This is a genomic window from Vicinamibacterales bacterium, from assembly GCA_036504215.1.
GTDB lineage: Bacteria > Acidobacteriota > Vicinamibacteria > Vicinamibacterales > Fen-181 > FEN-299.
In genome coordinates this window covers 1-57,671 of record DASXVO010000090.1, presented here as the reverse complement: position 1 = coordinate 57,671, position 57,671 = coordinate 1, and the positions used below count along the sequence as shown (strand labels likewise).

Sequence of the window (57,671 nt, the reverse complement as noted above, 5' to 3'; positions counted from 1 at the left end):
GGCGCCGATTCGTGGAGTACCACGGTATCGAGATCCGCGGAGGTGATCCTGCCCTCAGAGAGGACGTAGTCGATTGCTCGACGCGGAAGATCGGGGTCGTGCTTCCGCCGCGTGAATCGTTCTTCGAGCGCGGCCGCCACCACCTCGCCGTCGCTGAGCAGCGCCGCCGACGCGTCGTGAAAGCCGAACGCCAGACCGAGGATGTACATGGTGTCGTCCGTCTCCATCGTCACCCGGCGTGGATTGCCGATGGCTGTCTCATTGCATCTGGTAGACGAAGGGCGATGGGGAGGCCACGCGCGAACCGGAGGCCATCGGTTCGGTCCACTGGTGCACGAAGCGCCGGTAGTTGCAGAGCACGAACGCTGTCGCCCACGCAGCCCCGGCCTCGATGAACTCGCGCACGAGATCGCGGCACGCCGCGTCGGCCGCACAGAGCGCGGGGTCGCCGGCCAGCCGGGCTCGCCACGAATTAACCGGCCTCAGAACAAGCCGGTCGCACCCGTCGAGCAACGTGGCGAGTTGACTCGCCATGGCGCACTCGTGGCGGCGAGAGGCGATCACGATGGGCGGACCCGGGCTCGCGCACGCCGCCGCCGGGGTAATGATGTCGATACCGTCGACGCGACGGAGGCGCAGCGCGTCGTTGTCCACGAAGCAGGCGACCCTGGCCCCCGCCAGTCGGACGAGGTCGGCAAAGAACCGGCCGTCCACGCCGGAGCCGAAAATCGCCAGCTCCCGGCAGCCCAGATCCTGCGCGTCCTCCACCACGTGCACCAGCAGCCGTTCGAAGACGACATCCGGCACCGGGACATCCGGCGGGGCCAGCGGGAGGGTCAGCGTCAGCAGGCGCCTGGCCAGCACGCGATCAGCCTCCACCGTCCGAATCAGAGCTGAACCGCCGAGGTCGAGGGCGTACTGGTAGGCCGGTGCCCCCGCGCACAATGCGGACACGGAGGCGGCCCAACGGCGGTCGCACGGTTCAAGCGCATAGGCGGCGTCGGCCGCGTCGTTCATGCTCATGACTCTCTGCCTGGCGTCACATCTGCTTCAGCAGGACGACGAAGAAGCCGGGGAAGTACCTCCGGGCGGCCAGTCTAGCCAGCCCAACCGTCTCCTGTGCAGGCTCCGCGTCGAGTACCGACGTCCAGTCGGTGACCGGCTGGAAGCCGTTCAGCGACGTCGACACCACTGCGGCACCGCTCCGCTGGATTACCGGAAGCAGTTCCCGGAGCGTGTGCTGCGTTTCGTGCGGGTGCAGCACCTGGTCGCGGAACCAGGAGCGGCAGTGGTCCGCGTCGACCGGTTGCGAACCGAACAACGTGCGGAACTCCTCGTACAACTGTGCTTCCGAAGCCCCTGCGCTCCTCAGCCGATCGAAGTGCTCCAGGAACGGACGCCGCCCGTAACGATGATACAGCCCGACCAGCGCATGGCCGCGTGGTCGGACGAACACGCGCAGCAGGCGATCCAGCGCCGCTTCGCAATCGTTGGTGTGGTGCAGCACCCCGAGGGACACGACCACGTCGAACTTCGCCTCGGGCTCCCAGAGGAAGAGATCGGCGGGATGGAACGTGCTCTCCACTCCGAGTGCCGCAGCCGTCCGGCGGGCGAACTCAACCGCAACAGGATTGAAGTCGATGCCCACAATCGGGCAATCGTAGTGGTACGCCAACGCGTTGCCGAACCAGCCGGTTCCGCATCCCACATCGAGGACGGCGGTGCCGGGGCCCAGCAGCGGCACCAGTTGCGGATATTCGAGAATCGGATCGCGACTACGGATCTCAGCCGCCATGGCGCGAGGCGATCCTGCCATGTTGAACGGTTGAGATTGGTAGAACGCCAGCACGTCAGGATTGGCAGGAGTCCTGGTCATCCGCGCACCCCGTCTCGATTGTTCCCACGGAGGCCCGTCGGTGCCGATATGATGGAAGGCGGATTGCAGCCTGTCAAGATCCGCCGCCGCCGGATCGGCCGTCGTCTTGCACGCCGGCGCACTGCACCCGTAGAATGACCACTTCCACCAGTTCCAGCTCCCGGCGAGGTCCCGGCACGATGAGTGAGCGGCAACCGGTCGAGCATTCTCCCGAGATCGCCGATCTTCAGCGCCGCGCTCGGCAGATACGGGCCACGTGTGTTCAGATGGCGTTCGATGGCCGTCACGGCCATCTGGGCTCCGCGCTGAGCTGCGTGGACGTGCTGGTGGCGCTGTATGGCGGATTCCTCAGGGTTTCAACCGACGATCCGGCCGCCCCGGACCGCGACCGGTTCATCCTCAGTAAGGGGCACGCGTGCACGGCGCTCTACGCGGTGATGGCCGACCGCGGGTTCATCCCGACGTCCTGGCTGGCCGAGTACGCGCACCCCGACTCGCCGCTCGCGGTGCATCCCTGCAAGCACGCCCTGCCCTTGCTCGAGTGCTCGTCCGGAAGCCTCGGGCACGGCCTCGGGATTGCGACCGGCATGCTCTACGGCCACCGGATCGACGGCCGGCAGACCAGGGCCGTCGTCCTGATGAGCGACGGGGAGTGTAACGAGGGCAGCGTGTGGGAGTCCGCCACGTTCGCCGCCGCCCAGGGGCTGGAGAACCTGCTCGCTATCGTCGACTACAACGGACTGCAGGCCGTGGGCCGCAGCGATGACATCATGGGCCACACCGACCTGGCGGCAAAGTTCAGGGCATTCGGCTGGGGGGCGCAGACCATCGACGGCCACGACGTGTCCGAGGTCGGGCGCGCGCTGGCCGAGTTCCCGTTCGAGCCTGGGCGCCCGTCGGCAATTGTCGCGAAGACTCGGAAGGGAGCAGGCGTGCCGTTCATGGAGGACCAGGTGCTGTGGCACTACCGTGTGCCTTCGGCCAACGAGGTTGAGGCGGCGCTCCGGCACCTCGATGCGACCCCGTTGCACAAGAGCTGACGATGCGAAAGGCGTTTGCCGAGACCCTGACACGGCTGGCGGAGGAGAACGATCGGATCATCTTCCTCACCGGCGACCTCGGCTTCCAGACGTTCGACGAGTTCCAGCGGCGTTTCGGGCCACGATACGTGAACGTCGGCGTGGCGGAGGCGCAGATGATGTCTGCCGCGACCGGCCTCGCGCTCGAGGGCTGGCGTCCGTTCGTCTACTCGATCGCGTCATTTGCGACGGCCCGAGCCTTCGAGCAGGTTCGTGTCGGTATAGGCTATCACTCGCTCCCGGTCGTAATCGTGGGCGCAGGTGGCGGCTATCTCTACGCGTCGAGCGGGGTTACACACCACGCGCCCGACGACCTGGGCCTGATGTCGCTCCTGCCGGGCATGACCGTCGTGGCGCCGGCCGATCCGGTCGAAACCGAGGCCTTGTTGCCACAGTTGGCGACACTGGCCGGGCCGGCCTATATCCGTATTGGAAAGTACGGCGAACCGAGGATGGCTGCCGAGGAGACGCCCACGCTCGGCCGGGCGCGTCTCGTTCGTCGTGGCCAGCGGGTCCTGGTTCTCACCACCGGCGACATGGCCCGCGTGGCGGTCGAGGCCCTGGATGAGCTGTCGAGCGAGGAGATCCGCCCGATGCTCTACCAGATGCACACGGTGAAACCGCTGGATGTGGCCGCACTCGATCGCCTGGCCGATCAGGTGGACGCCGTCGTGGTCGCCGAGGAGCACGGGCCAGTGGGCGGGTTGTGGGCCGGTGTCTGCCACTGGTACGCCACGACGACCGGTCGCCGTCCACTGCTCAGGCGCCTTGGCGCGCCGGACGCGTACGTGCATGGAAGCCCGGGGCGCGAGGAGTTGCTGCGCCGGATTCGCTGCGACGCGACGTCCATCGCAGACGAGGTGCGAAGCGTGTGGGCGCGTGCGCCCGGTGCAGGAGATCGGTGAGATGGACAATCGGCTCGACATCCTTCTCGTCAATGTGGGTTCGAAGACGACGATCTACCAGGATCTGAGCAGGGATTACTCGGCGTGCGAACCGCCGTTTTGGGCGGCGCTGACCGCCGGCTATCTCCGGAAACAGGGCATCGCCGTCGACATCCTGGACGCGCATGGCCTCAATCTGAGCTTCGACGAGACCGCCCGAATCATCGCGCAGCGGGACCCCCGCCTCGTCGGCATCGTCGTGTACAGCCAGCAGGCGAACACCTGCAGCCCGATCATGGTCGCCGTCGAGCAACAGTGCAGGGCCATCAAGGCGCTCGAGCCACATCGGACCGTGGTGCTCAGCGGCTGGCATCCCTCGGCGCTGCCGGCGCGCACCATCGAGGAGTCAGTGTGCGATTTCGTCGTTCAGGGCGAAGGGTTCCACACCTTGCTGGCGCTGGTCCGCGGCGAGCCGCTCGACGACATTCCCGGGCTGTGGCAGCGGCGCGACGGGAAGCCGCTTGCCCCGATGTCGCGGGCGAAGAACGTGCGCGATCTGACAGGGGAACTCTCCGACGTCGCGTGGGACCTGATTCCCTGGACAAAGGCCCGGTATCGGGCGTTCAACTGGATGTGCCTCCAGGATCTCCAGTCGCGCGAACACTACGCATCGCTCTACACCAGCTTGGGCTGCCCATATCGATGCTCTTTCTGCGCCATCCACTCGACGTATGGAGAGCGGAAGATCAGGTACTGGTCCACCGACTGGGTGATGCGGCAGCTCGATACGCTGGCGCGCGAGCACGGCGTCCGGAACATCAACCTGATCGACGAACTCTTCGTCTTCAACGAGAAGCACTACCTGCCGATCGTCGAAGCGCTCCTGACGCGCGAGTACAGGCTCAATTTCTGCGCGTTCGCGAGGGTGGACGCGGTCGAGCGCATGAGCGCCGAGCACCTGGCGCTGCTCAAGAAGGCCGGGTTCAACTGGTTCAAGCTCGGGATCGAGTCGAGCAGCCTGAAGTCCCTGGCCGCGGTGAAGAAGGGCCGCTACGACAAGGACGTGATTCGGTCGGTCGTGGGGAAGATCCATGACGCGGGCATCGACCTCTGCGCCAACTTCATGTTCGGCCTGCCGGGCGAGGACTACGAGAGCATGCAGGACACACTCTCGTTCGCACTCGAATTGAACTGTGCGTTTCCCAGTTTCTTCTGTACCATGGCGCCGCCGGGATCGGACCTGTACGCGGAGGCCCTCGAGAAGGGGACCAGGCTGCCGGACACCTGGGTTGGCTACGCCCAGCAGGGCTACGAATTCCTGCCGCTGCCGACCGAGCACCTGACCGCCGCCCAGGTGCTGGAGTTCCGTGACTACGCGTTCACCGCGTACTTCGCGAACCCGAGGTACCTGGCGATGATCGAGCGGCGATTCGGCGCAGACGTGCGAGAACACATCGAGGGGATGACCCGGATCACGCTCCGGCGGAAGATCCTCGAGCAGCGAAAGGCGGCCGTCCCGGCCTGAGCCCGTAAGGCCGGTCCCCGCCCCACGAGGAAGCCTGATGTCCTGTCGCAGCCTTCTCTCCGCGCTCCATCCCGGCCGCCCCATCCTCCACATCGACCGGGCGATCCTCGGCGCCCCGGTCCGGCACCTGTTCATGATTGGGACGACGTGGTACCTGAAGGAGCGGTGCGGCCGTGACGCGCTGAGCGTGCTCGAGGTCGGCTCGTGGTGCGGCGCGTCCGCGCTCTCGTGGGCGCAGGGAATCTCCACGTACTGCGCGGGGCGCGGCTCGTTGACGTGCGTGGATGCCTGGACGCCGTTCTTCACCGAGACACCGGACGCGAAGGCCGACTACGCCGTGGCCATGGACGCGATGCTCGCGTCGGACGTGGCCTACGAGATCTTCGTGCACAACATGACCACGTTGCCGCCGGGAATCGCGGCGCAGCACGTACGGGGGCTGAGCGAGCACGTGCTGCCGCAGTTGCGCGATGCGCAGTACGACATTGCGTTCGTCGATGCGAACCACGCATATTCGTCGGTCCGCGCCGACCTGACGGCCACCCTCCGGCTGGTCCGCGACGGCGGCATCATCTGCGGCGACGACCTCAACCGGCAACTCGACGAGTGCGATGCGGCGCACGTCCATGCGAACCGCGAGCGCGACCTCGCCACCGATCCGGAGACGGGCCACAGCTATCATCCCGGTGTGACCGCTGCCGTGGCGGAAGTATTCGGTCGGGTCTCCGTCTGGGCTGGATTCTGGGCGATGCAGAAGGACGGCACCGCGTGGCGGCCGATCGTGCTCCGCGGAATGCCCGTCGTCTACCCGAAGCACTTCCCGGCCGCCGCGCTGGCGGATGCCCAGGCGCACTTCGCCGACATCCAGCACCTCGTCTGATCGACCCGGGACCTGTCCATGACTACACAGGGTGATCCGCTCGGCGAGGTATTCGTCTCGATCCAGCTCAATTCGAACCGACCGGATCATTTCCGCGATTTCCTGTCCAGCGTCGAAGAGACGGCATCCTGCCCATCGGCCGTCGAGGTCCTGGTCCACATCGATGAGGGCGATAAGGCGATGGAGCGGGCCGTGGTCGAGGAAGCCGCGTGTCGGGCCCTGCGCATTCGCTACCTGAAGACCGACATCGTCAGGAGTTTCTTCGACCTGTGGAAGCCGCTGAACCTGCTGCTGCCGATGACGGCGCCAACCGCGTACTTCGTGTTCAACAGCAGCGACGAGTTCAGGTTCCTCACGCAGGGGTGGGACGACGTCCTGCGGAAGTACGTCGGCTACTACGACGACCACATTTTCCGGATTCGCGCGTCGCGGTTCCGGTATCGCAACTACACGGACGTCTGGGAATGCGGCTGTGCGCCAGACAGTCTCGCGTTCTACACGACGCGCTGGCTCGCCATCGTCGGTGATTGGAATCCGTGCCTCGGCCCGGATTCCTTCCAGCAATGCGTCGCGTTCTATCTGAACACGAGCGATCCCTTCGACGTCAACGAGGAGAATCGCGACATCCCTGAACCGTTCCTGCGGTTCTCCGGCGAGGGTGCGAGCCTCGGGCTCGAGGGCGATGCACGGCGCCGGCGCGTGCACGGGCACATCCGCGAGTCGCTCGTCCTCTGGTCCCACCGGGTCCAGACCGAAGCCAAGCGCCGCGCGATGCTCTTGCTGGCCAATATCTGGGCGGGACGCCGCGGTCTCCCGGAGTCGACCATCGTCGAGGACAGACGGCGGCAGATGATCGTCGTGCGAGACCCCGTGCTGGACCGCCGGCGCGAGTTCCCGTACCGAGTTAGCCGGATAGCCACGGCGATTCGGAACAACTCACGCAAGCTCAGGTATGGTGTCTACGCAGGTGGCGGGAGGGATGCCGCACGCGGGACGAGGATAGCCGGCTTGGTGTACTACCTCGACTACCGCGCGCCAAGGCTCGCGGCGCGCGTGGACCGGGTGCTGTCGTGGCTGTCTCGCCAGTACCTGGCGTCGGTTGCGACGAATCTGGACTTGAGGCGCCAGATGAGGGCACTCACGGCCTACACCCGGCGTAACCAGACCGAGTACTACATCTACGGCACCGGCGAGTACTCGCGGCGGCTCTGCCGGTTCATCACCGACGCCAGACTTCAGCCACCGGTGGCGGTCCTCGAGATGCGTTCGATTCTCGACCAGAAGAAGGCTCGGACCGAGTTCATGGGGCTGCCGCTGCTCTGCGATGCCGATGTCATACCCCGGTTGTCGTCGGCTCCGTTCGTAATCATCGGGAGCCCCGTCTACCACAAGGAAATCGCGGCGCGGCTCAAGCAGCAGGGTTGCCAGGCGAAGCTCATCGATCTGTCAGGGTGGTCGTCGTGAACGACCGCGCGCCGCATCCAACCCTCTCCGTCTACACCACGTGCCGGAACGAGGCCCGGTACCTCGCCGACACGCTCGACTCGATCCTTGCGCAGACGTTCGAGGACTTCGAGATCGCCCTCGTGGACGGTGCCTCGACCGACGGGACGCTGGACATCCTACGGACCTACGAGCGCGAACCACGCCTCAAGTGGATCTCGGAGCCGGACGAGGGGCCCGGCGACGGATTCTACAAGGCGATGCGACGCGCGACGGGCACCTACGTGATGTGCCTTCCGGTCTCGGACTGCTACCTGTCGCCGACTTGGTTCGAGCAGTGCGTGGAGGTGCTGGAGCGGGATCCAGACGTGTCGATGGTGCACGGAAACGTGATGAGAATGCGACCGGATGGAGCCCTGATCGCTCCGCTCCATCCGAGTTGGACCGAGAGCCCGCCGCCGGGCAAGTTCGACTACTTCGCGTACTGGCTCGCCACGTTCATGCACGCGTCGGAAGTCACGTACTGCGTGCGGCGGTCCCCGTACCTGGAGTGCTACCCGCCGTTCCCGGGGCGAGCGCCGACCCCTGGCTCGCTCTCGGACCCACTTGGTGACGACGACTTCGCCAGGTTCGGCCCGCACATGAAGTGCCTGTTCAACTTCCACACCCGCGGGTACCTGGCCTCATATCTGCCGGTGATGGCGACGGGGGTGCGGGAGAATCTCGATAATCTCACGATCTCGAGGCGTCGCTACATCATGCTCGAGGCGCGGCGGTACACGTCTGACATCCGCGCGTATCGGGACGCGCTGCTCGATGGACGCATCGACCACGTCTTCAGGAGCGGACGGGGAGAGACGATTCGCATCATCGACGACGCCGCGCGAGACGCGTTCGCGGAGCGGGTCGCTCACTACCGCGCGACGGCACGCCAGATGTTCGACGTCATCGACGACGAGAATGTCCACCATCGGGATCGAGTGATGCTGTTCAGGCGAAAGTGGGCGCAGTGGTGCGAAGCGTTCGGCCCGTCCAGTCCGGTGGCCATCTACGCGGGCGGCCTTCACACGGAGCAGTTGCTCGAGATTGTGGGCGACGACCTGAAGCGATTGAACGTGATCGCGATCGTCGATCAGCGACCGACCCAGGGCGAGCAGATGCGAGGTATCCCGATCGTTCAGAAATGCACGTTCGATTTCTCAACAGTCGACCGCGTGATCGTCTCTTCGAAGGCGTATGAGGCGGAGATCTACGCGGAGTTGCTGGAGGTCCTGCCGCCGCACCGAATCGAACGGATATACGGCGTCTGACGGAGTTCGATCTCCCGGAGACCCGATGTTCGACACCACCGTCGCCATCGTCGCGAGAAACGCGGAAGCCACCATCGAGCGAGCGGTCCGGTCCGCGCGCGCGCAGGAGGGCTGCGCGCTGCTGCTCGTCGACGATGGGTCGGAGGACCGGACAATTGAGAAGGCGGTGGGTGCCGCGGGCGGCAGTCTCCGCGTGAGGAACGTCGACCAGCACCGAACGCTGGGACATGCGCGCCAGATCGCGCTCGAAGCCGTGGACACCGAGTTCGCCGTGTGGCTGGATGCCGACGACGAGTGCCTGCCGGGTCGTGCGGACCAGTTGGTTGGTGCGATGCGCGCCGAGGGGACCGACCTTGCCGTCGACGGCGCCGAGGTGCGCGACGGCGCGACTGGCGCGTTCGTGCGGGCTGCGCCGGTGCCACCATTCATGATGGGCCGGCGCGTGGCCGCGCGGCTGTTCGAGCGCAACTACCTGCCAATCGTGGGGCCCGTGGCGTTCAGGACAGCCTGGGCGCGCTCGATTGGTTACGACGTGGCCATGCACGGCGGTGAGGACTTCGATCTGCTCCTCCGCGGGATCGCAGCCGGCGGCGAGTATTCCCTCGCGCCCGACATCGGCTATCGCCTGTACACCTACCCGCACAGCCTCTCCCGGTGGCTCGACAATCAGCGGCGGATGCTGAGGTACAGCCTGGCCAAGCACGATGCCGGCGTCATCGATCGGCTGTATGCGCGGGCCGGGTACGACCGACGCACGACGATATGGGGTCACCTGTCGATCTCATTGTTTCGCGACGAGTTCGCCGCGGCGACCGATTGGTTGCGGGAGCTCGACGCGGGGGCGGTGCCGGCCGACGCGGTCGTGGAACCAGAAGGCCCGTACCCGTTCCCAGAAGGCTGGCGCCTGGACTTCCACGCCGGCACCGTTGCTCTGCTGCGGGGCGATCTCGCGGAGGCCGCCGACCGTCTCGCGGCGGCCGAGCGGCGCCGGCCGACCGCGGAAGGCGCCAACAACCTCGGAGTGGCCAGGTTTCGGCAGGGACAGCCGGACCGCGCCCGGCAACTCTTTGCGCGGGCGCTGGAACTCCGACCCGACTACCTCGACCCTGCGCTCAACGCGCAAGCCGAGAGGCCGGAGCGCGTCACCACCCATCCGTTCAGGGTTTCGCCGAGCCGCGAGGACTATCCAAGAGACTGAGGGAACTGCTCTCGAGGAGCCGGTCCCGTCACTGGCCTCCTCGCCTGCCGGACCACTATTTCGTCCACTGCACGCCGGCTGCCGCCTTGACGATCTCGACCGGAGTCCGCGCGGGCCCTGCGGTCGATCCAGGGTCCCGCACGTGAAGAAGCGCCGTCCGTCCTCTGCCGTCCGCCAAATGCCCTGGTCCGCCCAATCCCAGATGAACCCGCCTTTGAGTTGCGGGTTCCGCTCGATCACATCCCAGTAATCCTGCAGGTTGCCCACGCTGTTGCCCATCGCATGGGCGTATTTGTACCGGATCAGCGGTCGATCCGGCTTGATCCGCGCGTGGTTTTCGAGCAGGTTCGGCCGCTGCGCGTCCATCGGGACGTAGGCGGCATCGACACTGATGCCGTGCGACTCGATGTTCGCTTCGTCCACCACGTACGGTCCGTACTCGTCACACAGTTCGTACCAGCGGGGCTCGTCAGGATAGTGAGACGTCCGTACCGCGTTGATGTTGAACCGCTTCATCACGCGGATGTCGGCCAGCATCATCTCCTCGCCGATCGGGTAACCCGAGTTCGGCTCCGTGCTTGTCCTCGGCCGTGCGGAGCAGGACGGAAGCAGTACGGGCGGCACGAGGTGGCATGGTCGGCATTGTGGCCCGATGAACGAGACCGGCGGCCTTCCGCCTCGGTTCGCCGTATACTACCGAGCCAAAGGTCGCCACATGTCCACTTCCGCCAAACAGCCCGACAGCCAGGCGGTTGCCACCGCGCAACCAGACCACGCACCCGTCGAATCGACAGGCGGTCGCCGCCGATCGGACCACCATGGCCGCAAACGGTCGCGCGCGAGCGTGCCGCGACTGCTCAAGCGGTCCAAGCCCGGCGCCGTGGCGGGGATCGATCTCGACGACCTGGCCCGAATGCCGAGCACGGCTGAATCGGTGGCGATTTCCTGCATCGACTACGGCCCTGCCCAGGCGTCGGCCGCCGAGGTCAAGGACCTCGACAAGTTCCTGGCCGCGCACCGGCCCGAGTGGGCGGCGGTCCGGTGGATCAACGTCGACGGCCTCACCGACATGAAGGTCATCCGGTCGCTCGCGGAGAAGTACAACCTCCATCCGCTGGCAGTCGAGGACGTCCTGCACGTCACACACCGACCGAAGGTCGAGCAGTACCGCGACGAGGGACGCTACCAGGCCCGCCTGTTCATCATCGTCCGCATGCTCGACATGCCGAACGGGCACCTGCGCTCGGAACAGATCAGCATCTTCCTCGGTCACCACACCGTGCTGACGTTCCAGGAAAGCCCAGGCGACGTGTGGGACGCGCTCCGGCAGCGTTTGCAGGTGGCCGGTTCACGGCTGCGGAACAACGATGCGGGTTTCCTGCTGCACTCGCTGCTCGATGCGATCGTGGACAGCTGCTTTCCGTTGCTCGAGGTGTACGGCGATCGGCTCGAGGATGTCGAAGCGGCCGTTCTGGAGCAGCCGACGCCGGCGATCATCCAGGAGATCCACCAATTGAAGCGGGAACTGCTCCTGCTCCGGCGCGCCGTCTGGCCAATGCGCGAGGTCATCGCCGGGCTGCAGCGGGAGCCGCACGATTGCCTGAGCGACGCCACGCGCACCTACATGCGGGACATCTACGACCACACGGTGCAGATCATCGACATCGTGGAAACCTACCGGGAGGTGGCCACGGGGCTGACCGAAACCTACATGACCGCGATGAGCCAGCGACTGAACGAGGTCATGAAGGTGCTGACGATCATCGGCACGATCTTCATCCCATTGACGTTCCTGGCCGGCGTCTATGGGATGAACTTCAAGCACTTCCCTGAGATTGAGTGGATCTGGGGCTACCCCTTCTTCTGGACCATCTGCGCTGTCACGGCCGTGACGATGATCGTCTGGTTCAAGCGACGACAGTGGTTCTGACAAGCTGCTACCATGAAACCATGGTGATGCGCACCTCCACTCTACTTCTCGCGATCATCGGCGTCCTGGCCGTCGGCTCGACAGCGGGCGCCCAGAGTGTCGCGCCGATGGCCGTCGACTGGTCGGCGAAGCTCGAGCCGGTCGCTCGGTCCTACCCGCCGGGAAGCTCGTTCACCGTCGCGATCAGCGCCGCCATCCGTGAGGGCTGGCACGTGTACTCGACCGAGGAGGTGAAGGACGGACCGCGTCCGCTTCGCCTCGCGCTCGCTGGTGGCCAGCCGTTCACGCAGGCCGGCAAACTTCGGGCACCGGAGCCCCAGCGGGAGTTCGATGAGACCTTCAACCAGGTGGCGGGCTACTACGACCTACCGGTGACCTTCCGGCTGCCCGTGAAGGTGCTGCCGGAGGCCGGCGCGGGCGCGGCGACGCTCACGATCGAGGTCAACTACCAGGCGTGTGACGGCAAGATGTGCCTGCCTGGCCGGGCGGTGAAGGTCACCGTGCCCGTGACGATTGCGCGCTGAGCGAATCCAACATCTCCCGTCACGAACTCCAGCCCCCTGGAGGGCATCCATGCGATCATCTGCCACCATGATTTACGGCCTGTTGCTGTGGTGGACGTGCACGATGGCCACGACGCTCGTGGCGGGCCAGGCGGCAATTCCCTCCTTCGATCGATGGCTCCTCAAACCCGACGCGCCGGAGATGAACCGGCAGGCGCCCGATCGGTATCGCGTCCGGTTCACGACAACCAAGGGCACGATCGTCATCGACGTGCGCCGCGCGTGGGCGCCTCACGGCGCGGACCGGTTCTACAACCTCGTCGCGCACGGCTACTACAACGACTCCGCCTTCTTCCGCGTCATCGAGGACAAGTGGGCGCAATTCGGGATCCACGGCGAGCCCGCGGTGTCGGCGGCCTGGCGGACAACGGCGATCCCGGACGATCCGGCGGGACAGTCCAACGTTCGAGGCACCGTGGCCTTCGCGTTCGCGGTGCCGAATGGCCGGACCACGCAGGTGTTCATCAACCTGAGGGACAACTCGCCCACGCACGACAAGGAACCGTTCGTACCCTTCGGCCGGGTGATCGAGGGGCTCGACGTGTGCGACGCGCTGAACGCGGACTACGGGGAATCGTCGGGCGGTGGGATCCGCGCGGGAAAGCAGGCCCCTCTGTTCCAGGGTGGCAACGACTACCTGCGGAAGCACTTCCCCCGCCTGGACTACATCAGGGTCGCGGCGATCGAGCAGTGAGTGCCAGCCGACCAGGGCCAGAGACGCCACTGTCGCGCTCCTACCCGCTGACGGCGATCTCGCGTCTTCGATCGTTGTCCTCGGACGGAGGCGGGGCGGCCTCGGGATCGATCGTTTCCCCGGCCATCAGCCGTTCGGTGAGCCAATCCAGTGCGGCGTCGTCCTGCCTTGCCAGGACGGACTCGAGCGGCGTACGCGCGAAGGCCGTGTCTTCCCGTTCTTGCATGCCCGGCCAGGACCCGTCCGCGCGACGCGGGGCATAACGGCACCAGAAACCCAGGTGCCACCTGAGGAAGTCCGCGATCTGGGCGCGACCGCGCTCGTGATCGCCCCAGTGTTCGATCGCGAGGGCCACGTAGCGCCGGTAGACCGCCACGCGATCGTCTCCTGTCAGGTCCTGATAGCCTTGCGTCATCTCGCGGAACAGCCACGGTTTGATGAGCGCGCCGCGCGCTGCCATGACCGCCGCGCAGCCCGATCGCTCCATCGCAGCCTGCACGTCGTGCGGAAACAGCATGTCGCCATTGCCGATGACCGGCACGGAGACGGCGCGCACGACCTCGCCAATGGCGTCCCAATCGGCCGCGAACCGATACCGCGCGTCGCGCGTTCGCCCATGGACGACGATAGCAGCGGCGCCGCCGTCCACGGCTGCTCTCGCCACGTCGAGGTAATTACGCTGCTCGTCGTTCCATCCCAGCCGGATCTTCACGGTCACTGGCACGTTGGCAACGGCCTTCTTCATCTCCTCGATGATTCGCTGCACACGGCGCGGTTGGCGCGCGAGCGCTGCGCCGAGCCCCTTGCTCGTGAAGTAGTCGATCGGGCAGCCAACGTTGAGATCGACGAACTCGGCACCACGGCTCTCCGCGAGCGCCGCCGCCCATCCCATCTCTTCGGCATTCGACCCGGCGAGTTGCACGCCGAAGCAGGGTTCGTCGGGCGCCCGCCGGATCAACGCAAATTCCGAACGCCGCTTCTGTTTCAGGCGCCGCGCCACGGTCATCTCGCTGACGGTGATCCGTGCGCCCAACTCGACGCACAGCCGGCGGTAGGGAAGGTTGCAGCCCTTGGTCATCGGGCCGAGCATCACGGAACCGGGCAACAGGTCGAGAAAAGGCATGTGCGGTCAGCCAAACAGTCCAGAATCAAGGGTCCAGAGTCGAAAGTCCGGGGTCGAGAGTCGGGGGTCTCCGGGTGCAAGCCGTGCTACGGCGTCTGTGCCTCTGGCGGAGGAACTTCGCGGCGCGCTTCGGCGGCGAAGTCCAGCAGCGCCAGCACCAGCGCGATGAGCACGGGCCCGAGGAACGCCCCAATGGCGCCGAAGGCGCTGATGCCGCCGATGAGGCCGATGAACACCGGCAGCGTGCTGATCTTCGCCCGAGTCGAGATGAACAGCGGGCGCACCACGTTGTCGGCGCTCGAGACGACGGCGACGCCCCAGACGACCAGGAACACGCCCATGCCCCAGTGGCCGGTCAACACCAGCCACAACGCGGCCGGGACCCAGACGAGGGTCGTGCCGATGAACGGGATGAGCGAGGCGCCCATGGCCAGCACGGCGAAGACGATGGGCGAGGGCAGGCCGACGATGGCAAAGCCGATGCCGACGAGAGAGCCCTGAACCATCGCGGTCACGAGCGAGCCGAGCACGATCGCCCGCAGCACGCTTGACAAGTGCGCGAGCAGATCCGCCTTCCGTCGTTCATCGAGTGGAACGAGCACCATCGCGCGCTCGATCATGAGGTGGCCATCGCGAACGAAGAAGAAGAACAGGAACAACGCGAGGATGACGGCGACGACCGCGCCGAAGATGCTCGCGAACAACGAACCGCCGAGCGAGATCAGGGCCTGCAACAGATCCTGCCCGCCCTTGATTGCCGCGTCGCGCACCTGCTGCGCGCTGATCGGCACGAGGTTCCCAATCCGTTTGACGACGGCATCGACCGCGGGGAGCGCCAGCACGTCGCTGGGGCTCTGGATCTGGTACTGCGCAGCGCTCGACTGCAGGCGGCCGACCAGCTCCGAGGTCTGCATCACGAACATCGTGACGACGAAGATCAACGGGACGACGACCGTGACCACGACCGCGAGCGTGAGCAGCAGCGCGGCGAGACTCCTCCGCCCCTTGAAGGCGGCGGACATCCTCTCGGCAGCCGGATTGAGCAGGAACGCCAGCAGCCCGGCCCACAACAGCGGTCCGACGAGCGGCTGCAGCATCCACAGCATGGCGACGCCGAGCACCACGGCGGTGACCGAAGCAAACACGCGGGGATAGAAGGCACTCTCAGTCGATGGCATGGTGACTCTACGGCACTCTAGCACTTTCGCGGGGGGCCGTGGATCCCGGTCCTGCCTCGGGAGCCAGCCTTTGCGTGCGCGCGCCGTCAGACGCAATGATTGTTGAGCGCCACCCTCGGGGCTTCCGGCCGGAGGAGACCGGAATGGAGGACGTGCCCGATCCCTGATCCCTAATTCTCGTCCTGCTCGTACTGCTGGAACAACTGTCCCCAGCTCGTGTCCCGCTTCCACCGCTCGAACGTGCGGCGGTCCTTCATCGGCCAGCGGTAGTAGTCGTGGTAGGTCTCGGACGCGAACACGAACAGGTGCACGATGGGCGTGTGAAAGAGCAGCTTCTGGAACACCTTGAGCGGCGAGAACCAGAAGAGGTCGCCTCCGATGCTGGCGAGGTTGTCTCCGACGTGGAAGCCCCACGACTCCTGCGACACGTCATCGCCCACGAGTTCGATGTCGCGCGGGTCGCCGACGCCCAACCCGTCGTCGTGAGCGACGCGGATGTACTCGATGCTCATCGGGTCGAAGCCCATCATCTTCGCCGCGACCGCGTCGATGGCCACCTGGTCGACCGACGCCAGCATCACGTTCTTGATGACCGGATACATCGTGCGCGGTCCGGGACCGTTACCCGCGGTCGTCCCGTCCATCACGGCGAACACGCCCGGGTGGATCTCCTTCTGGATGGCGAGCAGGTCGACGAGCGTCCGATGGATCCACGAATGCGTATAGTGCCGATGCGTGTGTAGCAGGCCGCCGAACGCGTTCTTCATCGCGCCTGTCGTGGTCGTGTAGATGTGGCACTTGACGGTCGGCAGGTGGACGATGTTCTTACCCGGGAAGTAGTCGGGGATGTGAATGCCCTCGGGGAAGACCTTGTGGAGGACGTGCATCCGAGCCTTCGGATCGTAGCGGATCCACTTCATGTCCCCTTCGCGGAAGTTGTAGAGAATCGGGATGCCGTACTGCTTCAGGATCGGGACGTAGTGGTTGAGGTCTTCCCCCTTGAAGGCGTCGGTGACAACGGTCTTGTTCTGGACGCACGAGAGGTTGTCGTAGCCGCCAGCACGGAGCGCCTTGATCGTCCCTTCGAGTTGCCACGGCGTGGTGTTGGCGCCGGGGAACGGGAAGTGCCAGGAGATGTTGTCCTTGAGGATCGTCGGCGCTGCACGTGACAGCGCCTGCCGCATCCCCGCCAATTCACAGAGCCGCTCGGTCGCGTCGAGCACAGTTGACGGTTCGACGCGCAGCACGGCCACTCGACTCTTCATCTCGCTCCTGGCTCCTGTCCCTACGCCGTCGCCGTCCCGCGCTCCTTCTCGGCGTGGGCCTCGAGATGCCGCAGGATGACGCGGCCCAGGCGCGCGATCCCTTCCTCGATCTGCGGATCGTTCGCGTTGCTGAAGTTCAGGCGCATGGTGTTGTGGCCGCCGCCGCCGGGGAAGAACGGCGAGCCGGGTACGAACGCGACCTTCTCCTTGACCGCCGCGGTCAGCAGTTCCGCCGTGTCAAGCCACTCCGGCAACGTCGCCCAGAGGAACAGACCGCCCTGCGGGTGCGTCCACCTCACGCCGAGCGACGGATCCGGGAATGCCTTCTCCAGCGCCGCGAGCATCACGTTCCGGCGGTGACCATACACCTCGCGGATCTTGTGCACGTGGCGGTCGATGAAGCCACCGCGCCCCACCTCGTAGGTCACCATCTGATCGAACGTGCTGCACTGGAGGTCGGTGCCCTGCTTGGCCTGGACCAGCCGGTTGATGACCTCCTTCGGCGCGACAATCCAGGCCATTCGGAGACCCGGCGCGAGCGTCTTGCTGAACGTGCTCAGGTAGATCACGTTCCCTGTGTATTTCCCGTTGTGCTGACACTCGAGGCACTCCGCGTCGATGACCACGAGCGGCTTGATGTGCTCGCCCTCGTAGCGGAGCTGGCCGTAGGGGTCGTCCTCGATGATCGGAATGCCGTAGTGGTCCGACGCACGGATGAGCGCCTTCCGGCGATCGTACGGCATGGTGACGCCCGACGGGTTCTGGAAGTTCGGCAGCGCGTAGATGAACTTCGGGCCGCTGCGCAGCGAATCCTCCAACCTGTCTGTCACCATCCCGTCATCGTCGGCGGGCACCGTCACGAAGTCGGCGCCGTACATGGTGAACGCCTGGAGCGCCCCCAGGTACGTCGGATTCTCCGTGAGGACCTTGTCGCCGGGATTGATCAGGATCTTGCCGATGAGATCGAGCGCCTGCTGCGATCCGCTGGTGATGAGGACGTTGTCGATGTCCACCACGATGCCGTAGCGGGCCATGTGGCGGACGATCATCTCGCGGAGCGGCGGGAACCCCTCCGTGGTGCTGTACTGGAGGGCGATCCGACCCTTGGTTTCGAGGACGGTCTCGGTGGCCTCCTTCATCTCCTCGACCGGAAACAGATCGGGGCCGGGCAGACCGCCGGCAAACGAGATGATGTCGGGCAACGCCGTGAGCTTGAGCAGCTCCCGGATGACCGAACTCGTCATCCGCTGCGTCCGCTGCGCGTAGCGATGAACCCAGAGTGTGCTCATGAAGACGGCTCCTTGGACCTCACAGACGCTCCGATCCTAGTCTTTTGCGGGTGGGGTGCCAAGGGCCGGCGCGACTCCGACCGCCACCGTCCAATTCGAGCTCCGCGTGGTTGCCTGGCGCCCCAGCCCGGATTGTCCTCAACCCCGCCTCATGTGACCCGGGAAGCCGTCGCCGGGCCCTGGTCCGCCGACTCGACGATGCCCGCCAGCGTGTCGACGAGCCGGTCGACTTCCTCGACGGTGTTGTAGAAATGCGGCGAGACGCGGATGCCGACGCGTGGGCGGTAATCCACCAGGACGTCGCGAGCCTTGAGCGCCCGCGAGAGCGGCAGGGCGTCCAGGAGATCGATCGCCACCGTGCCAGCCACCCGCTCGGGATCCCGCGGCGTGGGCGTCCGCCATCCGCGCTCGTCCACGCGCGCGAGCAGACGGGCGGTCATCCGCCTGGATTTCTCGCGGATCCGATCGACGCCCGCCTGCCGCACGATCTCGAGGCCGGGAAGGGCGGCGTAGTACGCGGGAATCGGTGGCGTGCCGTTCATCATCCGCATCGCGTCGGAGCGCAGTTCGCCCTCGCCGATTTCGAACGCGAACGGCTGCTCCAGCGCGAGCCAGCCGGTATACCGGGGCCTGAGCGTGGGCAATAGATCCGGACGCGTGTAGAGGAAGCCGTTGCCTGGACCGCCGCAGAGCCATTTGAGGCAGCCGCCGCTCGCGAAGTCCACCTGGAGGTCCGTCACGCTCAGCGGAACGATACCGGCCGACTGATACACGTCGAGCATCGTCAGTGCGCCAACCCGCCGGGCGCGTTCCACCACGGGTCTCGGGTCGACGATGAACGACGTGCGGAAGAGGACGTGCGAGAAGGCGACGAGCAGCGTCTCATCGTCGATGGCCTCGACCAGCCGGTCCTCGGTCACGTTCAGGTCGTCGCCCGCGGGCACGACCTGCAACTCGAAGCCGAGATCCCGCTGAGCCCGATAGAGGTGGATCATCGAGGGGAAGTCGGCCGCAGAACAGACGATCTTGCGGCGGCGCCCCTCCGGCCTCAGGCACGACAGCACGACCATCTGCGCAGTCGTCACGTTGTCGTGCATGCTCACCGACGCTGAGGGTGCTCCGATGATGGTGCCAACACGGTCGCCCACCTCGGCGGCCATTTCCCACCAGCGCTCTTCCCACGCGCGCACGCCGAGTGTCGCCCACATGTCGGCATACTCGGCCAGAGAGCGGGCTGCTCCCCGTGGCATCGCGCCGAGCGAGTTGCTGATCATGTAAAGTGTGCGGTCGAGGATCGGGAACTCCGGCCGCCACGATTCGAGCGGATCGTCGGGGGGAAGCATCGGCAGATAGTATCATTCCGGTGCCGGACGGCCGGCGCGGGCGGGTCGCGCAACCACACGGGGTCTCCAATGGAAGGCTGGAAGGGCTGGGACGAGTACGCGCCGTTCTACGACTGGGAGAACGCGCGAACGATGGGCCGGCAGGATGTGAAGTTCTGGCAGGAATTGGCGCGGCGCGAAGGCGGGCCGGTGCTGGAGTTGGGATGCGGAACCGGGCGCGTCACGATCCCGGTCGCGCGCACCGGCGTGCCAATCGTGGGTGTGGATCGGTCACCCGCCATGCTGGCCTATAACCGCCTGCGCTCCCGTCGTCTGCTGAAGGCGCATCGGCCAGGCCTGGTGCTTGGCGACATCCGTGCGCTGCCGTTCCCGAACGGCGCCTTCACGGTGGTCATGGCGCCGTACGGCATCCTCCAGTCGCTGACCAAGGAGCGCGACTTGAAGGAGACGCTCCTCGAAGTGGCCAGGGTATTGCCCCGCCATGGCACCTTCGGCATCGACCTCGTGCCCGACGTTCCGGCGTGGGATGAGTACAAGCGGCGCGTGCGCTTCCGCGGAAAGTTACGGCGAGATGGCTCGCACGTGACGCTCATCGAGTCGGTCAGACAGGATCGGCGCCGCAGGCTGACGACCTTCGACCAGGAATACAACGAACGCCGCGGGTCGCAACGCCGCCGCCGCACCTTTTCGCTGACCTTCCGCACCCTGCCGCTGCCGCAGATGGTGGCCCGTGTGGAGCAGGCCGGTTTCGTCGTGACCGCCGTCCTTGGCGACTATCGCGGCCGTGCGTGGGACCTGCGGGCCGACGTGTGGCTCCTCCTCGCGGCGCGGCGGTGAGGGGCCGTGGCGCGGCCGCAGTTGGCGTGTCCGCAAGGAACAGGGGCTTCCCGTCCGCCGCATGTCGGACGGTGACGTGGTCTCGGCGATCCCGAGCGAGATCGATTCCTGGCGTGCAACCGCCGAAGCGCGCCGGCTGATGGCCGCGGGCAACGGCGACGGTGCGGCCCCGCGGTCTTTCTGGTGTTCCCACAACTCGAGTTCAAGCGATCGGTCGTTGGCAACGCCTCGGTGCAGGAAGTCAGGCTGGACCGCGCGGGTCTTCGGGTCGTCGCCGAGCAGGGGCTCGGCGTCGCCGAGAACCCGGTTGGCGCAGCGACCGTTTTCTATGACTTCTCGCCGGACCTCCAGCCGGTGGAGGTGTCGTTCAGCGACCAGTACATCGCGCTGCACCGCCACTGGGAAGGGCTCCACAGGGTCGACCACGCGCTCGGCGAGGGCGAACTCACCGAAGCCCAGGCGGTGCTCTCGTGGGACGGTCATCGGTTTCAGCCGGTTGCCTGGCCGGCCGCAAGATAGCCGCGCGCACGCGGGGACGGCGGGCCTCGCCGAAGCCGCCGGGTTCGCGGTCTCGGTCGAGTGGGGATTCCGCGGCAGCTGTTCAGTGGAAGGCCAGCGCCCGGGCGCAACGCGCGTCACACGATCGGTCTGGCATCGAATGTCCGATCGCCGCATAATCGTTCTCGTCATGTGGCGTCCCTCCACGGTGCTTCTCCTCGCCCTCTTCCTTGGCGTGACCGCCTCGGCGTCGGCGCAGACCGCGCGTGGTCGCGTCCACGGGCGGGTGCTCGATGCCTCTGGTCTGCCGCTGCCGGGTGTCACCGTGATGCTGTCGCACGACGCGGGCACGCCGCTCGAGACGCACACCGACGAGGTCGGGCACTACGACTTCCAGGTTCCATTCGGCCGGTACGCGTTGACGGCGCAACTCGAGGGGTTTGGTCCGGCGGTCAGAGCGAACCTGCTCGTCTCGGCAGAACCGCTGGTGGTTGACGTCGTGCTCGAACTGAGCGCGTTCACCACCGAGACGCAAGTGGTGGCGCAGGTGCCGCGGGTGATGACCGTCGCCGAGCCGAGTGCGCCGGCCACGGTGGACAACGAGATCATCAAGATGGCGCCGGTGCAGGGGATGCGCTACGACTCGGCGCTGCCGCTCCTCCCCTCCGTCGTCCGCGGCCCCGATGGTCTCATCAGCATGTCGGGCGCGCGGGCGTCGCAAGGAACGGTGCTCGTCGACCGGATGCGCGAGACCGATCCGGTGTCCGGACAGCCGAGCCTCACCGTGCCCATCACGTCGATCGACTCGGTGAAGGTCTACACGCCATCCCCGCCCGCCGAAGCCGGACCTGGCAGCGGCGGCATCACCACCGTCATCACGAAAGCCGCGGGTGATTCCTTCCGCTTCAACGTGTTCGGTCTGTTCCCGCGGCCTCGCTTCTCGGAGGACCGCGGCGTATCCGGTTTCGAGTCGTGGAATCCGGTTGTCGGTCTGAGCGGGCCCATTGCGAAGGGGAAGGTCTGGATTGCGCAGTCGTTCGAGTACCGCTGGGAGCGATTCCAGTTCGAGACGGTCGAGGGCAGGCGCGACAGCCGTACCCAGAGTTGGACGTCGTTCACGCGTTTGGAGATCAAGCCCTCGGGGCCGCATCAGATCATCGCACGGGTGGCGGCCTTCCCGGACCGCGTCCAGCACTTCGGCATGAGCGCCTTCACACCGCCGGCGACCGTGCCGGACCTTCACACCGGGGGCATCAGCGTCGGTGTGCTCGATCGCATGGCGCTCGGGAACGGCTCCACGCTCGAGGCGCGCGTGCACGTCAGGCGCCATGCGCTGGAGATGGTGCCCTACGGATCGTGGCCCTACCAGGTCGGCCACGATCGGACGTTCGGCAGCTACTACCTCAGCATCGACCGCCAGGCCTACCGGGTCGAGGCCAGCGCGACATGGTCGCAGCCCGTCAAGGGCGCGCACGGCGAGCATCTTCTCAAGGGCGGCGGTCTGGTGTCGTATGCCACGGTGGACGGCGTCGCGACGGCACGGCCCGTGGACTATCTCCGGAGTGACGGTTTGCTGGCGCGCCGGGTCGAATTCACGGGAGCAGGCAAGCTCGACGCATCAGCCCGCGAGGTCGGCCTGTTCATCCAGGACGCGTGGAGTGTGCGGCCGGGCTTCCGTCTCGATGCCGGCGTCCGTCTCGACACGAGTTCGGCCGTGCCAGGGGTTGCTGTCTGGCCGCGGATGGGCTGGGCCTACGATGTGCGCGCCAACAAGACGAAGCTCAGTGGCAGCGCCGGCGTCTTCAGCGACAAACCGATCCTCTCCTCGTCGATCTTCGACCAGCAGCAGTCCCGTCAGGAGCGGCTGTTCGATACATTCAGTCGGTCCGTCGGGTCCTGGCGTCTCTACACCAACCGCGTCAGGGGTCCGTTGGCGATGCCGCGAGCGTTCATCTGGACCGCGCAAGTCGATCACGCCCTGACCTCGGCCTGGATGCTCCGTGCGGTCTACCAGGAACGTTTTGGGCGCCGCGATCTCGTCGTCAGACCGGTGGTCACCTCGGCGACCGAAGGGGAACTCCGGCTCTCTGCGGACGGCGAATCCCACGTTCGCAGCCTGGAACTGACGGCCGGCTTCCGGTCGGCGCACGGGATGCACCAGTTCTACATGTCCTACGTCCGGTCCGAGACGACGGCTGACCTGAACGACCTCAACACCGTGGCAGGGAACGCCGCGACTGCCCAGGTGATCGAGAACCAGCGGGGGGCGACACGCTCCGACATCCCGCACCGGTTCCTGGCCTGGGGTATCCTCTCGATGCCCTGGCGCATGACGGTGTCCCCGTTCATCGAAGTGCGATCGGGGTTCCCGTTCACCCGCATCGACGAGAACTGGGACGTGGTGGGTCGGCGCAACGACGCGCGGTTCCCGCGGTTCGTCTCGCTCGACGTGGCGGTCGAGAAGGCGTTGACAATGCCGTTTGGCATCCCGGCGCGGCTGGGGCTGAAGGTGTTCAACATCACGGGACGGAACAACGGCCGCAGCATCCAGCGCGACGTCGAACGTGCCGACTTCGGCCGGACGTACGATCCGATTCGGCGCCAACTGCGTGGCACGCTCGAGATTGCCTGGAGCCGGTAGCATGGGGGAAGCCTGGCAGACGGCTACTACCCTCTCCGATGGGCCTGTGGTACAATCCCCCCTCCGTTTTCCTCCCGTTTTTTCTGGAGTTCCAGCATGTCTGGCCATTCCAAGTGGCACACAATCAAGCACAAGAAGGGCGCCGCTGACGCCAAGCGCGGCCGCGTCTTCACCCGGATCATCAAGGAGATTTCCGTGGCTGCCCGGGCGGGCGGGGGAGACCCCGACAGCAACCCCCGGCTGCGCACGGTGATTGCCGATGCGAAGGCGGTCAACATGCCCGCCGAGAACATCAAGCGGGCCATCCGCCGCGGCACAGGCGAGGAACCGGGCGTCAACTACGAAGAAGTCATCTACGAGGCCTACGGGCCCGGCGGCACAGCCATCATCCTCGAGGGGCTGACCGACAACAAGAACCGGACGGTCGGCGAACTCCGGCACATGCTCGACAAGTACAACGGCAAGATGGCCGACCGCAACACCGCGCTGCGGAAATTCAGCAAGAAGGGTCAGCTGATCGTCGAGAAGAGCAAGGTGGCCGAGGAGGCCCTGATGGCCGCGGTGCTCGAGGCGGGCGCCGACGACATGCTGGACGACGACGACAGCTGGGAAATCCTCACGGCTCCCGAGGCATTCGAGGCCGTTCGTGAGGCGGTCCGCAAGCTCGAGGTGGAGCCGGTGAGCGCCGCCGTGGCGATGGTGCCTTTCGAATACGTCAAGCTCACGGGGAAGGAAGCCCAGTCGATGCTGAAGTTGATGGACGTGATCGAGGATCACGAGGACATCCAGCACGTCTGGTCGAACTTCGACGTGGACGAGAAGGAGATAGAGGCCTCGCTCTCGTGAAGGTCTTCGGGATCGACCCCGGCTCCGAGCGCACCGGCTATGGGTGCGTCGAGACCGATGGCAGCCGGCACCGGCTGGTAGCCTGCGGGGCGATCGTGACGTCTCCTCGAAACGGCTTCCCCGAGCAACTCCTGAAGATTCATCAGCAGTTGAACGCACTCCTGGCCGATTGTCGGCCGGAGTGCGTCGCGATCGAGAGCGTGTTCTATGCGGTCAACGTGCGGAGCGCGCTCAAGCTCGGTCACGCCCGCGGCGTGGCCGTGCTTGCCGCTGTCGAGGGCGGGTACCCGGTCGTGGAATACACTCCGGCCGAGGTCAAACGGGCCGTCGTGGGCTATGGTCGCGCGGAGAAACACCAGGTGGGCGAGATGGTGCGGCTGCTGCTCGGATTGACCGAAGTGCCGACGCCCGACGACGCCGCCGACGCGCTCGCGGTGGCCATCTGCCACCTGCACAGCCAGGGCACCGAGGCCACGCGCGGCGTGCTGACGAGCATGGCCGCGAGCACCCGCGGCAAGCCGCGCTCGTGGCGCGATTACCGGCCCGAAGGCGAGAAGCCGGGAGTCAGAAGCGAGAAGTGAGAAGTGAGAAGCTTCAGGCGGAGAGGCGCATAGGCGGCCGGGCGGGACATCGTTCCGAGACCCCCCGCCCGGAGCCCAGAGCCCAGAGCCCAGTAGAGCCCAGAGCCTAGTAGAGCCCAGAGTCCATGATCGCCCTGCTCACCGGCCGCCTCGTGGAGAAGCAGGCAACGCGCCTGATCGTCGACGTGCAGGGCGTCGGATACGAGGTGCAGGTCCCGCTCTCGACGTTCTACAGCCTGCCGGAGCCCGGCGGCGTTGTCTCGCTGCGGATCCACACGCACGTGCGCGAGGATGCACTGCAGCTCTTCGGGTTCGGGACGCCGCTCGAGCAGCAGTTGTTCGAGCGGTTGATTGCCATCAGCGGGATCGGACCGCGTCTGGCGATTTCGGTGCTGTCGGGAATCGATCCCGCAGACCTCGTGCGCGCCGTCCAGGCGGGCGACGTCGGACGGCTCACGCGGATTCCTGGCGTGGGCAAGAAGACCGCCGAGCGGATCGGCCTCGAATTGAAGGACCGGCTGCCACCGCAACTGACCGCGGAACTGACGGCCGCCGGCATCCCTGGAAGCGAGGCCTCACTACGGTCGGATCTCGTCTCGGCCCTGCTCAATCTGGGGTATCATCGCCCTCTTGCCGAGAATGCCGTGGACGCCGCGCTCAAGCGGCCCGGCGACCGCTCGTTCGAGCGGATGCTGAAGCAGGCACTCCACGAGCTGGCGAGATAGTCTTTCTCCCATGTCCGATTCCCGGTTGATCACGCCGTCGCGCGTCGATGAGGACGTGCAATTCGAGGCCGGGCTCCGGCCGCGCACGCTCGACGAGTACATCGGGCAGGAGCGCGTCCGCGACAACCTCGTGGTGTCGATCACCGCGGCGCGTCAGCGTGGCGAAGCGCTCGATCACGTCCTCCTCTACGGCCCGCCCGGTCTCGGGAAGACGACGCTCGCCTACGTCATCGGTAACGAGATGGGAGTGCCGGTCCGGTCGACGTCCGGACCGGTGCTGGAGAAGCCCGGCGATCTCGCCGCGATGCTGACGAACCTCAAGGAACGCGAGGTCCTCTTCATCGACGAGATTCACCGCATGCCGCCGACCATCGAGGAGATCCTCTATCCTGCGATGGAGGACTACCAGCTCGACATCATGATTGGTCAGGGACCGAGCGCCCGGTCGGTGAAGGTGCCCGTGCCGAAGTTCACCCTGATCGGTTCGACGACGCGCGCCGGGCTGCTGACGTCGCCGCTGCGCGGACGCTTCGGGATCGTCCATCGCCTGGACTACTATTCCCCGGTCGATCTCGAGGAGATCGTCCGGCGATCGGCACGAATCCTCGGCGTCGCGATCGACGATGCGGCGGCCGGCGAGCTGGCCCGGCGGTCGCGCGGCACGCCTCGGGTGGCGAATCGCCTGCTGCGGCGCGTCCGCGACTACGCGCAAGTGCGCGCCAGCGGCGAGATCACGCTCGAAGTCGCCCTGGCGGGCCTGCAACTGCTCGAGGTGGACGAGAACGGATTCGACGAGATCGACCGGCGCCTGCTGCGGACGATCATCGACAAGTTCGGCGGCGGTCCGGTGGGCTTGAACACGATTTCTGCCGCCATCAGCGAAGAGAAGGATGCGATCGAGGACATCTACGAGCCGTTCCTGATCCAGATCGGATTCCTGGATCGCACGCCGCGCGGACGCGTGGCGACGGCGCGGGCCTACGAGTACTTCGGCCTGCACGCGCCGGATCGCGATCAGCGGCTCTGGTGAAACCGTGAGAAGAGTGGCGCGGGCGTGTCGCCCGTGAGCGATGAGGGGTGGCACGGGCGTCTGGCCCGTGAGCGCTGAGGAGTGGCACGGGCGTCCCGCCCGTGAGCGAAGTTGGCGTCGAAGGAGGATCGACTAGTGTCGAACGAAGAGACCCGTATTCCCGATCATCGGCCGGCCGGTCTCGGCTGCGGCCGTCCTACCGAAATTTCGAGCCTGGCTACCTACGTGCCGCCGCGTTTGTTGACCAACGCCGATCTCGAGAAGATGGTCGACACGACGAACGAGTGGATTCTCCAGCGCACCGGCATTCATACCCGCCATATCGTCGACCCCGGCGTGGCCACCTCGGACCTCGGGAAGGAAGCGGCGCTCAAGGCCATCGCGCAGGCAGGACTCACCCCGGACGACATCGACCTCATCATCGTCGGCACGACGACCCCGGACATGTTCTTCCCCAGCACCGCCGCGCTGATCCAGCACAAGATCGGTGCGCATCACGCCTGGGGGTTCGACCTGGCAGGCGCCTGCTCGGGGTTCACGTTCTCGCTGGCGACCGCGAGCCAGATGGTGTCCACCGGACGCCACAACCACGCGCTCGTCGTCGGCGCCGACGTGATGTCGAGCATCATCGACTACAAGGATCGCGCGACGTGCGTGCTGTTCGGCGACGGTGCCGGGGCAGTGGTCGTGAGTGCTGCCAAGGATCCGACGTACGGGATCCTCGACTTCGCCCACGAGATCGACGGCAGCGGCGGGGTGTCGCTCCAGATGCCGGCGGGCGGCAGCCTGCGCCCCGCGACACACGAAACGGTGGAGCAGCGACTGCACTACGTGAAGCAGGACGGCCAGGCGGTGTTCAAGTTCGCGGTGCGGAAGACCGAGGAAGTCAGCCGCCTGATCATGCAGCGCAACGGCTTGTCGGCCGACGATATCGCCTTGTTCGTCTCGCACCAGGCCAACCGCCGAATCATCACGGCGGCTGCTGGTCGCCTCGGGATCGACCCGTCGAAAGTCATCATCAACCTCGAGCGGTTCGGCAACACGACGGCGGCGACCATTCCGCTGGCGCTCAACGACTGCCTCGACGAAGGCCGGCTGAAGAGGGGCGACCTGGTTCTGCTCGCATCGGTCGGCGCCGGCTTCACCGTGGGCGGCGTGCTGCTGCGCTGGGCGTACTGATCGGTGGAATGCGACCTGCCGACGGGAAAGTGCAGGATGGAAGGCGGAAGAACGGGTCGTCTTCCGTCGCTCGTTCTGCACTTTCAGTTGTTTACTGTCCACCTTCCATCTGCTTGGCCCCCTTCTTCCTTCCCCAGATGGCATTCAACATCTGGTAGTCCCGATCTGAGCTGCTTCTACTGAGAGTGGTTTCGCTCAGTTGTGGGCAGGCAGGCGGCCTGCGTGGGAATGCGCGCAGGATCCGTGAGAAGGGGGAGTGTCGGCGGCCCGTGTCCTGTTCAGACACAACAAATGTTCCACTATGGAACACTGCCAATGCGGCAAAGATTGAGCGAATTGAAGAATCTTCACTTCATACGTCGGGCGCATGTGCATAAATTGCACACAGCGAGTTGGATCGCTGGCGACGCCGCGATACGTCGTTTCACGTAAGTCACAATTAATCAACATCTTGTAGTCATTGAGTTGAGGTGATGTTCGGCTGGCGGCGGAATTGCTGTGATTGTCGGCGTGAATTGCCATACTCCCACAGCCATCGTGTCAGCGCTGTTGGCCGTTGCCCTTCTGGGGCCAGTCCCCCGAGCCTTCGCGCAGCACAGAACCGCCCATGTCGATCTCGCGCTTCAGCAAGCGCTCAGCCGGGCCACCGGGCCTCAACGTGTCATTGTACGGGCCCGATCCGGACACGGCGTCGCGTTGAGCCGCACGATGTCCGCGCGCGGCTATTGCGTCCAGGCCGAGCATCCGGGAATCGACGCGGTCACGCTCGACGTACAGGGGGACGACCTGGCCGCGCTGGCTGCCGATCCGGACATCGAGTCGGTGTCGTCGGATGCCGTCATCCACCCGGCCGGCATCTTGTCGTCGCTGGCGGACTGGTTCGACGGTCCCGAGAACGTGCTTCGATCGACGCTCGGGCTGACCGACGCCTCGCCTGCCGGCTCGGGCGTCGGGGTTGCGATCATCGACTCGGGCATCGCTCCTTCAACTGACTTCAACGGCCGCATCAGGGCGTTCTACGACCTGACCGACGGCGGCTTCCGGCGAACGGCTCCCTACGACGACTACGGCCACGGCACGCACGTTGCCGGCCTTATCGGAGGCAACGGTCTCGGATCGGCGATGCAGTACCGGGGCGTAGCTCCCAACGTTCGCTTCATCGTCTTCAAGGTTCTCGATGCCAGTGGCCAGGGCCGGACGAGCGACGTCATGAGGGCGATCGAGTACATCACGGAACATCGGGCGCGTCTCGGCATCGACGTCATCAACTTGTCGATCGGACACCCGATCTACGAGCCGGCTGCCTCCGATCCCCTCGTGCAGGCCATCGAGCAGGCCAGCCGGGCGGGGTTGGTCGTCGTCGCAGCGGCCGGAAACATCGGTACCAACTCGACGACCGGAGTACCGGGCTACGGGGGCATCACGTCGCCCGGCAACGCGCCGTCGGCCATCACCGTTGGTGCGTTCCTGACGCAGGGGACGAGCGCCCGGTCGGACGACTCCATGGCGCCGTTCAGTTCGCGCGGACCGACGTGGTACGACGCGTTCGCCAAGCCGGACATCGTTGCGCCCGGAGACCGGCTCATCTCCGTGGCGGCTTCCGGGTCCACCCTCTACAACAACTACCCCGCGCTGCGGGTGAGTGGTGCGTTCGGCGGACGGTACCTCCGTCTCACCGGCACCAGCATGGCAACGGCCGTGGCGACGGGCGTCGTGGCGCTCGCGATCGAGGCGAATCGCCACCGCACCGGCGACATGACCAGCCAGGCCGCGTGGACGCACCAGGCGCCGAGGTTGTCGGCCAATGCGCTCAAGGCCCTGCTCCAGTTCAGCGCGCTCGGCTTGCAGGGCGAGAACGGTGCCGACTACGACCGCCTCACTGTCGGCGGCGGAACCCTGAACGCGGCCGGCGCCATCGAACTGGCTGGCGACATCGATCCCACGATGCCCGTTGGTGCCGCCTGGATTGCACCGCAGCCTGATCCGGTCACGACGATTGCCGGCGAGCCGTGGCCCTGGTCGCAGACCATCCTGTGGGGCGCCTGGCAGGTGCCGGGAACGGTGTTCTACGCCAACGACCCGTGCTGGGGCACGAATATCGTGTGGGGCACGCTCGACAACATCGTGTGGGGCACCAACATCGTGTGGGGCACGAATATCGTGTGGGGCACGAATATCGTGTGGGGCACGAACATCGTGTGGGGCACGAACATCGTCTGGGGGACCAACATCGTCTGGGGCACGGGCCTCGTGGGCATCGGCGATGCGGGTAGCGGTCAGGTCGCGTGGGGGCGTGCTGGTGGCCCGACGGACACGGTCTGGGGGCATCTCGATGCCACCAACATCGTGTGGGGCACGCTCGACAACATCGTCTGGGGCACGAATATCGTCTGGGGAACGAGAAGCGCGGCCGGTGAACCCGACGGAATGCAAACCACCAGCGCCCAGCCGGGCGGAGATCGATGATGGAACAGATGCCGCAACAGGCGGAGTCCGAACCTCAGGTGGCAACGGTTGCGACGAAGACGACCAAGTCGATGGTCGCCACGGCGCCGGGCTGGCGCGCGGGGCTTCCGGTCCTGTCCAACGACGTTGTCACGCTTCGCGATCTGCGCCTGTCCGACGCGACGTCGCTCTTCTCGATGCTCAGCACCGACGAAGTGCGCCGATTCGTGTCGTCGCCACCGATCGACGTGCCAGGGTACGAACGGTTCATCAAGTGGGCCCACGCGGAGCGCATCGCGGGGCGGTGCTTCTGCTATGCCGTCGTGCCGGCCGGCAGCGATGTGGCAATTGGCATCCTCCAAGTTCGGTCGCTCGAGACCGACTTCAGGGCGGCCGAATGGGGCGCAGCGATCGGCTCGCCGTTCTGGGGCACCGGGCTGTTCGTGTCCGGGGCGCGTCTTCTCCTCGACTTCCTGTTCGACGACGTGCAGGTGCATCGGCTCGAAGGGCGCGCGGCCGTCCAGAACGGCCGGGCGAATGGTGCGGTACGCAAGCTGGGCGCCGTGCCTGAGGGCGTCCTCCGCCGCGGCCTCTGGTGCCGGGGCCAGTATTTCGACCAGCTGATGTGGTCCATCCTCGCCGAAGACTGGCGCGAACTGCGCCGGGTCCATCGTCCGGTCGTTCACTAGACATCTTCCCGGGGTGGTAGCGCGGCGCGAGAACGTGCTTCATTTGTCACGCTCTGACCCCAGGAAGATGTCCAGACCCTGAGTTCACGTGGGTTGACCATGATTCGTGCACTCACCACATAGCACATAGCACCCAGTACCTTCCCGCGCACCGAGCCCTTGTCGCAGTACACTCATTGCGTGGACGTCTCTCTCTTCGACTTCGACCTTCCCCCCGACCAGATAGCCCAGCAGCCGTCGGCTGACCGTGAAGCGGCGCGCCTGCTCGTGCTGGACCGCGCGAGCGGGTCGATCGTCGCGCACACGACGGTCCGAAACCTGCCCGACCTGCTTCGGCCCGCCGATCTGCTGGTTGTCAACAACACCAGGGTGTTTCCGGCGCGTTTGCTGGGGCGCCGGGATCCCAGTGGCGGCGCCGTGGAGTGTCTGCTGGTGAGGCGGATTGAAGGGGACAGGTGGGAAGCGCTCATGCACCCGGGGCAGAAGCTCCACCCGGGGGCCCGAGTCGTCTTCGCCGGCGCCGGCGAGACGCTGCGCGGCGAGGTGCTCGAGCAGCATTTCCACGGACGACGGACCGTGCGGCTGTGGGCCGAGAGCGGCGCGAACGTCGACGTGATTGTCGATGCCATCGGTCACATACCCCTGCCCCCCTACATCCACCGGCCCGACGAGGCGGCAGATCGGGAACGCTACCAGACCGTCTACGCGCGTTCGCGCGGGTCCATTGCGGCGCCGACGGCCGGGTTGCATCTGACCGCGCGGCTGCTCGAGGAGTTCGGAACGCGGGGTGTCGAGCGGACCGAGGTCACGCTGCACGTCGGGTACGGCACATTCAAGCCCGTGCGCGTCGACAGGGTCGAGGACCACCGGGTCGACCCGGAGTGGTTCGACATCTCGCCCGATGCCGCGACGACCATCAACCTGGCGCTCGAGACGCGGCGCCGCATCATCGGCGTGGGCACGACGACGACGCGGGCGCTCGAGGCCGCCGCTGCGGCCGGCGACGGGCGTGTGGGTGAGGGGGCGGCACTGGCCGACCTGTTCATCCACCCGGGCTTCACGTTCCGCGTCGTCAGCGGCCTGCTCACGAACTTCCACCTGCCGTGTTCCTCGTTGCTGATGCTCGTCTGCGCGTTTGCAGGACGCGAGGCCGTGCTCGCCGCCTACCGCGAAGCCGTCGCCCGAGGCTACCGCTTCTACAGCTACGGCGATGCCATGCTCATCGTGTGATCGGCAGGCAGCGGCCTTTGCGGCCCCCGCGGGCTCGAACGTCGAATGACACGCGGGAGCAGGAGGGATCACGGGTCACACCGAGCACGCGCAGGACGCACGGACAGGGACCAAGGTTGGCGCTGCGCACCCGGCGAGCGCTGCGTTGACCGCATCCGTTCCCACTTGCTGTACACTCCCCCGGGAGGCCCGTCATGGCGTTTCCGTACGAGGAATTCGACCTGTCCGCGATCCGGACCTATCCCCTGAGGAGCCGCAAGAGCAAGACGCGCGTCGAGGATTTTGCGTCGCCGTATCGGAAGGGTTCCGGCGTCGCCAGTTTCCTCGACTCGCTGCCATCAATCCTCGCTGCCGCGGACTTCCGCGCCGTGGTGGATGCGCTCCTCGCCGCACGGTCGTCGGGCAGGGGTGTCATCTGGGGTCTGGGTGCGCATGTCATCAAGACCGGCTTGTCCCCGGTGCTCATCGACCTCATGGAGCGCGGCTTCGTGTCGGCGCTGGCCACCAATGGTGCCGGCCTCATCCACGACTTCGAGATCGCGCTGTCGGGTGCGACATCTGAGGACGTCGAGGTGGCGCTTGGTGAGGGAGAGTTCGGCATGGCCGACGAGACGGGCCGCCTCCTCAATGGCGCCATCAACGCGGGCGTGGCCGGCGGCCTCGGCCTGGGACAGGCGGTCGGCAAGTTCCTCTGCGATCGCCATCCGCAGCACGAACGCGCCAGCCTGGCCGCCGCGGCGCATCGGCTCGGCATTCCACTGACCGTTCACGTGGCGATCGGCACCGACATCATCCACATGCATCCCGCGGCGTCCGGTGCCGCCATCGGGGAAGGCAGCCTCCGCGACTTCAGGTACTTCACGTCGAGCGTGGCCCGGCTCGAAGGCGGAGCGTATCTCAACTGCGGGTCCGCCGTGGTGCTGCCCGAGGTCTTCCTCAAGGCCGTGTCGCTCGCACGGAATCGAGGGGCGTCGCTCGCGGGCCTCACGACGGTGGTGTTCGATTTCGCCCGCCTCTACCGCCCCCAGGTCAACGTCGTCACGCGACCCACGCTCGGTGTCGGACGTGGCTACTACCTGCTTGGGCACCACGAGTTGCTGATCCCGCTCCTCGCGGCTGCGTTGGTTGAGGGAAGCGAAAAGCCGTGATAAACTGGCTACTTACGCCGGTGTAGCTCAGTTGGTTAGAGCACGCGGCTCATATCCGCGGAGTCCGGGGTTCAAGTCCCTGCACCGGCACCAGTTTCTCTCGCCTGAGTGGTCCACCCCATGGAGTCGCGGCGAGGCGCCCGAGGCGGCACGACGCGCCGGCGCCTGCCGTCGCGAGCAGGTGAGCCGCAAGTTCGCTCGCTCACGATGTCCGTCCTGACGGAGCGAGTCTACCGTTCGATTCACTTACACGACTTGCTCCCGCCCGGATCGCGCGCCCTCGTCGCTGCATCGGGCGGAGCAGATTCCACCGCGTTGGTTCATCTGCTGTCGGAGCTCGCGCCGGCCTTCGGGTTCGAGGTGGTCGGTCTCGTGCACTTCAACCACGGCCTGCGCGGAGCGGCATCGGACGCCGACGAAGCGTTCTGCAAGGATCTTGCGGCCGAGCTGTCGGTCGCGTTCGAGTGTGGCCGCGACGACGTGGCAGCCGCGGCGCGCCGCCTCGGGACGTCGATTGAGGATGCCGGCCGGCAGTTGCGCCACGCATTTTTCGCGGAGGCCGCCACTCGAGCCGAGGCAACGCACGTCGCGCTCGGGCACACGCGCGACGACCAGGCCGAGACGGTGCTGTTGAACCTGCTCCGTGGCTCCGGGCCGCGTGGTGAGGGCGGTATGTGCTTCGGACGGGGCCGCCTCGTGCGTCCGCTGCTGGAGTGTTCACACGAGGAACTCGTGGCCTGGCTTCACGCGAGGGACCGGCCGTTCCGCGAGGACGAATCGAACCGCGACCTTCGCTTCGCCCGCAACCGCATTCGGCATGAGGTGCTGCCGGTTCTCAGGCGGGTGGCGCCTCATGCTCCCGCGACCCTCGCCAGGGCGGCCCAGATCGCCGCCGCCGATGCCGACTATCTCGACCAGGTCGCTACGGAGGCGCTCGAGGCCTTGACGAGTGGGCAGGTGGCGGCGGGTCCCCGGACCGATGACGAGTTGTGTCTGGACGTGCAGGGCCTCCTCCAGCTTCCGGTGGCGATTGCGCGGCGGGTGGCCTTGGCCGCGCTCAGCCGGATGTCGGGCGGGCGCTCTCTGGGATTCGATCACGCGGACCGGTTGCTGGCACTGGCGTCCGGTCACGCCGGCCGGGCGGCGAGTTTCCCCGGCCAGCAGGTCGAACGGCATGAGCGGTGCGTGCGGCTGAGGCGTTCGGTTGGGCGGGTGGCGCTGGCACCTGGCCAGAGCCGACGATTAAGCTCTGCCGTGAACTCTTTGCGCGCGTCGTTGTCTACTCCTGGAGAGGTTCTGATCGGGTCGCTCGTCGTTTCGTCTGATGTTCGCCCTTGGGCGGGCGGGTCGGCGAAGGCCGAAGTGAACGACCCGTTCACGGCTCTCGTAGACGCTAGCAGGGTCTCCGATCTGGCGGTGCGGTTCCGCAGGCCGGGCGATGCCTTCAGGCCGCTTGGGCTCGGAGGCCGAAAGAAGCTCCAGGACCTGTTCGTCGACCGCAAGGTGCCGCGCCCAGAGCGAGACCGGATTCCACTCGTCGTCGATGGCCGCGACCGGATTGTCTGGGTGGCTGGACATGCGATTTCAGAGGATTTCCGGGTGAGCGAGGGCACGCGTGCCGTGGTAATCTTGAAGCTGAGGGGAGAACGCGTTTGAACTCCACGCTGAAGAGTCTGCTCTTCTGGATGGTGCTCGTCGTCGTTGGCGTGCTGATCTGGAATTTTTCGACGAATTTCCAGCAGCGTGACAGCGTCATTGCCTTCAGCGAGTTCATGCAGCGCGTGGACGGCGGGCAAGTGGCGTCGGTCACGATCACCGGCAACGAAGTGACCGGGGTGGCCAAGACGGCCAACGAGACCTTCCGCACCTACGCGCCCGCGCAGTACGAGGGGCTGGCGAACCGCCTGCTCGACAAGGGCGTGGCCATCACCGCAAAGGAGCCGAGCACGAGCCCGTGGGCGTCGCTCCTGTATTCCTGGGCGCCGATCCTCCTGATGATCGGCTTCTGGATCTTCCTGATGCGGCAGATGCAGAGCGGCGGCAACAAGGCGCTGTCGTTCGGCAAGAGCAAGGCCAAGCTGTCGTCGAGTTCCCAGAAGAAGGTGACGTTCAAGGACGTTGCCGGCGTGGACGAGGCCAAGGAGGAACTGCAGGAGATCATCGAGTTCCTGAAGGAGCCGCAGAAGTTCCAGAAACTCGGCGGACGCATCCCGAAGGGCGTGCTGCTGATGGGGTCTCCAGGGACCGGCAAGACGTTGCTCGCCCGCGCGGTCGCCGGCGAGGCCAACGTTCCGTTCTTCTCCATCAGCGGGTCGGATTTCGTCGAGATGTTCGTCGGCGTCGGCGCGTCGCGCGTTCGCGACCTGTTCGAGCAGGGCAAGAAGAACGCGCCGTGCATCGTCTTCATCGACGAGATCGACGCGGTTGGACGCCACCGCGGCGCCGGGCTTGGCGGCGGCCACGACGAGCGCGAGCAGACGCTGAACCAGTTGCTGGTCGAGATGGACGGGTTCGAGTCGAACGAGGGCGTGATTCTCGTTGCGGCGACCAACCGGCCCGACGTGCTCGATCCCGCGCTGCTCCGACCCGGGCGATTCGACCGGCGCATCGTCGTGAATCGCCCCGACGTGAAGGGACGCGAGGGCATCCTCGGCGTGCATACCCGCAAGATCCCGCTATCGGACGACGTGAATGTGACCGTACTCGCGCGCGGCACTGCGGGGTTCTCGGGGGCCGACCTGGCGAACCTGGTCAACGAAGCGGCGCTCTACGCGGCGCGCTTCAACCAGAAAGTCGTTCGGATGCTCGACTTCGAGTTTGCGAAGGACAAGGTGCTGATGGGCACCGAGCGCAAGTCGATGATCATCAGCGACGACGAGAAACGGGTGACGGCGGTGCACGAGGCCGGCCACGCGCTGCTCGCCGTGCTGCTGCCGGGGGCGGATCCGATTCACAAGGTGACAATCATCCCGCGCGGCATGGCGCTTGGGCTCACCCAGCAGCTGCCCGTGGATGAGAAGCACAATCTCGCGCGCACGTTCCTCGACGACCAGATCTCGATTCTGCTCGGCGGCCGGATTGCCGAGGAGATCACGACGGGCAACGTCACGACCGGCGCGGGGAACGATCTCGAGCGCGTGACGGACCTCGCGCGCAAGATGGTGTGCGAGTGGGGCATGAGCCCATCGATGGGGCCGCTCACATTCGGCAAGAAGGAAGAGCAGATCTTCCTCGGCCGCGAGATCGCGCAGCACCAGGACTACAGCGAAGACACCGCCATCAAGATCGACCAAGAGGTCAAGCGGATCGTCATGATCCAGTACGAGCGGGCCCACGGGATGCTGAGCGAGCAGCGGGACGCGTTATTGCGGATCGCGGAGGCGCTGCTGACCTACGAAGTGCTCGATGGCGAGCAGGTGCGTCGCCTGGCCGCTGGAGTGGCGCTCGACGAATCCGGCTCCTCGTCGACGGTCTCCACGCTGTCGGCCGACGACGAGGCGCGCGCGCGGCAGCGGGAACGGGCAAAGGTGGTCGCGCCGATTCCACCGATGCAGAAGCCGGTCCCCCAGGAATAGATTCGCTGGCGTGTTTCCCCGCCGACTCTACACCGTCCCTCTCGCCGGCGGCCGCCGCCTGGAACTTGGCGAGCGTACGCTCGTCATGGCCATCATCAACGTGACCCCCGACTCGTTCGCAGAGGTCGCTCCGTCGACGGACCCCGCGCGCGCGCTGGATTTGGCGCTGGCTGCCGAGGCCGCTGGCGCGGATCTCCTCGATCTGGGTGCCGAGTCCACGCGTCCAGGTGCGCCGGCGGTGTCGGCGGACGAGGAGCGGGCGCGCCTGGTTCCCGCCCTGCGGGCGATGGCCGGCCGTGTCCGGGTGCCGATCTCGGTCGATACGACGAAAGCCGACGTGGCGCGCGCCGCGCTGGACGAAGGCGCGTCGATGGTGAACGATATCAGCGGCCTAAGGTATGATTCTGGCCTCGGGCAGGTCGTGGCGGCCGCTGGCGCCGGGTTGGTCCTCATGCACATGAGGGGCACCTCGCGCGACATGTATCGCGAGGCCGCGTACGAGGACGTGGCGGGAGACATTGCGCGCGAACTGCAGGAGAGCATGACGATGGCAGCGCGTGCCGGTGTGCCGCGCGAAGCCGTCGTGCTCGACCCCGGCATCGGATTCGCCAAGCGCGCCAGTCACTCGTACGAAGCGCTCGCGCGCCTGCCGGAACTGGCGTCGCTCGACCGGCCGCTCCTCGTCGGGACCTCGCGGAAGTCGTTTCTCCGCGACGTGCTCGGCAACGTGCCGCCGGCCGCGCGTGACTGGGGGACGGCGGCGACGGTGTGCGCCGCGATCCTCGCGGGCGCGCACATCGTCCGCGTTCACGCTGTCGAGGCCATGGTCCAGATCGCGCGGGTCGCCGACGAGATCAGACGGCACAGCCGTCCACGGCCGTGATGATCTCTGCGCTCTCTGCTGTGCACATGTGACCTTCACCGAACCGCTGTTCGCCGTGCTGCGCCACTTCGGATGGTGGGACCTTCTCGATGTCCTCATCGTGGCGGTGGTGATCTACGAATTGCTGAAGCTGGTTCGCGGGACCCGCGCGGTGCAGATGGGCGTCGGTGCCGGACTCCTGGTCATCGTCTTCTACGCGTCGCGATGGATCCACCTCGAGACCGTCAACTGGCTGATCCGCAACGTGGTCGGCTACGTGGTCTTCGCACTCATCGTGCTCTTTCAGGCCGACATCCGCCGCGCGCTCGCGCACTTCGGACGGACGCCATTCGGCAGGTACTTCACCAGGCCGGAGGGCGCCGACGAGATCATCGAGGAAATGGCCGTAGCCGCCGGCATGCTGGCGAGCCAGCGGATCGGTGGCATCATCGCCGTAGAGCGCGATATCGGCCTCCGCAACTACATCGAGGGCGGCATCCCGCTCGACGCCACGGTGACCTACGATTTGCTCGTCACCATCTTCCGCCCCGGGACGCCGCTGCACGATGGTGCCGTGATCATCCAGGGCGACCGCGTGGCCGCCGCGGCCTGCTTCCTGCCGCTGACGGTCAACCCTCGCGTGAGCAAGGATTTTGGCACCCGGCATCGAGCCGCAATCGGCCTGACGGAGGAAACCGACGCCGTCGCGATCATCGTGTCGGAGGAGACGGGTCGGATCTCCATCGCGCTCGAGGGAGGGATCGAGAGCGGTCTGACTGCGGATGACTTGCGCGGACGACTGCGGGAGTTGCTCACCAGCCGCCGACGCGCCACACGCGAGAGTGAGCCGCGTCCCCAGTACGACTGATGGTCTACCATCCTTTCCGCCATCTCGGGCTGAAGTTCCTCGCCATCGCGATCGCGGTGGCGCTGTGGTTCACCGTCGCCGGCGAGCGGACCGTGGAGCGCAGTCTCCGCGTGCCGCTCGAATTGCAGAACATGCCGGAGCAGCTCGAGCTGATCGAGAACCCTCCGGCGACGGTCGAAGTCCGCATCAGGGGGGCGTCTGGTACGCTGAGCACATTGGGGACCGGCGACGTGGTGGGGATGGTGGACTTGTCATCGGCTCGGGCGGGCCGACGGCTGTTTCACCTCACGACGAGCCATGTGCGCGCGCCGTTCGGTGTCGAGGTGGCCCAGGTCACGCCGAGCACCGTGTCGCTGCTGTTCGAACGATCGGGCACGCGCCGCGTGCCGGTGGTGCCGGTGGTCGAGGGCGAACCGGCGCCCGGCTACGTGGCGGGCCCAGCGACATCCGATCCGATCGGCGTGGATGTCGTCGGGCCGGAGAGCGCGCTCGGCCGGCTCAAAGAGGCCATGACCGAGCCGATCTCGATCTCCGGGGCCAAACGGCGTGTCCGCGAGACGGTGACGGTTGGTATTGCCGATGCCGGCCTGCGGCTCAAGTCGGCTGCGAACGCCGTGGTCACGATTGACGTCTACCCGGCGCCGATTGACCGCACGCTGGCGCAAGTGCCGGTGCACCTGCGAGGTGTCGGCCTGGGGTTGTCCGGACAGGTCTTCCCGGCGACGCTCACGGTGACGACGCAGGGACCGAAGGACGTGCTCGAAAGCCTGCAGGCCGATTCACTCCTGGCCTTTGTCGATCTTGCCGGTCTCGGACCGGGTCGGTACAATCTTCCGGTTCGGGTTGAGCCGCGCCAGGGCTTCCTGGTGCTGCGCGTCGAACCTGCCACCGTGCGCGTGAGGATCAAGTAGCGCGTCCCTCCGACGGCACCGCGCTCCATGACGGACGACTCCTGGTTCTGGCTCTGACAGACATGACAGAACGGCTATTCGGAACAGACGGCGTGCGCGGACGGGCCGGCACGCCACCACTCGAGCCACGTACGATTCGACGTCTCGGGGCCGCTCTCGTCCGCGCGCTGCCACGGGCCTCAGTCGAACACCGTCTCCTCATCGGTCGCGATACACGCGAGTCGGGCGGCTGGATTGCCCGCGAACTGGCATACGGCGCTCGGACCGCCGGGGGGACGGTCGTCAGCGCGGGGGTCATCTCCACGCCCGCCATTGCCTACCTGACGCGCGAAAGCAGCTTCGATGCGGGTGTGGTCATCTCGGCATCGCACAATCCGTTCGAGGACAACGGCATCAAGGTCTTCTCCGGTGCAGGCGAGAAGTTCACCGAGCGCCTCGAGCGCGAAATCGAAGAGGTCGTCGCCGACACGTCGTGGGAGGTGCCAGAAGGCGATGCGGGAGCCTTGCCCGACGAGGACTTCTCGGGCCCCTATCTGGCGCACGCGCGACAGGCGGTTCCGGACGCGGCAGCGCTGGCCGGCACCCGGATCGCGGTGGATTGCGGGAATGGTGCCACGAGCGCGCTCGCCCCACGGTTGCTCCGAGACCTGGGATTCGACGTGGTGACGATCGGTTGCGAACCTGACGGCCGCAACATCAACCTCGGCTGCGGATCGACGCACCCCGACCCGCTGGCGCACGCCGTCGTCGAGCACCGGTGCCGCCTCGGCGTCGCGTTCGACGGGGACGGCGACCGGGCGATCTTCACCGATCACCGTGGGCGCGTGGTGGACGGCGACGCCGTCATGCTGATGACCGCGCGCCATCTGCAGGCGACCGGACGTCTGAGGAATCAGGCGATCGTCGCCACCGTCATGAGCAACATCGGCCTCGAGATGGCGCTCCGCGCGTCGGGCATCGAACTCGTGCGCTGCCCGGTCGGCGACAAGTACGTGATGGAGGAGTTGATCAACCGGGATCTGTCGCTCGGTGGCGAGCAGTCGGGCCACATCATCTTCTCGTCGTTCCTCTTCACCGGCGATGGGCTCGTGACGGCGCTGAGTGTGCTGCAGGTCATGGCGGCGACGGGGCGCGAACTGGCCGACCTCGCGGCGGAGTTGGTGGCGTACCCGCAGATTCTGGTCAACGTGCGCGTGAAGACCAGGCGGGACCTGAGCGAGATTCCGCAGATCGCGGCGGTCATCGCCGATGTCGAACGGCGGCTGGGACACGCCGGCCGACTGCTCATCCGCTACTCGGGGACCGAGCCGCTGCTGCGGATCATGCTCGAAGGACAGGATCAGGAACAGATTCACGGATGGGCCGAGGTGATTGCGGCCGAGGTGCGAAGACACCTCGCCTAGCCGTCCGCAGGAACCCGCTGGCGCGGCCGTCTCACGTCGGCGTCATGCGTCATGGATGGCCAGCTGCCCGTCGAAGGAGAGCGGTACTCATGGCAGACCTCGACAACCTGAAAGAGAGCAAGGACTACCACTTCGATATCCCGGCCCGCAACGAGGCGTTCTTCCTCAAGGGAGCCGGGTCGCTCGACTGGGGGATGCAGAACCGTCTGGCGCGCATTTTCAACCCGCGGTCCGGCCGCACGGTGATGCTGGCCATCGATCACGGCTACTTCCTCGGGCCGACGTCCGGTCTCGAGCGCATCGACGTCAACATCCTGCCGTTGCTTCCCTACTGCGATGCGTTGATGCTGACGCGCGGCATCCTGCGCACCACCGTGTCCCCGGCGTTCGGCCACGGGGTGGTGATGCGCGCGAGCGGCGGCCCGAGCATCCGCAAGGAACTGTCGCACGAGTTGCTGGCCGTGGACGTCGAGGATGCGCTGCGCATGAACGTCTCGGCGATGGCCATCCAGGTGTTCATCGGCGGCGAGTACGAGACGCAGACGGTCAACAACATGACCCGCATGGTGGACATGGGTAACCGATACGGTCTGCCGACGCTCGGCGTGACGGCGGTTGGCAAGGACATGGTCCGCGACGCGCAGTACTTTCGGCTGGCCACACGGATCTGCGCCGAACTCGGCGCCCAGTTTGTGAAGACCTACTACGTCGAGAGAGGTTTCGAGACGGTCACGGCCTCGTGCCCGGTGCCAATCGTCATGGCTGGCGGGAAGAAACGGCCCGAGCTCGATGCGCTGACGATGGCCTTCCGTGCGGTGACCGAGGGCGCGACGGGCGTGGACATGGGCCGGAACATCTTCCAGTCCGAAGCGCCAATCGCGATGATCCAGGCGGTGCGGAAGGTCGTGCACGAGCTGATGAAGCCGGAGCACGCGTTCGAGCTGTACCAAACGCTCAAGCACGAGCAGAAGCCCGCGCTCGTCGGCTAGCGCCCGCCGTCCAGACCGCGACAAGGAGTCATCCAATGCGACTGGCTGTCAACATCGATCACATTGCGACGATCCGCGAGGCGCGAAAGGCACGCGAGCCGGAACCCGTGGCTGCCGCCATCCTCGCGGAGTTGGCCGGTGCCCAGGGCATCACGGTGCACCTGCGCGGCGATCGGCGCCACATCAAGGATCGCGACGTCGAATTGCTGCGTCAGGTCGTCTCGACCAAGCTGAACATCGAGATGGCCGCAACCCCGGAGATGACGGCCATTGCCGGCCGATTGAAACCCGATCAGGTCACACTCGTTCCCGAGCAACCGCACGAACTCACCACGCAGGGCGGCCTCGATGTCGTCGCGAACCGGGCGACGGTGTGCGACGCGGTCGCGACGCTCCGCGCGGGAGGCATCCGCGTCTCCATCTTCATCGATCCCGACGTCACCCAGGTGACCGCGTCGCGTGAGGTTGGTGCCCACGCCATCGAGATCAACACTGGCGGCTACGCCGATGCGACACCAGCCGACCGGCCGGCCCGGCTGGAAGTCGTGAAGCGGGCGGCGGGGGCCGCCTCGGCCCAGGGCCTCGAGGTGCTCGCCGGCCACGGACTGACGTACGTCAATATCCACCCGATTGCCGCCATTCGCGAGATCGTCGAGCTCAACATTGGCCACAGCATCGTTGCGCGTGCCGCCCTCGTCGGCCTCGAGCGCGCCGTCGCCGAGATGGTGGCGCTGCTCGGATGACCGGATGATGCGTCGGTTCTGCCTGGTTGCCGTGCTGTCCGTCCTGTCCGCCGCCAGCCTCCTGGCGGCGACGTCGCAGGACGTGTCGCTCCGCACGGATGACGGCGTCACGATCGCGGCTTCACTCTACCTGCCGTCCAGGCCCGGGCCAGCGGTGATCCTGCTGCACATGCAGACACGATCGCGCGAGGACTGGAACGCTGTCGCATCCCGCCTGGTGGACGCGGGCTTCGTGGTACTGACATTGGACTTTCGCGGGCACGGCGCATCCGATCCGGCGCCGGCCGGAAGCGGCTCGCAGGACGCGACCCGCCTTCAGCTGGACGTGAAGGCCGCACGGGCGTTCCTCGCCGCACGCCGCGAAGCGATTCCCGGGCGCGTGGGCATTGCCGGCGCGTCGATCGGCGCGAACGTGGCGGCCCTCTTCGCGCAGAACGACCTGACCGTGCGCTCGCTGGTGCTTCTCTCACCGGGACTCGAGTACCGTGGGCTCAGGCCCGAGGCGGCCATGCTGAAATACGGCACTCGTCCGGCCTTGCTCATCACGAGCCAGGAGGACAACTACTCGACGAACTCCGCGCGCAAGCTGGTGACCCAGGGCACGGGCACGCGCGACCTGCGGGTGCTGAACGGAGCCGGACACGGCACGACGATGCTCGTTCGGCAGCCCGACCTCGTGGCCTCGCTGGTGGACTGGTTCCGCCGCACGCTGCTATGATCGGTACCTTCCTATGAAACCGGAATCCATCGTCTTCGCCGTTGCCGGCGCGTTCTTCGGCCTCATCGTCGGCTGGGTCCTCGGGAGCCAGGCTGCCGGACCCCGGCCGGTTGCCGCGCCCGTTGCCGTGACACAGCAGGCGGCCCCCGCCGGCCAGCCGCAGCCAGGTGCCATGCCCCCGGCGCAGGCCCCACGTCCGCTCGACGAGGCCCAGGCCCGCACGATGGTCGCCAGCGCGGAGAAGAACCCGAACGACGCGGACATCCGGGTGCAACTTGGCAACCTCTACTTCGATGCCGAACGGTACGCCGACGCGATCAAGTGGTACGAGGACGCGCTGAAGCTGAATCCGAAGGACGCCAACGTCAGCACCGACCTCGGCGTCGCCTACTACTACGCGAACCAGCCCGACCGCGCCCTGCAGCAGTTCGATCATTCGCTGGGCCTCGATCCGAAGCACGCGAAGACGATGCTCAACCAGGGGATTGTGCAGGCGTTCGGAAAGCAGGATATCCAGGGAGCGGCGACCACGTGGCAGAAGCTGATTGAGTTGGCGCCGACGAGCCCTGAAGCCGAGACCGCCAAGCGTGCGCTGCAGGGGTTGAAGTCCGCGCATCCGGGCATCGGAGGCGCCGGCAGCAAGCCGGGCGCGTAGGCGCGATGGGATTCGTGCTCCGATTCCTCCTCCTCTTCATTCTCCTGATGCTCGTGGGACGCGCCTTCTGGCGCCTCGTCTCGAGCATCATCGACGGTGCCACACCGCCGCACTCGAGGGGACGATCGACCGGGCCGCCCGATCGTGGAGTGGCGATGGTTCGGGATCCGGTGTGCGGCACGTTCCTGCCGCCGGCCAATGCCGTCGCGTTGACCGAGCGTGGCGGCGCCGTGCGATACTTCTGCTCCGAGAAGTGCCGAGAGGCCTACAAGGCCCGGACGTGAGATCGACCCATGTCCACATTTCCTGTCCTGCTCACTCGACGTGTCCCTTCATCCGTGCTCTCACGGCTGGAAGCGGCATGCGAGGTGGACCTGTACACCGGCGAACAGGCCATCTCGCGTGACGAACTGCTCGCGCGGCTGCCGGGCAAGCTCGGGTTGCTGTGCCTGCTGACCGACCGGATCGATCGCGAGGTCATCGAGAGAGGACGCGATCTCCGCATCGTCGCCAATATCGCAGTCGGCTACGACAACATCGACGTGGCGGCCGCCACGGCACGCGGGATCGCGGTGACGAACACCCCTGACGTGCTCACCGAGGCGACCGCCGAGTTCGCGTGGGCTCTGATCCTGAGTGTCACGCGCCGTGTGGCCGAGGGTGATCGCCTGGTGCGGCGTGGGGCATGGCAGGGCTGGGCGCTCGACTTCATGCTCGGGACGGAACTGCGCGGAAAATGCCTCGGCATCGTCGGCATGGGCCGGATCGGCGCCGCCGTGGCGTCGCGCGCGGCGGCCTTCGGCATGAGCGTCGTCTATCATTCGCTCGAAGGCCAAACGCCGCCCGCCACGCGGAGCCCAATGCCCCAGCCCCCGATGCAGGCCGTGACACTCGACGAGTTGCTCGCCTCGGCGGATGTTGTGTCGGTCCACGTGCCGCTGACTCCTGTGACACGGCACCTGATCGACCGTCACGCGCTGACGCGCATGAAGCGGTCGGCTTATCTGATCAACACCGCACGCGGTCCCGTCGTCGACGAGGAGGCACTCGCGTGGGCGCTCGGTGAGCGGCTGATTGCGGGCGCCGCGCTCGACGTCTACGAGCGCGAACCGCAGGTCCATCCGGATCTGCTGGCCCTGGAGAACGTGGTGCTGGCACCGCATCTCGGAAGCGCGACGACCGAGACGCGCACTGCGATGGCCGACCTTGCCGTGAGCAACGTGCTGGCGGTCTTGGGCGGGGCTGAACCGCTGACGCCGGTGCGGTGACAGAATGCGGGGAAACGCCCCCCCGCAGACTGGATCGAGGCATCATGGCTACACACGCCCTTCCGATCCCCCAGGTCATGCGGGCCCTCGCTCGTGCGATCGAAGACCACGAGCTGCCGGCGATCGAGAAGATCGCGGAAGCGCGGCAGCGACACGCCTTCCATGTGCTCGTCAGCACGCTCCTGTCGGCGCGAACGCAGGATGCCACGACGCACGCTGCGTCCGAGCGGTTGTTCGCGGTGGCGGACGCGCCGGATAGCATGGCGCGGCTGGCGATCTCGCGGATCGAGAAGCTGATCTACCCGGTGAGCTTCTACCGGAACAAGGCCCGGCACCTCCGGGAGACCTGCCGGCTGTTGCTGGAGCGCTTCGCGGGGCGCGTGCCACCGACGATGGAGGAGTTGCTGACGCTGCCTGGCGTCGGCCGCAAGACGGCCAATCTGGTCCTGATTCTCGCCTTCAACAGTCGGGACAACATCTGCGTGGACACGCACGTGCACCGCATCTCCAACCGTCTCGGCTGGGTGAAGACGCGGACGCCGGAGCAGACCGAGCAGGCGCTCTACCGGGTCGCGGATCGCCGCTGGTGGGCCGACATCAACCTGTATCTCGTGACCTGGGGTCAGAACGTGTGCCGGCCGATCCGGCCGCGCTGTGGTGCCTGCGTCATCAGCCGGTGGTGCCCCTCGCGGGAGGAGGGAGGAAGAACCAAGAAGGAAGGATGAAGGAGGAAGGAGGAAGGATGAAGGAGGCCTCATCGTTCTCCGTTTCCCGTTTCCTGTCTGGCACTGCCCGTATTCTTGTCTTCGAGTTCCGTTGACATCCTGCCCAGCCATCGGAAGAACAGGATCATCGTCACGGCGGGCACAACCACAGCCCACCAGCCTTTGAGGCCAATCCAGGCCATTGCGGACGGGCCTCCCCATGCAACCACCGACATGATCGACCCAGCCCAGCAGAACGCGCTGATGAGGTTCAGCGTCGTGAACTTCAGGCGGGGCACGCCGCCGTATGCGCACGCGGCGGGAATGGCGACGCGCAGACCCGGGAGGAACCGGCAGCCGAGCGTCATCATCGTCGAGTGTCTCTGGACGCGCGCAACGACCGCGCGTTGATGGCGGGCGATTCGAGGGAAGCGTTCGAGCCAGCGGTGCAGCCGGCCGCGAAGCGCGTAATACCAGAATTGATCGCCAACCGAGCCGCCAAGCGCGCCGGCGACGAGCACTCCAAGCGGGTGGAGTTCGCCCTTCCCGACGAGCACGCTCGCTGTCACGAAGATCACCTCGCCCTCGAGAATGGCGGCGATGAACACGACGATGTACGCCAGACCGCCGGGCCAGTGCGCCGGGTTCACGACGCCTCCGTCTTGGAAGGCATGGCCGCGGGGGCGATCGGCGCACCGCGGGCGATCGCCCGTCTGACGACCTTTGTCACTCGACGCAGCTGGCGGTCGGTCAGTGAGGCGTACACGGGCACCTGGATTGCCTGAGCGGCGCGGTCCGCACCAGGCGCGGCCACGCGCTCCCGCTCGAACAGGTCCAGTCGCGTGCAGACATCGACGTGCAAGGTTTCGACATCCACCCCGCGACGAATGCAGTGGCGCACCAGACCATCGCGGGCCGGCCCGTAGAGGCAGTACTGGTAATAGACGTGCGTTCGATCGGCCGGCTCGGCCGGCACCTGCACGCCCGGGATATCGCCGAGGGCCGCATTCATGACGCGCGCGTGCGACCGTGTCTCCGCGGTCCACTGGTCGAGGTGATCGAGGCTTGCCAGGGCGAGCGTCGCCTGCACGTTGCTCATGCGCTCGGTGTAATCCTCGGGAAGTGGATCGAGCGATTGGATCTTCTCCCAGAGGTACAGATCCGGCTGGGCATTCGTGCAGCTGGCAGCCCACAGAATCGGGAACCCCGTGAACGTGAACACCCGAGGTCGCGTGAACATCCGCTGCAGGCGGCCGACGAGCAACTTGTTCGAGATCCGTTTCTCGTCCGGCCACGGCAGCGCATCGACCTGCGCCCGCACCCTGCGCGCCACATCGGCATCACGCACGACCGCCATGCCGCCGCCGTAGGCATTCAGCGGCTTGAGCGTTTGGAAGCTGAAGAAAGCTCCGTCACCAAACGTTCCCACCAACCGGCCGCGATAGGTGGCTCCGAGGGCGTGCGCGCAGTCCTCGACGACCAGCAGGTCGTGACGCCCGGCGATGTCGAGGATCGCGTCCATGTCGCAGGGCAGGCCGTACAGGTGCGTCGGCACGATGACCCGCGTCCGATCGGTGATGGCGCGTTCGAGCGCCACAGGATCCACGCAGAAGGTCGTGGGATCGACGTCGGCGAACCGGACGGTCAGCCCGGCCACGCGGGCGAGTTCCGGCACGCCCCAGAAGGTGAGGGCTGGACAGATGATCTCGGAGCCGGCAGGCAGTTGGAGGGCCTTCAGGATGAAGTAGAATGCCATCCTGCCGTACGAAGAGGCGATGGCGTGACCCGCGCCAATTCGTCTCGCGAATACCTCCTCGAAGGCGGCCACCTGCGGGCCCTGGGTGAACTCGCCTCGCTTTCGGCAAGCCGCAATAATCTGCTCGGTCGTCGGGTGGACCCTGGGGCCGTACCGGGAGATCGCCGTCAACATGTCACCGGTCTCATGATCTCGGCCTCTCTCCGCTGGATTCTCATCGAGACCCGACGATCCAATCGACCAACCCAGTTTCTCACCCCCCGGTTGTGCACCTTGAAGAGGTTCGCCAGGTACGACGGCCGCATGTAGAAGTGCGTATAGGCGGCGCCGAGCAGGAACATCAGCTCCTCCGAGCTGAGGTTCGGATGGGTGAACGTCGGCGTGAAACCGTCGAACTTCTCCCAGTCGGGTTCCACCACGAGCGGTTGCATCTGCTTGAACAGTGGCGTGCCGGGGTACGGCGTGAGCAGTTTGAACTGCGCGAAGGTTGGTCCGAGCTCGGTCGCGAAATCAATCGTGGCCGCAATCGACTGCCAGTCGTCGCTCGGGAATCCAAGCACGAAGAACGCCGCCGTGACGATGCCCAGCTCGCGGCAGTGTTCGAGGACCCTACGCTGATGCTCGAGAGGAATGGGCCGGCGCCCCACCTTCTTGAGCGTCTGCGGCGACACCGACTCCACGCCGAAGCTCATCGCCCGCATCCCGGCCGCGTGCAGCTGCTTGAGGATGTCGAAATCGAGCCGATCGAGCCGCGTCTCGCACTCGAAGTGGAACCGCAGGCCGCGCGCCCGGATCTCGTCACACAACTCGAGGATCCGCTCGCGCAGCTCGGAGAACAGCGAATCCCGGAAGATGATGTACGGCCGGCGCGACTGGTCGCACATTGCGGCAATTTCGTCCACGACGTTGCCCACCGACCGCGTACGATAGCCGGCCAGGATCCGGTGCGGGCAGTAGGTGCAGAACTCCGGGCACCCGCGGCTCGCCAGCAGCGGGAAGGTTGCGCCGAGTGGCCGATGTGGAAACCGGATGCCAAAGCCGCGCTTCACCTCTCCCCTCGCCAGCAAATCCCATCGCGGGAACGGCAGCGAGTCGAGGTCCATGATTGCCTCGCTCTTGCAGAGGCCGTCGAGTCGTTCCCCCTGTGCGAGCCTGGCAATGCCGGCCTCGGGTTCGCCGTCGAGGATGAAGTCCGCGTGGTCGGCGAACAACTGGGGCATCTTCGACGCGGTCAGGCCCACGAAACCAACCCGAACGCCGCGCGCCCGCATTGCGTCCGCCCACGTCGTCTCCTGCCGGTAGTCCACGAGCGACGACAAGACGATGGCGAGGTCGCCGTCTTTCAGTTCACTCCGCGTCGACACCACTTCGTGTCCCCAGCGGGCGAAGATGGCAGCCACGTAGGCCATGTGGACGCTGGGCGTGTCGTGGTACTGGCTCTTGAAGCGATGCACCCACTTCGTCGTCTTCGAGAAGGGCGTGAACCGGGAGCCATAGCCCCCGGCGACGGTATCCTTCGAGACGAATCCGACCTTGCCTTTCAAGTCCGCCAGAACGACTCGCATGCACCCCTCTGCGCGCGTAGCGCGCTCGACACAGAACCCCTGACACCCGGGGAACAGCAATCACCTTGATCCAACAGATGCGAAACAGCGATCGAGGAGGGAATGACAGGCTGTCGCGCCGTTGGGACCCAACCGTCGGAGAGCCTGCAATTTGCGGCCAGATTCGGAAGCCGGAACGCGCCGGCGCACCGATTCGCCACCAACCCGGATCGCCGGCACTCTGGATAGTACCCCACCGGGTGTGAACCTGACAATTGGCCGTCACGGCACATTTGGTCGAATGCCAGAATACGCAAACTCCTCAGCGGAACAGGAAATCGTCGCCAGGAACCCTCACAAGTTCGGCCACATCGGGGTACGCGCGCACGAACCGGTCCTGGAATTCGCCCTCGACCTGCATGCCGAGTTGGTGCTTCAAGGTGACCGCGTTCACGACCGCCTTGGCGGCAAAGTGATTGTTCAAATACAGGTAGGCCTTACGCACCTCTGGACGGACCAGCGCGACCACCTCGGCGATCGGCCGCAGTTCCTCGGGAGAGTACAGGTAATTGTAGCGATCCTCCGGCGCGTCGGGTTTCCACCACTGCTCAGCATTTCGGCCGTGCAGCCTCATGTAGTAGAAACGGCTGATGTTGGGCATGAGGGTCTGGCGAATCGAGAACCGGAACTTCGGCTCGTCAATCTGCACCCACGCGGCGTCGAACTCGTCGAGCAGCGCGAGCGTGTCTGCTTCGGCGTCACTCCACGACCGATGACGCAACTCGACGGCGACGGGATACTCCCTGAAGGCACGCAGCAGCCCGCGCAGGTACTCGCTGGCTTCCGGGGTTCTGCGAAACGAGGGAGGAAACTGGAGGAGGAGCACGCCCAGCTTGCCGCCATCTGCCAGCGGTTCGATTCCGGCCTTGAACTCGTCAACATCCTCCGGAGTCGGATGCGGAAGTTCCTGGCGGGCGGCGGTTGCTGGCGGCGACGATGGGCCGCGGCCGATGGGGGTGACGTGCGAGAACTTCTGGTGGAGCTTGACCGAGAACTCGAACTCGCGCGGCGTCTCCCGCAACCACCGGGCCGTCACGGCGGCGACGGGCGGCCGGTAGAACGTGGCGTTCACCTCGACAGTGTCGAAGTGCTCGGCGTAGTAGCGAAGCTCGTCCCCCGCGCGAAAGCCTCGCTCGCCGCGCACCGGGTAGAAGATGCCGTTCCAGGTGCCCCGCCCGGACGGATAACTCCAGCCCGACGTGCCGATTCGGACGGCACCCGCACTCGCGATCTGGTCGGTCACGGGCCGGTCACCTGAACAGCTGCTGGTATTCGTCCTTGTCGAACCCGAAGACCACTCGCGGCCCTTTGATCAGAATGGGGCGCTTGATCAGGTTCGGCTGCTCGACCATCAGGTCAATCGCCTGTTTCTTGGAGGTTGGCAGCGGCCGATCCTTCAAGGCCGGGCTTCTCTTGCTCACGAAGTCCATGAACCGCTGCGCATCCACGTGCTGCTCGAGAAACGCGCGCGGCGGCGGTTCCCGGTTGATGTCCCTGAACTCCACGTCCACGCCGAGTTGCTCCAGAAAACTTCTGGCGTTGCGGCACGTCGTTCATGTCGGCTTGCAGTAGAACACCGGTTTGGCCATGGGCACCTCGAGGCAATTATAGCGCCCGCCAGACCGCACGCAGAGCACGTCGAACCGGGCCGCACCACAGACGCGCACTCCGGAGTTTCAGCGAACCCAGTGGTGATCAATCAGGAGACGGCGCAGCCACCGTGATGGCGCGGGTGGACTACAATACCTGTGAATGCTGACGGTCAACGAGCTTTTCCATTCAATCCAGGGAGAGTCGAGCTACGCGGGCCTGCCGTGCACCTTCGTCCGCCTGGCGGCGTGCGACCTCCGCTGTTCGTGGTGCGATACCGCCTACGCGTTTCACGAGGGCCGTAAGACCACGGTGGACGAGGTGGTGGCCGAGGTCGATCGGCTGGGATGCCGGCTCGTCGAGGTGACGGGCGGCGAACCACTGCTGCAGCCCGACGCAATCGTGCTGTTGGAGCGGCTCGTCAAGGCCGGCCGCATCGTGTTGCTCGAAACGGGCGGGCACCGGAGCCTCGCCACCGTGCCGCCCGGCGTCATCACCATCATGGACGTCAAGTGCCCGGGCAGCGGCGAGTGCGACCGGACCGACTGGACGAACATCGCCCTGCTCCGGCCGCACGACGAGGTGAAGTTCGTCATCCGTGATCGCGGGGACTACGACTACGCCCGGGAGGTTCTCGAACGGCACACCCTCGCCGACCGTGTGGCGGGCGTGTTGTTCTCGCCAGTCCACGGCGTCCTCGACCCGAAGGCGCTGGCCGAATGGGTCCTCGCGGATCGTCTGCCGGTTCGCGTGCAGCTGCAGGTGCACAAGTTCATCTGGGGAGCCGACGCGCGCGGGGTGTGAAGGATGACTCGACCACGAGCCGTGGTGCTTCTGAGCGGCGGTCTCGACTCGGCGACCGCGGCGGCCGTCGCCCATCGTGACGGCTTCGAAGTCTGCGCGCTGACGATCTCCTACGGCCAGAGGCATGCGCGCGAGGTGCAGGCGGCGCGGGCCGTGGCCCGGGCGCTTGGCGTCGTGAGGCACATCGAGCTGAAGGTCGATCTCTCCGCGTTCGGCGGATCGGCGCTCACGGCGGCCATGGACGTTCCCAAGGACCGCGCGCTCGACTCGTCCGACATTCCGCCGACGTACGTGCCGGCCCGCAACACGGTGTTCCTGTCGCTGGCACTGGCCTGGGTCGAGGCGCTCGATGCGCGCGACATTTTCATCGGCGTGAACGCGCTCGACTATTCCGGCTATCCAGACTGCAGGCCCGAGTTCATTCATGCGTTCGAGGCGGTCGCCAACGTCGCGACGAAAGCCGGCGTCGAGGGCGCGCGATTTGCCGTCCACGCGCCGCTCATCACACTGACCAAGGCCGAGATCATCCGCCTGGGCCTGTCTCTCGGCGTGGACTACGGCTTGACGCACAGCTGCTACGACCCGGCTCCCGATGGCCGTCCGTGCGGCCACTGCGACAGTTGCCTCCTTCGCGCAAAGGGCTTCGCCGAGGCCGGCGTCGCCGACCCAGCCTTGAGCCGGCACTGAGCTGGCCACGACACACTGCATATGACCGACCGCCTCTACTACACCGATCCCTACCGCACCGAGTTCGATGCCGCCGTTCTCGAGGCGATGAGCGTCGGCGGCAAGCCTGCCGTCGTGCTCGACACGACCGCGTTCTACCCGACATCAGGTGGTCAGCCGTTCGATACAGGCTCGCTTGGTCCCGCGCGAGTGCTCGATGTGGTCGAGTCGGACGCCGGCCAGGTCGTGCACGTGCTCGACCGCGAACTTGCTGCGGGCGATCGCGTGCATGGCCTCGTGAACTGGGACCGGCGCTTCGATCACATGCAGCAGCACACCGGTCAGCACATCCTGTCGGCCGCGTTCGACCGGCTTCACAAGGCTCGCACCGTGGGATTCCATCTCGGTGCAGTCGTGTCGACCATTGATCTTGCCGTCGAGCTTTCGCCGCAGGCCATCGCCGAGGCGGAGACCGAGTCGAACCGGCTCGTGTTCGAGGACCGTCCGGTTGCGATCCGGTTCGTGAGCGGCTCGGAAGCCGCCGCGCTGCCGCTCCGCAAGGAATCCGAGCGGACCGGTACGCTGCGCATCATCGACGTGTCCGACTACGACCTGTCTGCGTGCGGCGGAACCCACGTGGCGCGGACCGGGGCAGTCGGTTTGATTGCCGTTTTGTCCTCCGAGCGCGTCCGTGGCGGCACGAGAGTCGAATTCGCCTGCGGCCACCGCGCGCTCCGCGCGTTCCGGACCTTCCACGAGGCGGTCGCCGCGTGCATCCATCACCTGTCGGTCGCGCCGGATGAACTCCCGGCCGCGATCGAGCGGCTGCAGGCCGAGAGCAAGGACCACCGCAAGGCCATCAGGGGCCTGCAGGAGCGCCTCGCGGAGTTCGAGGCGGCGGCGCTGGCGGACGCCGCGGAGGACGTTGGCGGGTCACGGCACGTCATCCAGGCCGTCGAAGGACAAGACCAGAACGGCCTGAAGGCGATGGCACTGGCCATCTGCGGCAGGCCGGGATACCAGGTTGCGCTGTTCTCGACGACCACGCCCACTGTCGCGGTGCTGGCCCGGTCGACGGATCGCCCGATGGACGCGGGTGCGTTGCTGCGCGCCCTCACCGCGCAGTTCGGCGGACGTGGCGGTGGGAAGCCGGAGCTCGCGCAGGGGGGCGGACTTGCAGGGCCGCTCGGCGACATCCTGCGGGCTGCCCGGGAGGCAATGCTGGCGGCGAAGTAGGGCGGCCGGCCGCGCCTACAACACCCAGGCGTACCCCAGCTTGATGAAGAATGTCCTGTCCTGCCGCCGCAGGTCGATGCCTGCCAGGGCGGCCGAGTTGTCCGAGTATCCGAGGAACAACACGGTCTGCGGATTCAGCTTGTACGAGAAGAGGAACTGCGAGAACAGCTGGCGGGTTCGGCGCTCGACCTCGATGCGATACAGCGCCGGATCGCGCGCGATGTCGGTGTACTGGACAATCACCCGGACGAAGGTCCTCACGTTCAGGTGGTAGATCGCCTTCAGTTGCACGAGGTTCGCGCGGTAGAGCCTGCCGCCATCGACCGACAGCTGATCGAGATCGTACTGAAGCCGAAGATTGATCCGGGTCGCGGGGCGGTACTCGACTGCGGGCGAGAGTTGCAGCGCCTGGCGGGCGGGGCGCCCATTGGCGAAGTCCACGCCGCCGCCGAATCGCCCGGTCAACTGAGCGCTCGTGTTTCCGGTGGGCTTGATACCCGCTGCGAAATTCGGCCGCAAGTACTCGTAGCGCACACCCTGGTACACCACGACGTCCTTCGGCATGTTGAACTGCGCCTGGGTCTGAAACGGACCGGTGTACGCGATGAACGCCGCCACGGTCTGGTCGGTCAGCGTCCAGGCGGAATCGGTCGTTCGCCAGCCCCGTATGCCCACGTCGATGGTGTTGAACCACGCGCCCGCGTCGCGCCACCACCGCCGTTGCGCCTGCCCGAACACGTTGCGGTAGTCCACCCTCGGTACGAAGCCGGTGTCGCTGCGGAAGCCCCGGTCGTAGGACTCGAAGTTGGCGAACACCTGGTAGGAGCGCGTGACCCGCTGATAGTCCGCCCAGATGCCGTTTCCGCCAAACGGCTGCCGGGACTGGCTATGAGCGGACGCGACCTCGTCCGGGTACTGCGTTTCGGTTCGCAGGAACTGCAGATGGATCGAATCGGACGGCGTCGGCCGCCAGAACGCGTCGGCGCCCAACTGCCGATTGTGGTAGCCGGCCCCCTCACGCACGGCGAACATGGTGCCGATTGTCGACGTGGTGCCGATGTCGCGTCGATATCGCCCCACCACGGTCGTCACATCGTCGTCGATCGAGGTGCTATCCGTGCCCTGGTTCGCCGGGAACAGCACGCTGTTCACGCGGTCACGCGTGACGAAGAGCCCGACGGCGTTGGCTCCTTGCTTGCCCGTCAGCTTCGCGCCGAAGTAGGGATCGGCCACTGTCCGGGTGAACACGGCCTGGATCGGCGTCGTGAAGAAGTCCACGCCCTCGAGGAAGAACGGGCGCTTCTCCGGGTAGAACAAGGCGAACCGCTGGTTCACGTCGAGTTGAGCGACGTCCGCTTCCACCTGCGAGAAGTCGGGGTTGAGCGTTCCGCTGAACGTCATGTTCGGCGTCACGTTCCAGCGGACGGTGCCCCCGATATCCGCCTTGGAATCACCGCCGCTCAACGACGACGCGGAGGGATCCTCGCGTCGGTCGGTCCGGTGGAACGTGGCGGTGGGATCGATTTCGATGTTCCGGCCCTGGGACAGCTCGTCGAGGCCGGTGATCTTGCCTTCCTGGCAGAGCAGGCAGCCCTTGTTTCGGTCTCGAGGCTGCGACGTCAGCCGGTGCCTGACGTTGCGGGGCCAGGACCGGAAGGCCTCGAAGCCCCAGGTCTGCGGTCCCTGGCCGGCCGGGAACCGCAACTGTTTCAACGGCAGCGCCACCTCGACAATGTAACCGTCCCGGGTGATTCGGCCGGCGGACGCCCAGATCATGTCCCACGAGAAATCCTCGACGCCATCCTGCTCGCTGAAGATCGCGTCGGCCTGCACGCCCAGCGGGTTCATCCGGAACTGAAACGCGCGCCGTTCGTCGTTGAAGGTGTCGATCATCACGCCGACGTGGTCGTCCTGGATCAGCGTATTCACGTCGTCGCGGTCCATGAGGTGCGCGCGGATCTCCGAGGGGTTGGGATCAGCAGCCCGGAAAGCGATGTAGAGGTTCTTCCGGTCGAACGTGATGAGGCACTCCGTCTTGACCGGGGCCGGGATGTTGTCGCCGGGCGCCCACTCGTTGGACACCAGTACCACAGCAGCAGTCTTCCAGGCAGGCTCGTCCAGCACGCCGTCGATCCGGATCTCGGACGTCGCCCTCGGCACGGCCGTGGTCGTTCGGGCGGGGAGCGGGGCATCCGCCTGGCGCGGCTGAGAGAACCCCGCGGCCGCTGTCAGGACGATCAACCCGGCTGCCGAACCGATCCGCGCACACGTGGCGTTCATGGGTCCTCCGCCCAAGTTCTTCCCTGTGAATTCGGAAAGTTGCCGACCGAATGTATCTCCGGCCCGATCGTCAGGAGGGGACTATGACGATTAGACGGCATCCGGGGGCCGACGGTTCGTAGGCGCGCTACCGCCTCGTGAAGACGGCCAGCCGCTCGACCGCCAGGTCAGTGGCGGCGTAGATGGTTTCAGCCGGCACCGCGAAATTGTTGGCGATGATCGAGAAGGCCAGCGCCTCGCCGTCAGCCGTGGTCACGTAGCCCGATAACGCACGCACGTTGGCGATCGAGCCCGTCTTGGCCTTCACGTTGCCCGTGGCGCGCGACGCGATGAAGCGTCGTGCAATCGTGCCGTCCGTCCCCCCGATCGGCAGCGTCTCCATGAACGACTGACGATGCCGGGGATCGCGGTAGAGTTGGCGCAGGATCCGAACGATCGTCTCGGCGCAGACGTAGTTGTAGCGGGACAGGCCGGAGCCGTCGGCCAGCACGTACGCCTCAGGGGGCACGCCCCACGACTGCAACACCTCGCGCTCGACCTTCTGCCCAGCCTCGGTGCTGCCGACGCCGCTCTGGGCGCCCAGCGTCTTCACCAGCGTCTCCGCGTACAGATTCTGGCTGACCTTCATCAGGACGCGCGCGATCTCGCTGAGCGGAGGCGATCGATGTGCGACGAGCACGCGCCCCTCGCTCGGCGGCGCTGCTGGCGAGACCTCGACTGCGTCACCTTCGACGAGGATTTCCCTGGCAATCAGCGTCGAACGCAAGGTGCGCGCGAAATACAGTGCCGGCCTGTCCACGCTCGCAGCGCGCTTGGTCTCCTTCGCGGACAGCGGAAGATCGCCGGTGACCACGATCCGATCGGAACCGGGGAGACGGCGGATGTCGAGAGTGGTGTCGCCCGAGTCGGTCGTCCGCACGTGGTTCTCGATGACCAATCCGCTCTCCGGCGGCTCGATCTCGACGATGGCGGGGGCGCCAACGCTCCCACCCGGCCGGATCGCCACCTCGGCCACGTCCTCGTTGAACTGCAGCGCGCCCACAGGCGCGGCGTAACCAGAGCCGAGGTCGTCCCACGCCCATCCCGCGCCGAGGCCTTCGGGATCGAAGGCGCGCCCGTCGGCGACGATGCGTCCTGCGATCCGCGTCACACCGGCGGCCTTCAACTGATCGGCCCACCCGTCGAAGACGCGGGTCGCGGGTCCGCCGCGGCCGTTGAACGTCGGGTCTCCGCTCCCGACGACGATGAGATCGCCGTGGAGGACACCGTCTTCGATCGGACCCGACGCCACGAGTTTCGTCTCGAACGTGAAGTCCCAGCCCAGGCGTTCGACCGTCGTCGCCAACGTCACGATCTTCATGTTCGACGCCGGCATCATCAGCTTGGCGGCGTCTCGGGCGTACAGGACCTCATCGGAGTCGAGCGACTGTACCTTGATGCCCCAGAGGGACCGATCGAACTGTGCTGCCTGGAAGATCCGGTCGAGTTCGGCCTGGAGAACGGTGACTCGTGGCGCCGGCGCAGCCGTTCTGGTGCCGACCATTGCCGAAGGCGAGCCGGCGATCGGCAGTGCTGGCGAGGCAGTCGGCGCGACCGCGGGCCGTTTCGGT

General features: G+C 66.4%; 52 protein-coding genes, 1 tRNA gene and 1 pseudogene (1 of these 54 running past the window's edge). 39 read left to right on the top strand and 15 right to left on the bottom strand.

What is annotated here, in order from left to right:
- The 3 genes in view from VGK32_24050 to VGK32_24040 are tightly spaced (at most 49 nt apart) and all read right to left on the bottom strand, a layout consistent with a single transcriptional unit that may run on beyond the window.
- Positions 1-209, bottom strand: partial view of a carbamoyltransferase C-terminal domain-containing protein gene (locus VGK32_24050; protein ID HEY3384845.1) — the start only. It extends 1,561 nt beyond the left edge of the window; only the first 209 of its 1,770 coding nucleotides appear in the window; its start codon is at positions 207-209; the stop codon falls past the left edge of the window.
- A 49-nt stretch (positions 210-258) separates the two neighbouring features.
- Positions 259-1,023 carry a hypothetical protein gene (locus VGK32_24045; GenBank protein HEY3384844.1) on the bottom strand — a complete coding sequence of 255 codons (765 nt, stop codon included), beginning with the start codon at positions 1,021-1,023 and terminating at the stop codon, positions 259-261.
- Between the two features lie 16 nt (positions 1,024-1,039).
- Entirely contained in the window at positions 1,040-1,876 is an 837-nt protein-coding gene (locus VGK32_24040) for a class I SAM-dependent methyltransferase (GenBank protein HEY3384843.1), read from the bottom strand.
- Positions 1,877-2,055: 179 nt separating this feature from the next.
- Between VGK32_24040 and VGK32_24035 the strand changes: the two genes are divergently transcribed.
- From VGK32_24035 to VGK32_23990, 10 genes are all read left to right on the top strand, one after another.
- Positions 2,056-2,916 (top strand): transketolase, encoded by an 861-nt coding sequence (locus tag VGK32_24035; GenBank protein HEY3384842.1) that lies wholly within the window; start codon positions 2,056-2,058, stop codon positions 2,914-2,916.
- Positions 2,917-2,918: 2 nt separating this feature from the next.
- Positions 2,919-3,860: a transketolase C-terminal domain-containing protein gene (locus tag VGK32_24030; protein ID HEY3384841.1), complete on the top strand. Its 942-nt coding sequence runs from the start codon at positions 2,919-2,921 to the stop codon at positions 3,858-3,860.
- Position 3,861: 1 nt separating this feature from the next.
- Positions 3,862-5,364 (top strand): radical SAM protein, encoded by a 1,503-nt coding sequence (locus VGK32_24025; protein HEY3384840.1) that lies wholly within the window; start codon positions 3,862-3,864, stop codon positions 5,362-5,364.
- A gap of 37 nt (positions 5,365-5,401) precedes the next feature.
- The gene (locus VGK32_24020; GenBank protein HEY3384839.1) at positions 5,402-6,244 is read left to right on the top strand and encodes a class I SAM-dependent methyltransferase; all 843 of its coding nucleotides are present in this window, start codon (positions 5,402-5,404) and stop codon (positions 6,242-6,244) included.
- Between the two features lie 18 nt (positions 6,245-6,262).
- Entirely contained in the window at positions 6,263-7,708 is a 1,446-nt protein-coding gene (locus VGK32_24015) for a hypothetical protein (GenBank protein HEY3384838.1), read from the top strand.
- Positions 7,705-8,997: a glycosyltransferase gene (locus VGK32_24010; GenBank protein ID HEY3384837.1), complete on the top strand. Its 1,293-nt coding sequence runs from the start codon at positions 7,705-7,707 to the stop codon at positions 8,995-8,997. Before VGK32_24015 ends, VGK32_24010 begins: the two co-directional genes overlap by 4 nt.
- A 25-nt stretch (positions 8,998-9,022) precedes the next feature.
- Positions 9,023-10,195 carry a glycosyltransferase gene (locus VGK32_24005; GenBank protein HEY3384836.1) on the top strand — a complete coding sequence of 391 codons (1,173 nt, stop codon included), beginning with the start codon at positions 9,023-9,025 and terminating at the stop codon, positions 10,193-10,195.
- A 715-nt stretch (positions 10,196-10,910) separates the two neighbouring features.
- The gene (gene corA, locus VGK32_24000; GenBank protein ID HEY3384835.1) at positions 10,911-12,125 is read left to right on the top strand and encodes a magnesium/cobalt transporter CorA; all 1,215 of its coding nucleotides are present in this window, start codon (positions 10,911-10,913) and stop codon (positions 12,123-12,125) included.
- Positions 12,126-12,145: 20 nt separating this feature from the next.
- A complete protein-coding gene (locus VGK32_23995) occupies positions 12,146-12,649 on the top strand; it encodes a protein-disulfide reductase DsbD N-terminal domain-containing protein (protein ID HEY3384834.1) in 504 nt (167 codons plus the stop codon).
- 49 nt (positions 12,650-12,698) lie between these two features.
- Complete coding sequence (locus VGK32_23990; GenBank protein ID HEY3384833.1) at positions 12,699-13,382, top strand: peptidylprolyl isomerase; 684 nt, start codon at positions 12,699-12,701, stop codon at positions 13,380-13,382.
- A gap of 40 nt (positions 13,383-13,422) precedes the next feature.
- On the opposite strand, the gene VGK32_23985 is transcribed toward VGK32_23990, so the two are convergent.
- The 5 genes from VGK32_23985 to VGK32_23965 all read right to left on the bottom strand — a co-directional run bounded on the left by VGK32_23985 (position 13,423) and on the right by VGK32_23965 (position 19,580).
- A complete protein-coding gene (locus tag VGK32_23985) occupies positions 13,423-14,505 on the bottom strand; it encodes a tRNA-dihydrouridine synthase family protein (GenBank protein ID HEY3384832.1) in 1,083 nt (360 codons plus the stop codon).
- 86 nt (positions 14,506-14,591) lie between these two features.
- Positions 14,592-15,683 carry an AI-2E family transporter gene (locus tag VGK32_23980; GenBank protein HEY3384831.1) on the bottom strand — a complete coding sequence of 364 codons (1,092 nt, stop codon included), beginning with the start codon at positions 15,681-15,683 and terminating at the stop codon, positions 14,592-14,594.
- A gap of 170 nt (positions 15,684-15,853) precedes the next feature.
- The gene (locus VGK32_23975; GenBank protein HEY3384830.1) at positions 15,854-16,948 is read right to left on the bottom strand and encodes a DUF362 domain-containing protein; all 1,095 of its coding nucleotides are present in this window, start codon (positions 16,946-16,948) and stop codon (positions 15,854-15,856) included.
- Between the two features lie 20 nt (positions 16,949-16,968).
- Complete coding sequence (locus VGK32_23970; GenBank protein HEY3384829.1) at positions 16,969-18,237, bottom strand: PLP-dependent aminotransferase family protein; 1,269 nt, start codon at positions 18,235-18,237, stop codon at positions 16,969-16,971.
- A 149-nt stretch (positions 18,238-18,386) separates the two neighbouring features.
- Positions 18,387-19,580: an aminotransferase class V-fold PLP-dependent enzyme gene (locus VGK32_23965; GenBank protein ID HEY3384828.1), complete on the bottom strand. Its 1,194-nt coding sequence runs from the start codon at positions 19,578-19,580 to the stop codon at positions 18,387-18,389.
- Between the two features lie 69 nt (positions 19,581-19,649).
- Here VGK32_23965 and VGK32_23960 point away from each other — a divergent pair, with 69 nt between their 5' ends.
- The 26 genes from VGK32_23960 to nth all read left to right on the top strand — a co-directional run bounded on the left by VGK32_23960 (position 19,650) and on the right by nth (position 46,146).
- Positions 19,650-20,417, top strand: coding sequence for a class I SAM-dependent methyltransferase (locus tag VGK32_23960; protein HEY3384827.1), 768 nt, complete (start codon positions 19,650-19,652; stop codon positions 20,415-20,417).
- Positions 20,418-20,600: 183 nt separating this feature from the next.
- Positions 20,601-20,936 (top strand): hypothetical protein, encoded by a 336-nt coding sequence (locus VGK32_23955; protein HEY3384826.1) that lies wholly within the window; start codon positions 20,601-20,603, stop codon positions 20,934-20,936.
- Positions 20,937-21,105: 169 nt separating this feature from the next.
- Positions 21,106-23,556 (top strand): carboxypeptidase regulatory-like domain-containing protein, encoded by a 2,451-nt coding sequence (locus tag VGK32_23950; protein HEY3384825.1) that lies wholly within the window; start codon positions 21,106-21,108, stop codon positions 23,554-23,556.
- A gap of 96 nt (positions 23,557-23,652) precedes the next feature.
- On the top strand, positions 23,653-24,402 hold the full coding sequence (locus VGK32_23945; GenBank protein HEY3384824.1) for a YebC/PmpR family DNA-binding transcriptional regulator: 750 nt from the start codon (positions 23,653-23,655) through the stop codon (positions 24,400-24,402).
- Positions 24,399-24,983 carry a crossover junction endodeoxyribonuclease RuvC gene (ruvC, locus tag VGK32_23940; protein HEY3384823.1) on the top strand — a complete coding sequence of 195 codons (585 nt, stop codon included), beginning with the start codon at positions 24,399-24,401 and terminating at the stop codon, positions 24,981-24,983. The genes VGK32_23945 and ruvC overlap by 4 nt, the downstream gene beginning before the upstream one ends.
- A gap of 125 nt (positions 24,984-25,108) precedes the next feature.
- Positions 25,109-25,708 carry a Holliday junction branch migration protein RuvA gene (gene ruvA / locus VGK32_23935; GenBank protein ID HEY3384822.1) on the top strand — a complete coding sequence of 200 codons (600 nt, stop codon included), beginning with the start codon at positions 25,109-25,111 and terminating at the stop codon, positions 25,706-25,708.
- Between the two features lie 10 nt (positions 25,709-25,718).
- Positions 25,719-26,738: a Holliday junction branch migration DNA helicase RuvB gene (gene ruvB / locus VGK32_23930; protein ID HEY3384821.1), complete on the top strand. Its 1,020-nt coding sequence runs from the start codon at positions 25,719-25,721 to the stop codon at positions 26,736-26,738.
- 135 nt (positions 26,739-26,873) lie between these two features.
- Positions 26,874-27,917: a beta-ketoacyl-ACP synthase III gene (locus VGK32_23925; GenBank protein HEY3384820.1), complete on the top strand. Its 1,044-nt coding sequence runs from the start codon at positions 26,874-26,876 to the stop codon at positions 27,915-27,917.
- Positions 27,918-28,625: 708 nt separating this feature from the next.
- Positions 28,626-30,383, top strand: coding sequence for a S8 family peptidase (locus VGK32_23920; protein ID HEY3384819.1), 1,758 nt, complete (start codon positions 28,626-28,628; stop codon positions 30,381-30,383).
- Entirely contained in the window at positions 30,380-31,051 is a 672-nt protein-coding gene (locus tag VGK32_23915) for a GNAT family protein (GenBank protein HEY3384818.1), read from the top strand. Before VGK32_23920 ends, VGK32_23915 begins: the two co-directional genes overlap by 4 nt.
- Before the next feature lie 180 nt (positions 31,052-31,231).
- Positions 31,232-32,281: a tRNA preQ1(34) S-adenosylmethionine ribosyltransferase-isomerase QueA gene (gene queA, locus VGK32_23910; GenBank protein HEY3384817.1), complete on the top strand. Its 1,050-nt coding sequence runs from the start codon at positions 31,232-31,234 to the stop codon at positions 32,279-32,281.
- A 194-nt stretch (positions 32,282-32,475) separates the two neighbouring features.
- On the top strand, positions 32,476-33,429 hold the full coding sequence (locus VGK32_23905) for a hypothetical protein (GenBank protein ID HEY3384816.1): 954 nt from the start codon (positions 32,476-32,478) through the stop codon (positions 33,427-33,429).
- A 16-nt stretch (positions 33,430-33,445) separates the two neighbouring features.
- Positions 33,446-33,522 (top strand) — tRNA-Met (locus VGK32_23900).
- Positions 33,523-33,549: 27 nt separating this feature from the next.
- Positions 33,550-35,085 (top strand): tRNA lysidine(34) synthetase TilS, encoded by a 1,536-nt coding sequence (tilS, locus tag VGK32_23895; GenBank protein HEY3384815.1) that lies wholly within the window; start codon positions 33,550-33,552, stop codon positions 35,083-35,085.
- Positions 35,082-37,004: an ATP-dependent zinc metalloprotease FtsH gene (ftsH, locus tag VGK32_23890; GenBank protein ID HEY3384814.1), complete on the top strand. Its 1,923-nt coding sequence runs from the start codon at positions 35,082-35,084 to the stop codon at positions 37,002-37,004. Before tilS ends, ftsH begins: the two co-directional genes overlap by 4 nt.
- Before the next feature lie 10 nt (positions 37,005-37,014).
- Entirely contained in the window at positions 37,015-37,887 is an 873-nt protein-coding gene (folP, locus tag VGK32_23885) for a dihydropteroate synthase (protein ID HEY3384813.1), read from the top strand.
- Positions 37,888-37,915: 28 nt separating this feature from the next.
- A complete protein-coding gene (gene cdaA, locus VGK32_23880; protein HEY3384812.1) occupies positions 37,916-38,734 on the top strand; it encodes a diadenylate cyclase CdaA in 819 nt (272 codons plus the stop codon).
- Entirely contained in the window at positions 38,734-39,645 is a 912-nt protein-coding gene (locus VGK32_23875; GenBank protein HEY3384811.1) for a CdaR family protein, read from the top strand. Before cdaA ends, VGK32_23875 begins: the two co-directional genes overlap by 1 nt.
- A gap of 62 nt (positions 39,646-39,707) precedes the next feature.
- Complete coding sequence (gene glmM / locus VGK32_23870; protein ID HEY3384810.1) at positions 39,708-41,048, top strand: phosphoglucosamine mutase; 1,341 nt, start codon at positions 39,708-39,710, stop codon at positions 41,046-41,048.
- 89 nt (positions 41,049-41,137) lie between these two features.
- Positions 41,138-42,037 carry a 3-hydroxy-5-phosphonooxypentane-2,4-dione thiolase gene (gene lsrF, locus VGK32_23865; protein HEY3384809.1) on the top strand — a complete coding sequence of 300 codons (900 nt, stop codon included), beginning with the start codon at positions 41,138-41,140 and terminating at the stop codon, positions 42,035-42,037.
- Positions 42,038-42,072: 35 nt separating this feature from the next.
- A complete protein-coding gene (locus VGK32_23860) occupies positions 42,073-42,780 on the top strand; it encodes a pyridoxine 5'-phosphate synthase (GenBank protein HEY3384808.1) in 708 nt (235 codons plus the stop codon).
- Between the two features lie 4 nt (positions 42,781-42,784).
- Entirely contained in the window at positions 42,785-43,498 is a 714-nt protein-coding gene (locus VGK32_23855; protein HEY3384807.1) for an alpha/beta fold hydrolase, read from the top strand.
- Between the two features lie 13 nt (positions 43,499-43,511).
- Positions 43,512-44,153: a tetratricopeptide repeat protein gene (locus VGK32_23850; GenBank protein HEY3384806.1), complete on the top strand. Its 642-nt coding sequence runs from the start codon at positions 43,512-43,514 to the stop codon at positions 44,151-44,153.
- A 5-nt stretch (positions 44,154-44,158) separates the two neighbouring features.
- On the top strand, positions 44,159-44,437 hold the full coding sequence (locus VGK32_23845; protein HEY3384805.1) for a hypothetical protein: 279 nt from the start codon (positions 44,159-44,161) through the stop codon (positions 44,435-44,437).
- A 9-nt stretch (positions 44,438-44,446) separates the two neighbouring features.
- Positions 44,447-45,421: a D-glycerate dehydrogenase gene (locus VGK32_23840; protein HEY3384804.1), complete on the top strand. Its 975-nt coding sequence runs from the start codon at positions 44,447-44,449 to the stop codon at positions 45,419-45,421.
- A gap of 44 nt (positions 45,422-45,465) precedes the next feature.
- Complete coding sequence (gene nth / locus VGK32_23835; GenBank protein ID HEY3384803.1) at positions 45,466-46,146, top strand: endonuclease III; 681 nt, start codon at positions 45,466-45,468, stop codon at positions 46,144-46,146.
- Between the two features lie 29 nt (positions 46,147-46,175).
- Here the strand turns inward: nth and VGK32_23830 are convergent, their stop codons facing one another.
- The 5 genes and pseudogenes from VGK32_23830 to VGK32_23810 form a co-directional block, all read right to left on the bottom strand.
- Positions 46,176-46,775: a DedA family protein gene (locus VGK32_23830; GenBank protein ID HEY3384802.1), complete on the bottom strand. Its 600-nt coding sequence runs from the start codon at positions 46,773-46,775 to the stop codon at positions 46,176-46,178.
- Positions 46,772-48,055 carry an aminotransferase class I/II-fold pyridoxal phosphate-dependent enzyme gene (locus VGK32_23825; protein ID HEY3384801.1) on the bottom strand — a complete coding sequence of 428 codons (1,284 nt, stop codon included), beginning with the start codon at positions 48,053-48,055 and terminating at the stop codon, positions 46,772-46,774. Before VGK32_23825 ends, VGK32_23830 begins: the two co-directional genes overlap by 4 nt.
- The gene (locus VGK32_23820; protein ID HEY3384800.1) at positions 48,049-49,446 is read right to left on the bottom strand and encodes a radical SAM protein; all 1,398 of its coding nucleotides are present in this window, start codon (positions 49,444-49,446) and stop codon (positions 48,049-48,051) included. The genes VGK32_23825 and VGK32_23820 overlap by 7 nt, the downstream gene beginning before the upstream one ends.
- A 301-nt stretch (positions 49,447-49,747) precedes the next feature.
- Positions 49,748-50,728, bottom strand: coding sequence for a DUF72 domain-containing protein (locus VGK32_23815; GenBank protein ID HEY3384799.1), 981 nt, complete (start codon positions 50,726-50,728; stop codon positions 49,748-49,750).
- Positions 50,729-50,735: 7 nt separating this feature from the next.
- Positions 50,736-51,026 (bottom strand): annotated as a pseudogene (locus tag VGK32_23810) (ArsC/Spx/MgsR family protein).
- 211 nt (positions 51,027-51,237) lie between these two features.
- Here VGK32_23810 and VGK32_23805 point away from each other — a divergent pair.
- The 3 genes from VGK32_23805 to VGK32_23795 are packed head-to-tail and all read left to right on the top strand — an operon-like array spanning position 51,238 to position 53,781.
- Positions 51,238-51,879 carry a radical SAM protein gene (locus VGK32_23805; GenBank protein HEY3384798.1) on the top strand — a complete coding sequence of 214 codons (642 nt, stop codon included), beginning with the start codon at positions 51,238-51,240 and terminating at the stop codon, positions 51,877-51,879.
- A gap of 3 nt (positions 51,880-51,882) precedes the next feature.
- A complete protein-coding gene (gene queC, locus VGK32_23800; protein ID HEY3384797.1) occupies positions 51,883-52,566 on the top strand; it encodes a 7-cyano-7-deazaguanine synthase QueC in 684 nt (227 codons plus the stop codon).
- A gap of 21 nt (positions 52,567-52,587) precedes the next feature.
- Entirely contained in the window at positions 52,588-53,781 is a 1,194-nt protein-coding gene (locus tag VGK32_23795) for a DHHA1 domain-containing protein (GenBank protein HEY3384796.1), read from the top strand.
- Between the two features lie 15 nt (positions 53,782-53,796).
- On the opposite strand, the gene VGK32_23790 is transcribed toward VGK32_23795, so the two are convergent.
- Positions 53,797-56,061 carry a DUF5916 domain-containing protein gene (locus tag VGK32_23790; GenBank protein ID HEY3384795.1) on the bottom strand — a complete coding sequence of 755 codons (2,265 nt, stop codon included), beginning with the start codon at positions 56,059-56,061 and terminating at the stop codon, positions 53,797-53,799.
- Positions 56,062-56,188: 127 nt separating this feature from the next.
- The coding region (gene dacB / locus VGK32_23785; GenBank protein ID HEY3384794.1) for a D-alanyl-D-alanine carboxypeptidase/D-alanyl-D-alanine-endopeptidase at positions 56,189-57,671 on the bottom strand (1,483 nt) is incomplete at its 5' end.

Excerpts from the sequence above, each read along its gene's own strand:
- VGK32_24015 (HEY3384838.1), top strand. The coding sequence starts at position 6,263 with ATGACTACACAGGGTGATCCGCTCGGCGAGGTATTCGTCTCGATCCAG.
- VGK32_23920 (HEY3384819.1), top strand. The coding sequence starts at position 28,626 with ATGTCCGCGCGCGGCTATTGCGTCCAGGCCGAGCATCCGGGAATCGAC.
- VGK32_23915 (HEY3384818.1), top strand. The coding sequence starts at position 30,380 with ATGATGGAACAGATGCCGCAACAGGCGGAGTCCGAACCTCAGGTGGCA.
- VGK32_23960 (HEY3384827.1), top strand. The coding sequence starts at position 19,650 with ATGGAAGGCTGGAAGGGCTGGGACGAGTACGCGCCGTTCTACGACTGG.
- queC (HEY3384797.1), top strand. The coding sequence starts at position 51,883 with ATGACTCGACCACGAGCCGTGGTGCTTCTGAGCGGCGGTCTCGACTCG.
- VGK32_24040 (HEY3384843.1), bottom strand. The coding sequence starts at position 1,876 with ATGACCAGGACTCCTGCCAATCCTGACGTGCTGGCGTTCTACCAATCT.
- VGK32_23965 (HEY3384828.1), bottom strand. The coding sequence starts at position 19,580 with ATGCTTCCCCCCGACGATCCGCTCGAATCGTGGCGGCCGGAGTTCCCG.
- VGK32_24005 (HEY3384836.1), top strand. The coding sequence starts at position 9,023 with ATGTTCGACACCACCGTCGCCATCGTCGCGAGAAACGCGGAAGCCACC.
- VGK32_23805 (HEY3384798.1), top strand. The coding sequence starts at position 51,238 with ATGCTGACGGTCAACGAGCTTTTCCATTCAATCCAGGGAGAGTCGAGC.
- VGK32_23985 (HEY3384832.1), bottom strand. The coding sequence starts at position 14,505 with ATGCCTTTTCTCGACCTGTTGCCCGGTTCCGTGATGCTCGGCCCGATG.
- VGK32_23825 (HEY3384801.1), bottom strand. The coding sequence starts at position 48,055 with ATGTTGACGGCGATCTCCCGGTACGGCCCCAGGGTCCACCCGACGACC.
- VGK32_23790 (HEY3384795.1), bottom strand. The coding sequence starts at position 56,061 with ATGAACGCCACGTGTGCGCGGATCGGTTCGGCAGCCGGGTTGATCGTC.
- VGK32_23820 (HEY3384800.1), bottom strand. The coding sequence starts at position 49,446 with ATGCGAGTCGTTCTGGCGGACTTGAAAGGCAAGGTCGGATTCGTCTCG.
- VGK32_23850 (HEY3384806.1), top strand. The coding sequence starts at position 43,512 with ATGAAACCGGAATCCATCGTCTTCGCCGTTGCCGGCGCGTTCTTCGGC.
- VGK32_24020 (HEY3384839.1), top strand. The coding sequence starts at position 5,402 with ATGTCCTGTCGCAGCCTTCTCTCCGCGCTCCATCCCGGCCGCCCCATC.
- corA (HEY3384835.1), top strand. The coding sequence starts at position 10,911 with ATGTCCACTTCCGCCAAACAGCCCGACAGCCAGGCGGTTGCCACCGCG.
- VGK32_23855 (HEY3384807.1), top strand. The coding sequence starts at position 42,785 with ATGATGCGTCGGTTCTGCCTGGTTGCCGTGCTGTCCGTCCTGTCCGCC.
- VGK32_23980 (HEY3384831.1), bottom strand. The coding sequence starts at position 15,683 with ATGCCATCGACTGAGAGTGCCTTCTATCCCCGCGTGTTTGCTTCGGTC.
- VGK32_23945 (HEY3384824.1), top strand. The coding sequence starts at position 23,653 with ATGTCTGGCCATTCCAAGTGGCACACAATCAAGCACAAGAAGGGCGCC.
- VGK32_23975 (HEY3384830.1), bottom strand. The coding sequence starts at position 16,948 with ATGAAGAGTCGAGTGGCCGTGCTGCGCGTCGAACCGTCAACTGTGCTC.
- VGK32_24035 (HEY3384842.1), top strand. The coding sequence starts at position 2,056 with ATGAGTGAGCGGCAACCGGTCGAGCATTCTCCCGAGATCGCCGATCTT.
- lsrF (HEY3384809.1), top strand. The coding sequence starts at position 41,138 with ATGGCAGACCTCGACAACCTGAAAGAGAGCAAGGACTACCACTTCGAT.
- VGK32_23860 (HEY3384808.1), top strand. The coding sequence starts at position 42,073 with ATGCGACTGGCTGTCAACATCGATCACATTGCGACGATCCGCGAGGCG.
- glmM (HEY3384810.1), top strand. The coding sequence starts at position 39,708 with ATGACAGAACGGCTATTCGGAACAGACGGCGTGCGCGGACGGGCCGGC.
- VGK32_23995 (HEY3384834.1), top strand. The coding sequence starts at position 12,146 with ATGGTGATGCGCACCTCCACTCTACTTCTCGCGATCATCGGCGTCCTG.
- VGK32_23970 (HEY3384829.1), bottom strand. The coding sequence starts at position 18,237 with ATGAGCACACTCTGGGTTCATCGCTACGCGCAGCGGACGCAGCGGATG.
- VGK32_24025 (HEY3384840.1), top strand. The coding sequence starts at position 3,862 with ATGGACAATCGGCTCGACATCCTTCTCGTCAATGTGGGTTCGAAGACG.
- VGK32_23950 (HEY3384825.1), top strand. The coding sequence starts at position 21,106 with ATGTGGCGTCCCTCCACGGTGCTTCTCCTCGCCCTCTTCCTTGGCGTG.
- VGK32_24030 (HEY3384841.1), top strand. The coding sequence starts at position 2,919 with ATGCGAAAGGCGTTTGCCGAGACCCTGACACGGCTGGCGGAGGAGAAC.
- tilS (HEY3384815.1), top strand. The coding sequence starts at position 33,550 with ATGGAGTCGCGGCGAGGCGCCCGAGGCGGCACGACGCGCCGGCGCCTG.
- ruvB (HEY3384821.1), top strand. The coding sequence starts at position 25,719 with ATGTCCGATTCCCGGTTGATCACGCCGTCGCGCGTCGATGAGGACGTG.
- VGK32_23990 (HEY3384833.1), top strand. The coding sequence starts at position 12,699 with ATGCGATCATCTGCCACCATGATTTACGGCCTGTTGCTGTGGTGGACG.
- VGK32_24045 (HEY3384844.1), bottom strand. The coding sequence starts at position 1,023 with ATGAGCATGAACGACGCGGCCGACGCCGCCTATGCGCTTGAACCGTGC.
- VGK32_23840 (HEY3384804.1), top strand. The coding sequence starts at position 44,447 with ATGTCCACATTTCCTGTCCTGCTCACTCGACGTGTCCCTTCATCCGTG.
- nth (HEY3384803.1), top strand. The coding sequence starts at position 45,466 with ATGGCTACACACGCCCTTCCGATCCCCCAGGTCATGCGGGCCCTCGCT.
- VGK32_23795 (HEY3384796.1), top strand. The coding sequence starts at position 52,588 with ATGACCGACCGCCTCTACTACACCGATCCCTACCGCACCGAGTTCGAT.
- ruvA (HEY3384822.1), top strand. The coding sequence starts at position 25,109 with ATGATCGCCCTGCTCACCGGCCGCCTCGTGGAGAAGCAGGCAACGCGC.
- VGK32_23875 (HEY3384811.1), top strand. The coding sequence starts at position 38,734 with ATGGTCTACCATCCTTTCCGCCATCTCGGGCTGAAGTTCCTCGCCATC.
- VGK32_23845 (HEY3384805.1), top strand. The coding sequence starts at position 44,159 with ATGGGATTCGTGCTCCGATTCCTCCTCCTCTTCATTCTCCTGATGCTC.
- VGK32_23905 (HEY3384816.1), top strand. The coding sequence starts at position 32,476 with ATGGCGTTTCCGTACGAGGAATTCGACCTGTCCGCGATCCGGACCTAT.